The 55,269-nt window shown below is 56.0% G+C and carries 63 protein-coding genes, 1 tRNA gene and 1 pseudogene (1 of these 65 only partly in view); 40 read left to right on the top strand and 25 right to left on the bottom strand.

The genetic code is table 11. From position 1 onward, the window contains the following. From rplN to rpmD, 9 genes are all read left to right on the top strand, one after another. A protein-coding gene (gene rplN, locus AC2FID_RS21125) for a 50S ribosomal protein L14 (protein WP_008757934.1) crosses the window boundary here: on the top strand, positions 1-91 show its final stretch. Its footprint begins 278 nt before the window's first position; the window shows 91 of its 369 coding nt (coding positions 279-369); its start codon lies off the left edge, out of view; its stop codon occupies positions 89-91. Positions 92-93: 2 nt separating this feature from the next. Next, entirely contained in the window at positions 94-405 is a 312-nt protein-coding gene (gene rplX, locus AC2FID_RS21120; RefSeq protein ID WP_058272372.1) for a 50S ribosomal protein L24, read from the top strand. Beyond that, the gene (gene rplE / locus AC2FID_RS21115) at positions 398-958 is read left to right on the top strand and encodes a 50S ribosomal protein L5 (RefSeq protein ID WP_058272373.1); all 561 of its coding nucleotides are present in this window, start codon (positions 398-400) and stop codon (positions 956-958) included. The genes rplX and rplE overlap by 8 nt, the downstream gene beginning before the upstream one ends. Before the next feature lie 19 nt (positions 959-977). Continuing rightward, positions 978-1,283, top strand: a complete 306-nt coding sequence (gene rpsN, locus AC2FID_RS21110) for a 30S ribosomal protein S14 (RefSeq protein ID WP_010437098.1) — start codon at positions 978-980, stop codon at positions 1,281-1,283. Between the two features lie 13 nt (positions 1,284-1,296). Beyond that, positions 1,297-1,689, top strand: coding sequence for a 30S ribosomal protein S8 (rpsH, locus tag AC2FID_RS21105; protein ID WP_008757119.1), 393 nt, complete (start codon positions 1,297-1,299; stop codon positions 1,687-1,689). 12 nt (positions 1,690-1,701) lie between these two features. After that, positions 1,702-2,235, top strand: coding sequence for a 50S ribosomal protein L6 (gene rplF / locus AC2FID_RS21100; protein ID WP_058272374.1), 534 nt, complete (start codon positions 1,702-1,704; stop codon positions 2,233-2,235). Positions 2,236-2,246: 11 nt separating this feature from the next. Then, entirely contained in the window at positions 2,247-2,606 is a 360-nt protein-coding gene (gene rplR / locus AC2FID_RS21095; RefSeq protein ID WP_010437103.1) for a 50S ribosomal protein L18, read from the top strand. 115 nt (positions 2,607-2,721) lie between these two features. After that, positions 2,722-3,291 (top strand): 30S ribosomal protein S5, encoded by a 570-nt coding sequence (gene rpsE, locus AC2FID_RS21090; protein ID WP_058272455.1) that lies wholly within the window; start codon positions 2,722-2,724, stop codon positions 3,289-3,291. 12 nt (positions 3,292-3,303) lie between these two features. Next, entirely contained in the window at positions 3,304-3,492 is a 189-nt protein-coding gene (gene rpmD / locus AC2FID_RS21085) for a 50S ribosomal protein L30 (protein ID WP_008757946.1), read from the top strand. 98 nt (positions 3,493-3,590) lie between these two features. Here rpmD and AC2FID_RS21080 read toward each other — a convergent pair whose 3' ends face one another. Beyond that, positions 3,591-4,022 carry a MarR family winged helix-turn-helix transcriptional regulator gene (locus AC2FID_RS21080; RefSeq protein ID WP_496838569.1) on the bottom strand — a complete coding sequence of 144 codons (432 nt, stop codon included), beginning with the start codon at positions 4,020-4,022 and terminating at the stop codon, positions 3,591-3,593. A 77-nt stretch (positions 4,023-4,099) separates the two neighbouring features. On the opposite strand from AC2FID_RS21080, the gene AC2FID_RS21075 reads away from it, so the two are divergent. The 21 genes from AC2FID_RS21075 to AC2FID_RS20975 all read left to right on the top strand — a co-directional run bounded on the left by AC2FID_RS21075 (position 4,100) and on the right by AC2FID_RS20975 (position 23,153). Further along, positions 4,100-4,468 (top strand): antibiotic biosynthesis monooxygenase family protein, encoded by a 369-nt coding sequence (locus AC2FID_RS21075; protein WP_496838567.1) that lies wholly within the window; start codon positions 4,100-4,102, stop codon positions 4,466-4,468. 21 nt (positions 4,469-4,489) lie between these two features. After that, a complete protein-coding gene (locus AC2FID_RS21070) occupies positions 4,490-4,936 on the top strand; it encodes a hypothetical protein (protein WP_496838566.1) in 447 nt (148 codons plus the stop codon). A gap of 203 nt (positions 4,937-5,139) precedes the next feature. Further along, positions 5,140-5,355: a DUF1127 domain-containing protein gene (locus AC2FID_RS21065; protein WP_108861242.1), complete on the top strand. Its 216-nt coding sequence runs from the start codon at positions 5,140-5,142 to the stop codon at positions 5,353-5,355. Between the two features lie 178 nt (positions 5,356-5,533). Next, complete coding sequence (locus AC2FID_RS21060) at positions 5,534-6,394, top strand: hypothetical protein (protein WP_496838565.1); 861 nt, start codon at positions 5,534-5,536, stop codon at positions 6,392-6,394. 142 nt (positions 6,395-6,536) lie between these two features. Further along, complete coding sequence (gene rplO / locus AC2FID_RS21055; RefSeq protein ID WP_058272380.1) at positions 6,537-7,010, top strand: 50S ribosomal protein L15; 474 nt, start codon at positions 6,537-6,539, stop codon at positions 7,008-7,010. A gap of 109 nt (positions 7,011-7,119) precedes the next feature. After that, positions 7,120-8,484 carry a preprotein translocase subunit SecY gene (gene secY, locus AC2FID_RS21050; protein WP_058276180.1) on the top strand — a complete coding sequence of 455 codons (1,365 nt, stop codon included), beginning with the start codon at positions 7,120-7,122 and terminating at the stop codon, positions 8,482-8,484. Further along, entirely contained in the window at positions 8,481-9,149 is a 669-nt protein-coding gene (locus tag AC2FID_RS21045) for an adenylate kinase (RefSeq protein WP_496838563.1), read from the top strand. The genes secY and AC2FID_RS21045 overlap by 4 nt, the downstream gene beginning before the upstream one ends. A gap of 201 nt (positions 9,150-9,350) precedes the next feature. Beyond that, on the top strand, positions 9,351-9,719 hold the full coding sequence (rpsM, locus tag AC2FID_RS21040) for a 30S ribosomal protein S13 (protein WP_058272383.1): 369 nt from the start codon (positions 9,351-9,353) through the stop codon (positions 9,717-9,719). Positions 9,720-9,733: 14 nt separating this feature from the next. Beyond that, positions 9,734-10,123, top strand: a complete 390-nt coding sequence (gene rpsK / locus AC2FID_RS21035) for a 30S ribosomal protein S11 (RefSeq protein WP_037311698.1) — start codon at positions 9,734-9,736, stop codon at positions 10,121-10,123. A 114-nt stretch (positions 10,124-10,237) separates the two neighbouring features. Beyond that, positions 10,238-11,254: a DNA-directed RNA polymerase subunit alpha gene (locus AC2FID_RS21030; RefSeq protein ID WP_058272456.1), complete on the top strand. Its 1,017-nt coding sequence runs from the start codon at positions 10,238-10,240 to the stop codon at positions 11,252-11,254. 118 nt (positions 11,255-11,372) lie between these two features. Next, positions 11,373-11,795 (top strand): 50S ribosomal protein L17, encoded by a 423-nt coding sequence (gene rplQ / locus AC2FID_RS21025; RefSeq protein WP_120633899.1) that lies wholly within the window; start codon positions 11,373-11,375, stop codon positions 11,793-11,795. 159 nt (positions 11,796-11,954) lie between these two features. Further along, positions 11,955-13,010: a TauD/TfdA family dioxygenase gene (locus tag AC2FID_RS21020; protein ID WP_496838560.1), complete on the top strand. Its 1,056-nt coding sequence runs from the start codon at positions 11,955-11,957 to the stop codon at positions 13,008-13,010. Between the two features lie 79 nt (positions 13,011-13,089). Continuing rightward, positions 13,090-14,478, top strand: coding sequence for a trypsin-like peptidase domain-containing protein (locus tag AC2FID_RS21015; protein WP_496838584.1), 1,389 nt, complete (start codon positions 13,090-13,092; stop codon positions 14,476-14,478). A gap of 4 nt (positions 14,479-14,482) precedes the next feature. After that, a complete protein-coding gene (locus tag AC2FID_RS21010; protein ID WP_496838559.1) occupies positions 14,483-15,793 on the top strand; it encodes a replication-associated recombination protein A in 1,311 nt (436 codons plus the stop codon). Positions 15,794-15,999: 206 nt separating this feature from the next. After that, on the top strand, positions 16,000-17,043 hold the full coding sequence (locus AC2FID_RS21005) for an RluA family pseudouridine synthase (protein ID WP_496838557.1): 1,044 nt from the start codon (positions 16,000-16,002) through the stop codon (positions 17,041-17,043). Beyond that, complete coding sequence (locus AC2FID_RS21000) at positions 17,040-17,711, top strand: HAD-IA family hydrolase (protein ID WP_282120548.1); 672 nt, start codon at positions 17,040-17,042, stop codon at positions 17,709-17,711. The genes AC2FID_RS21005 and AC2FID_RS21000 overlap by 4 nt, the downstream gene beginning before the upstream one ends. Before the next feature lie 4 nt (positions 17,712-17,715). After that, positions 17,716-18,423 (top strand): ATP12 family chaperone protein, encoded by a 708-nt coding sequence (locus AC2FID_RS20995; RefSeq protein ID WP_496838555.1) that lies wholly within the window; start codon positions 17,716-17,718, stop codon positions 18,421-18,423. A gap of 208 nt (positions 18,424-18,631) precedes the next feature. Next, entirely contained in the window at positions 18,632-19,648 is a 1,017-nt protein-coding gene (locus tag AC2FID_RS20990) for an amino acid ABC transporter substrate-binding protein (protein ID WP_282120550.1), read from the top strand. Positions 19,649-19,774: 126 nt separating this feature from the next. Next, positions 19,775-21,043: an amino acid ABC transporter permease gene (locus AC2FID_RS20985; RefSeq protein WP_496707458.1), complete on the top strand. Its 1,269-nt coding sequence runs from the start codon at positions 19,775-19,777 to the stop codon at positions 21,041-21,043. A gap of 1 nt (position 21,044) precedes the next feature. Continuing rightward, positions 21,045-22,349 carry an amino acid ABC transporter permease gene (locus AC2FID_RS20980; protein WP_496838552.1) on the top strand — a complete coding sequence of 435 codons (1,305 nt, stop codon included), beginning with the start codon at positions 21,045-21,047 and terminating at the stop codon, positions 22,347-22,349. 12 nt (positions 22,350-22,361) lie between these two features. Next, the gene (locus AC2FID_RS20975; protein ID WP_496838551.1) at positions 22,362-23,153 is read left to right on the top strand and encodes an amino acid ABC transporter ATP-binding protein; all 792 of its coding nucleotides are present in this window, start codon (positions 22,362-22,364) and stop codon (positions 23,151-23,153) included. A gap of 48 nt (positions 23,154-23,201) precedes the next feature. Here the strand turns inward: AC2FID_RS20975 and AC2FID_RS20970 are convergent, their stop codons facing one another. The 14 genes and pseudogenes from AC2FID_RS20970 to rpmH all read right to left on the bottom strand — a co-directional run bounded on the left by AC2FID_RS20970 (position 23,202) and on the right by rpmH (position 35,600). After that, complete coding sequence (locus tag AC2FID_RS20970) at positions 23,202-23,699, bottom strand: SixA phosphatase family protein (RefSeq protein WP_496838549.1); 498 nt, start codon at positions 23,697-23,699, stop codon at positions 23,202-23,204. Then, the gene (locus AC2FID_RS20965; protein ID WP_496838547.1) at positions 23,696-24,382 is read right to left on the bottom strand and encodes a ferredoxin; all 687 of its coding nucleotides are present in this window, start codon (positions 24,380-24,382) and stop codon (positions 23,696-23,698) included. The genes AC2FID_RS20970 and AC2FID_RS20965 overlap by 4 nt, the downstream gene beginning before the upstream one ends. Before the next feature lie 18 nt (positions 24,383-24,400). Beyond that, positions 24,401-25,264, bottom strand: a complete 864-nt coding sequence (gene argB, locus AC2FID_RS20960) for an acetylglutamate kinase (protein WP_282120555.1) — start codon at positions 25,262-25,264, stop codon at positions 24,401-24,403. Between the two features lie 105 nt (positions 25,265-25,369). Further along, positions 25,370-26,773, bottom strand: coding sequence for a PepSY-associated TM helix domain-containing protein (locus AC2FID_RS20955; RefSeq protein ID WP_496838545.1), 1,404 nt, complete (start codon positions 26,771-26,773; stop codon positions 25,370-25,372). 67 nt (positions 26,774-26,840) lie between these two features. Next, the gene (locus AC2FID_RS20950) at positions 26,841-27,209 is read right to left on the bottom strand and encodes a DUF2946 family protein (RefSeq protein ID WP_496755684.1); all 369 of its coding nucleotides are present in this window, start codon (positions 27,207-27,209) and stop codon (positions 26,841-26,843) included. Beyond that, the gene (gene yihA, locus AC2FID_RS20945) at positions 27,206-27,859 is read right to left on the bottom strand and encodes a ribosome biogenesis GTP-binding protein YihA/YsxC (RefSeq protein WP_496838544.1); all 654 of its coding nucleotides are present in this window, start codon (positions 27,857-27,859) and stop codon (positions 27,206-27,208) included. The genes AC2FID_RS20950 and yihA overlap by 4 nt, the downstream gene beginning before the upstream one ends. Next, complete coding sequence (locus tag AC2FID_RS20940; protein ID WP_496838543.1) at positions 27,856-28,593, bottom strand: MOSC domain-containing protein; 738 nt, start codon at positions 28,591-28,593, stop codon at positions 27,856-27,858. Before AC2FID_RS20940 ends, yihA begins: the two co-directional genes overlap by 4 nt. Beyond that, positions 28,590-30,419 carry a membrane protein insertase YidC gene (yidC, locus tag AC2FID_RS20935; protein ID WP_058276195.1) on the bottom strand — a complete coding sequence of 610 codons (1,830 nt, stop codon included), beginning with the start codon at positions 30,417-30,419 and terminating at the stop codon, positions 28,590-28,592. The genes AC2FID_RS20940 and yidC overlap by 4 nt, the downstream gene beginning before the upstream one ends. Before the next feature lie 123 nt (positions 30,420-30,542). After that, positions 30,543-32,075 (bottom strand): EAL domain-containing protein, encoded by a 1,533-nt coding sequence (locus tag AC2FID_RS20930; protein WP_496838541.1) that lies wholly within the window; start codon positions 32,073-32,075, stop codon positions 30,543-30,545. Positions 32,076-32,146: 71 nt separating this feature from the next. Next, positions 32,147-33,040, bottom strand: a complete 894-nt coding sequence (gene ttcA / locus AC2FID_RS20925) for a tRNA 2-thiocytidine(32) synthetase TtcA (protein WP_496837240.1) — start codon at positions 33,038-33,040, stop codon at positions 32,147-32,149. Positions 33,041-33,084: 44 nt separating this feature from the next. Continuing rightward, complete coding sequence (locus AC2FID_RS20920; RefSeq protein WP_496838538.1) at positions 33,085-34,701, bottom strand: acyl-CoA dehydrogenase family protein; 1,617 nt, start codon at positions 34,699-34,701, stop codon at positions 33,085-33,087. Positions 34,702-34,777: 76 nt separating this feature from the next. Then, positions 34,778-35,017, bottom strand: a complete 240-nt coding sequence (gene yidD, locus AC2FID_RS20915) for a membrane protein insertion efficiency factor YidD (protein ID WP_496698172.1) — start codon at positions 35,015-35,017, stop codon at positions 34,778-34,780. Then, a pseudogene (gene rnpA, locus AC2FID_RS20910) lies at positions 35,014-35,440 on the bottom strand (ribonuclease P protein component). Before rnpA ends, yidD begins: the two are co-directional and overlap by 4 nt. A 25-nt stretch (positions 35,441-35,465) precedes the next feature. Next, complete coding sequence (rpmH, locus tag AC2FID_RS20905; RefSeq protein WP_005632162.1) at positions 35,466-35,600, bottom strand: 50S ribosomal protein L34; 135 nt, start codon at positions 35,598-35,600, stop codon at positions 35,466-35,468. A gap of 296 nt (positions 35,601-35,896) precedes the next feature. Here rpmH and AC2FID_RS20900 point away from each other — a divergent pair, with 296 nt between their 5' ends. The 5 genes from AC2FID_RS20900 (at position 35,897) to AC2FID_RS20880 (ending at position 40,149) form a co-directional block, all read left to right on the top strand. Next, positions 35,897-36,628, top strand: a complete 732-nt coding sequence (locus AC2FID_RS20900) for a TVP38/TMEM64 family protein (RefSeq protein ID WP_058276315.1) — start codon at positions 35,897-35,899, stop codon at positions 36,626-36,628. A gap of 4 nt (positions 36,629-36,632) precedes the next feature. Beyond that, a complete protein-coding gene (locus AC2FID_RS20895) occupies positions 36,633-38,051 on the top strand; it encodes a dihydrolipoyl dehydrogenase family protein (RefSeq protein WP_496838537.1) in 1,419 nt (472 codons plus the stop codon). An 18-nt stretch (positions 38,052-38,069) separates the two neighbouring features. Further along, positions 38,070-39,452 carry an ATP-binding protein gene (locus AC2FID_RS20890; protein ID WP_282120566.1) on the top strand — a complete coding sequence of 461 codons (1,383 nt, stop codon included), beginning with the start codon at positions 38,070-38,072 and terminating at the stop codon, positions 39,450-39,452. Between the two features lie 64 nt (positions 39,453-39,516). After that, positions 39,517-39,593: transfer RNA gene (locus AC2FID_RS20885), tRNA-Arg, on the top strand. Between the two features lie 280 nt (positions 39,594-39,873). Continuing rightward, on the top strand, positions 39,874-40,149 hold the full coding sequence (locus AC2FID_RS20880) for a hypothetical protein (protein ID WP_496838534.1): 276 nt from the start codon (positions 39,874-39,876) through the stop codon (positions 40,147-40,149). A 146-nt stretch (positions 40,150-40,295) separates the two neighbouring features. On the opposite strand, the gene AC2FID_RS20875 is transcribed toward AC2FID_RS20880, so the two are convergent. From AC2FID_RS20875 to AC2FID_RS20835, 9 genes are all read right to left on the bottom strand, one after another. Next, positions 40,296-41,282 carry a type II secretion system F family protein gene (locus AC2FID_RS20875; RefSeq protein WP_058278685.1) on the bottom strand — a complete coding sequence of 329 codons (987 nt, stop codon included), beginning with the start codon at positions 41,280-41,282 and terminating at the stop codon, positions 40,296-40,298. A 14-nt stretch (positions 41,283-41,296) separates the two neighbouring features. Continuing rightward, positions 41,297-42,265 (bottom strand): type II secretion system F family protein, encoded by a 969-nt coding sequence (locus AC2FID_RS20870; RefSeq protein ID WP_496838532.1) that lies wholly within the window; start codon positions 42,263-42,265, stop codon positions 41,297-41,299. Further along, on the bottom strand, positions 42,262-43,653 hold the full coding sequence (locus AC2FID_RS20865) for a TadA family conjugal transfer-associated ATPase (protein ID WP_058278683.1): 1,392 nt from the start codon (positions 43,651-43,653) through the stop codon (positions 42,262-42,264). The genes AC2FID_RS20870 and AC2FID_RS20865 overlap by 4 nt, the downstream gene beginning before the upstream one ends. Before the next feature lie 12 nt (positions 43,654-43,665). Beyond that, complete coding sequence (locus AC2FID_RS20860; RefSeq protein ID WP_496707436.1) at positions 43,666-44,895, bottom strand: CpaE/TadZ family protein; 1,230 nt, start codon at positions 44,893-44,895, stop codon at positions 43,666-43,668. Beyond that, positions 44,892-45,539, bottom strand: coding sequence for a TadE/TadG family type IV pilus assembly protein (locus tag AC2FID_RS20855; RefSeq protein ID WP_058278681.1), 648 nt, complete (start codon positions 45,537-45,539; stop codon positions 44,892-44,894). Before AC2FID_RS20855 ends, AC2FID_RS20860 begins: the two co-directional genes overlap by 4 nt. Continuing rightward, positions 45,536-46,033 carry a TadE/TadG family type IV pilus assembly protein gene (locus AC2FID_RS20850; protein WP_282171112.1) on the bottom strand — a complete coding sequence of 166 codons (498 nt, stop codon included), beginning with the start codon at positions 46,031-46,033 and terminating at the stop codon, positions 45,536-45,538. The genes AC2FID_RS20855 and AC2FID_RS20850 overlap by 4 nt, the downstream gene beginning before the upstream one ends. Before the next feature lie 14 nt (positions 46,034-46,047). Then, positions 46,048-47,583, bottom strand: a complete 1,536-nt coding sequence (locus tag AC2FID_RS20845; protein WP_496838530.1) for a pilus assembly protein TadG-related protein — start codon at positions 47,581-47,583, stop codon at positions 46,048-46,050. A gap of 9 nt (positions 47,584-47,592) precedes the next feature. After that, positions 47,593-48,552, bottom strand: a complete 960-nt coding sequence (cpaB, locus tag AC2FID_RS20840) for a Flp pilus assembly protein CpaB (protein WP_282171114.1) — start codon at positions 48,550-48,552, stop codon at positions 47,593-47,595. 144 nt (positions 48,553-48,696) lie between these two features. After that, positions 48,697-48,873, bottom strand: coding sequence for a Flp family type IVb pilin (locus AC2FID_RS20835; RefSeq protein WP_145975006.1), 177 nt, complete (start codon positions 48,871-48,873; stop codon positions 48,697-48,699). A gap of 505 nt (positions 48,874-49,378) precedes the next feature. On the opposite strand from AC2FID_RS20835, the gene AC2FID_RS20830 reads away from it, so the two are divergent. Both AC2FID_RS20830 and AC2FID_RS20825 read left to right on the top strand, forming a co-directional pair. Continuing rightward, entirely contained in the window at positions 49,379-50,221 is an 843-nt protein-coding gene (locus AC2FID_RS20830) for a helix-turn-helix transcriptional regulator (protein WP_496837249.1), read from the top strand. A gap of 316 nt (positions 50,222-50,537) precedes the next feature. After that, positions 50,538-50,726 (top strand): hypothetical protein, encoded by a 189-nt coding sequence (locus tag AC2FID_RS20825; protein WP_282120596.1) that lies wholly within the window; start codon positions 50,538-50,540, stop codon positions 50,724-50,726. A 201-nt stretch (positions 50,727-50,927) separates the two neighbouring features. On the opposite strand, the gene AC2FID_RS20820 is transcribed toward AC2FID_RS20825, so the two are convergent. Then, the gene (locus AC2FID_RS20820; RefSeq protein ID WP_496838528.1) at positions 50,928-52,127 is read right to left on the bottom strand and encodes a hypothetical protein; all 1,200 of its coding nucleotides are present in this window, start codon (positions 52,125-52,127) and stop codon (positions 50,928-50,930) included. A 305-nt stretch (positions 52,128-52,432) separates the two neighbouring features. Between AC2FID_RS20820 and AC2FID_RS20815 the strand changes: the two genes are divergently transcribed. From AC2FID_RS20815 to AC2FID_RS20805, 3 genes are read left to right on the top strand one after another with little or no spacing between them, the layout of a single operon-like run. Continuing rightward, entirely contained in the window at positions 52,433-52,939 is a 507-nt protein-coding gene (locus AC2FID_RS20815; protein WP_496838527.1) for a PepSY domain-containing protein, read from the top strand. A gap of 37 nt (positions 52,940-52,976) precedes the next feature. Continuing rightward, on the top strand, positions 52,977-53,636 hold the full coding sequence (locus tag AC2FID_RS20810; RefSeq protein ID WP_058278674.1) for a response regulator: 660 nt from the start codon (positions 52,977-52,979) through the stop codon (positions 53,634-53,636). Then, positions 53,636-54,970 carry a sensor histidine kinase gene (locus AC2FID_RS20805; protein ID WP_496838525.1) on the top strand — a complete coding sequence of 445 codons (1,335 nt, stop codon included), beginning with the start codon at positions 53,636-53,638 and terminating at the stop codon, positions 54,968-54,970. The genes AC2FID_RS20810 and AC2FID_RS20805 overlap by 1 nt, the downstream gene beginning before the upstream one ends. Positions 54,971-55,269: the final 299 nt, after the last annotated feature.

Raw genomic sequence — 55,269 nt, 5'->3', positions numbered from 1 at the left:
CGTAGGTACACGTATCTTTGGCCCGGTTGTTCGTGAACTGCGTGGCAAGAACTTCATGAAAATCATCTCGCTCGCTCCGGAGGTGCTGTAATCATGGCTGCTAAACTCCGCAAAGGCGACAAGGTCGTCGTGCTGGCCGGCAAGGACAAGGGCAAAGAGGGAACTATCACCTCGGTTAACCCATCTGCCGGAAAAGCTGTTGTTGACGGTATCAACATCGCCATCCGCGCCACTCGCCAGACTCAGAACTCTCAGGGTGGTCGTCTGCCTCAGGCAAACCCGATCGAGTTGTCGAATCTGGCTCTGCTGGACAAGAACGGCAAAGCAACTCGCGTTGGCTTCCGCATGGAAGGTGACAAGAAAGTGCGCTTCGCCAAGACCACGGGGGACGTGATCGATGCTTGATAACGCAACCTACACCCCGCGTCTGAAAGCTCAGTACGCTGAAACCATCCGTGCCGCTCTGAAAGAAGAGTTCGGCTACAAGAACGACATGCAGCTGCCCAAGCTGGACAAAATCGTTCTGAACATCGGTTGTGGTGCCGAAGCGGTTAAAGACTCGAAGAAAGCGAAAGCTGCTGTCGAGGATCTGACTGCGATTGCTGGTCAACAGGCTGTTTCCACCAAGGCGAAGAAGTCGATCGCTGGCTTCCGCGTCCGTGAAGACATGCCGCTGGGTGCGAAAGTGACCCTGCGCGGTGACCGGATGTATGAATTCCTCGATCGTCTGATCACCATCGCGATGCCACGTATTCGTGACTTCCGCGGCGTGAAGCCGTCTTTCGATGGTCAGGGCAATTTTGCCATGGGCATGAAAGAGCACATCGTGTTCCCGGAAATCGACTTCGACAAAGTTGACGAAGTCTGGGGCATGGACATCGTAATTGCCACCACAGCGAAAACCGACGCTGAAGCAAAGGCACTGTTGAAAGCTTTCAACATGCCGTTCAACGCGTAAGCGCCGGGAGGATTGAGACATGGCTAAAAAAGCAATGATCGAACGCGAGAAGAAGCGCGAACGCCTGGTGGCCAAATATGCCGCAAAGCGTGCCGAGCTTAAAGAAATCGCGAATGACGAGAGCAAGCCGATGGAAGAGCGCTTCAAAGCGCGTCTGAAACTGGCGAAACTGCCGCGCAACAGCTCGGCTACTCGTCTGCACAACCGCTGTCAGCTGACCGGTCGTCCCCACGCTTACTACCGTAAGCTGAAGGTCAGCCGTATCGCGCTGCGCGAGCTGGGTTCTGCTGGTCAGATCCCCGGCATGGTGAAATCGAGCTGGTAAGGGAGAGAATGATATGAACGATCCTATCGGCGATATGCTCACCCGTATCCGCAACGCGCAAATGCGTGGCAAGTCCACCGTTTCCACCCCGGCTTCCAAGCTGCGTGGTTGGGTTCTGGACGTGCTGGCGGACGAAGGTTACATCCGTGGCTACGAAGCGACGACCGGTGAAAACGGTCATCCGGCCATCGAAATCAGCCTGAAATACTACGAAGGCACCCCTGTCATTCGCGAACTGAAGCGGGTCTCTAAGCCCGGTCGTCGCGTATACATGGGCGTCAATGACATCCCGCAGGTCCGTCAGGGTCTGGGTGTGTCGATTGTCAGCACTCCGAAAGGTGTGATGTCGGACCAGAACGCACGCTCCAACAATGTTGGTGGCGAAGTGCTCTGCACCGTCTTCTAAGGAGGTCTGTCAATGTCTCGTATTGGTAAACGTCCGGTCGAATTGCCCAGCGGCGTAACTGCCTCGGTTTCCGGCCAGACCATCGAAGTCAAAGGCCCGAAAGGCGCCCGCAGCTTCACTGCGACTGACGACGTTACGCTGTCGGTCGAAGATAACGTGGTTCAGATCAACCCCCGCGGTATGTCCAAGCGCGCGCGCCAGCAGTGGGGCATGAGCCGCACAATGGTCGCAAACCTGGTGACCGGTGTGACCGAAGGCTTCAAGAAAGAGCTGGAGATCCAGGGTGTTGGTTACCGGGCTCAGATGCAGGGCAACACCCTGAAGCTGAACCTGGGCTACAGCCATGACGTTGATTTCGTCGCTCCGGAAGGTGTCACCATCACCGCGCCGAAGCAGACCGTGATCATTGTGGAAGGTAACGACCAGCAGCAGGTGGGCGAAGTCGCGGCGAAAATCCGTGAATGGCGCCGTCCCGAGCCCTATAAGGGCAAAGGCATCCGCTATAAGGGCGAGTTCATCTTCCGCAAAGAAGGCAAGAAGAAGTAAGGACGCAAACAATGGCAAACAGCAAAAGAACCCTGTTTCTGAAGCGCCGCCTGCGCGTTCGGAACAAACTTCGCAAGGTCAACGCGGGTCGTCCGCGTTTGTCCGTACACCGTTCGAACAAGAACATCTCTGTTCAGTTGATCGACGACGTACGTGGCGTGACCCTGGCCTCGGCCTCTACCCTGGAAAAAGATCTGGGTGTTGTTGGCAAGAACAACGTCGAAGCGGCCACCAAAGTGGGCGCGGCCATCGCCGAGCGTGCCAAAAAGGCGGGCGTCGAAGAGGCCTATTTCGATCGTGGCGGCTTCCTGTTCCACGGCAAAGTGAAGGCTGTCGCCGACGCTGCGCGTGAAGGTGGTCTGAAGATCTAAGACTTGCGGGCGGGTTTCGATCCTCCCCGATGATCCGGGGGCCTTGGCAATGCCGGGGCCCACTTGGATTGAACAAACGACGCCGCAAGCGTCACCAAAGAAAAGGGATGCCAAAATGGCAGAACGTGATAACCGCCGGGGCCGTGGACGTGACCGCGACGAAACTCCGGAATTCGCAGATCGTCTGGTTGCGATCAACCGCGTATCGAAAACCGTAAAAGGTGGTAAGCGCTTTGGCTTCGCCGCTCTGGTGGTCGTAGGCGATCAGAAAGGCCGCGTAGGCTTTGGCAAAGGTAAAGCGAAAGAAGTACCTGAAGCCATCCGCAAAGCGACTGAACAAGCCAAGCGTCAGATGATCCGCGTGCAACTGCGCGAAGGTCGTACCCTGCACCACGACATCGAAGGCCGTCATGGCGCCGGTAAAGTGGTTATGCGCAGCGCCCCTGAAGGTACCGGTATCATCGCCGGTGGTCCGATGCGTGCTGTGTTCGAAATGCTGGGCGTGAAGGACGTTGTGTCCAAGTCGCTGGGCTCGCAGAACCCGTACAACATGATCCGCGCCACCATCAACGGCCTGCAGAAAGAGCAGAGCCCGCGTTCGGTTGCCCAGCGTCGTGGCAAAAAGGTTGCTGACATCCTGCCCAAGCGGGACGAAGCACCAGCTGCTGCTGAAGCAGAAGCATAAGGAGAGCGACCCATGGCAAAAACCATCGTCGTCAAGCAAATCGGTTCCCCGATCCGTCGCCCCGCTGAACAGCGCGCAACTCTGATCGGCCTGGGCCTGAACAAGATGCACAAAACCCGCGAGCTTGAGGATACCCCCTCGGTCCGCGGCATGGTCAACAAGATCCCGCATCTGGTTGAGATCATCGAAGAGCGCGGCTAAGCGCCTTGCTTCTAAGAGCTAGAAACGCCTCCGATCAGTTCGGGGGCGTTTTTTTTAAGGGCAGTGTTGGCTGTGGCCTCGCCTGATGTGGTTTTAGTTCAACTTGAACGTATTCCGCTTATTACCCGCCGCATATAGTCCATGAACTGCGCCCGCTCAGGCTCAGTCAGAACTTGCAAGGCTTGGGAGTTCACGTCCTGGGCCGACTCATAGGCGCTGTTTCTAAGTGCGGCGGCCTTTTCGGTTAACCAGATCAACTGGGCCCTGGCGTCAGCGGGATTTTTCGTTCTTTTGATCAAGCCGTCGCGCTCCATACGGTTGAGCGTGTTGGCCAAAGTCGCTTGTTCGACGTCAATTCTGGCCAGCAGATCCTTTTGGGTGACTCCGTCTTTGAGCCAAAGCTCCAGCAAGACTGGGAACTGTCCAACAACGATGCCCAAAGGCGCAATGTGGTGCTGCAGCTCTTTCGCGAACAATCGCGCCATGTGATTGACCAGATATCCGGCCGAGTTCTCTTTTTCGAAATCCATGCTTGAGATTTACACTTGAATAGCATGCTATGCAATAATATATAGCAAGCTATATAAATGAATGAAAAGGAATCGAAATGGCTCATATCGAAGAGATGGATAAAGTCGTCACACTGGCTGATCAGATGCAGGCCGAGGAAGGCCCTGTGGTGCTGATTAACGTGTTTACGGTGGACGCGACAGACGAAGAGGCGCTGTTGAAGGCCTGGGCACATGATGCGGACTTCATGAAGTCCCAGTCGGGATATATCTCGACCCAGCTTCATCAAGGGATCGCTGGCAGTTCGACCTTCGTGAACTACGCGATCTGGCAGGACGTCAAAAGCTTTCGCGACGCCTTCACCCACCCAGAGTTCCAGCGTCGAATTGCAGACTATCCCGAAAGCGCCGTGGCGCGTCCACATCTTCTAAGAAAACTCACAGTCGAAAACCACTGCGTCGCCTGATGTCAAAAGCGGAGTAGGCACATGATAAAATCAATTCACCCCATCGCCGGTATAATAGGATTCCTGACAATATTCATGTTCTGGACATCCACTTTGTACAGCGAATTGTTTGCGACCCATGCGACTGTCGCGGCCGTAAAGTCCATGATCGTCAGCGGGCTGTTTATCCTTGTGCCCGCGATGGTGATCGTAGGTGCATCCGGCATGTCCCTTGGGCGTCGACGCAAGGACGCACCGGCGCTAGCCAAGAAGAAGCGAATGCCGATCATCGCGATGAACGGCCTGTTGATCCTTATTCCCGCTGCAATCTTCCTGAACGCAAAAGCGAGCGCTGGGTCCTTTGATATCAGTTTCTACGCTGTGCAGGTCGTTGAGTTGCTCGCTGGCGCCACTAACCTCACTTTGATGGGGTTGAGTATACGCGACGGCCGGGCGATTACTGCCCGCAAAAGACGCGCGGGAAGGTAGCTGCACCAGTAGCAGCCGCTTACTCCCATGCAATTGGTCTCACAGCTGCGCGACCTGCTGCTCAGCTATTCAACAGATGCATAACGGCTAGACCGAAACTTCGGTTGTTAGCGATATCGCGCGGGCCTATCTCAGCCCTGTCCAAACAAGGAACGCAAACAGTTTCCGGGGAATTCGCCCCGGGCAGAGAAAGGAAATACATCATGGCTCACACAGCTACATATTCCCGCGACGGCTTTGGCCTGAGCGCCCGCATCGCGAACTTTTTCGAGCGCGTCAAAGAGGCAAATGCACTGCGTGCTCAGTATGATCAGACTTATTCGGAATTGCAGAGTCTGACAGATCGTGAACTGGACGACATCGGTGTTCGCCGCTGCGATATAAAAGACATCGCTCGGGACCACGTTTATTGTTCGTGACCTTACCGACAACCTGACCAAGAGACGCCTGAGGGCGTCTCTTTTGATTCCGGGGTGCTCTTGGCACAGTCGACAGGAATTTCGCCCCAACCGTTGCGACCTAGCGGGAAATGGGCCAAATACGCGACAGGGCACCTGTCGGCGCCGTAACCAGGAACAACACGAAGGGCCGGAGCCGGTGAAAGAGTATCAGGTTGGCATGCTTTGGATTGAAGGCCCTCTTAGCTTTCTCGAGCAGTTGTGCATCAAATCCTTTCTGGATGTCGGCCAACATGTCCGCCTTTATACTTACGGACCGGTCACAAACATCCCTGAGGGTGTCGAAGTGCGTGACGCGCGGGAAGTACTGGCAGATGATGAGGTGATCCTACACAAGCGCACGGGCAGTCCCGCTCTGCATTCCGACAAGTTTCGCGTCCAGATGTTGGCGAAAGTGCCGGACATAATCTGGGCCGATACCGACGCATATTGTGTCAAACCCTTTACAACTGAAAACGGTCATTTGCATGGTTGGCTAGCCGCGCACGAAATCAACGGTGGGGTGTTGGCTTTGCCTGCGGACAGCGCAACGCTGTATGATTTGATCGACTACACCAATAATCCTTATCGCATTCCGCATTGGCTGTCGCCCAAGCAACGCCGACCGCTTATTGACATGGCTTTGGCTGGTGAAACGCCACACGCAAGCGATATGCCGTGGGGTATTTGGGGCCCACGCGCCCTGACCTGGCTTTTGAGGGACAATAACGAGGCTCGTTTTTCGCAGCCCCAAGACGTTTTGTACCCTGTAACCTACAGGGCTCGGCGGGCAATGGTACGATCCAACGGAAATGCCGAGCGGTTCCTTACCGAGAACACCATGTCGATCCATTTCTATGGCCGTCGCATGCGTTCGTTCATACTCAATCGGTTCAACGGAATCCCACATCCGGAAAGCATGGTTGGCCGGCTGGTCGAAAAGCATGGGATCGACCCGCACGCAGCACCCTTGCAGAAAAAAGCCGCAACGGAAGACCTTGCCGACGTGTCTGACAAATGACGTATAGGGGCTGCGGGCTTGCCAACTTGTCCCAACAGTCCTATACGCCTGCGGTGGCTTTGCGCCATACGAATCAAAACCAAGAAATGCCGTGTCTGACCCATCACGCTTCGCGGGTCATTTCCGGCTTAGGAGAAGCGAAATGAAACTGAACGAATTGCGCGACAATCCTGGCGCCACACCGAAACGCACCCGCGTTGGCCGTGGTCCGGGTTCCGGCAAAGGTAAAATGGGTGGCCGTGGTATCAAAGGCCAGAAATCCCGTTCGGGTGTGGCCATCAATGGCTATGAAGGCGGTCAGATGCCTTTGTACCAGCGTCTGCCCAAGCGTGGCTTCAACAAGCCGAACCGCAAGGCATTCGCCGTTATCAACCTGGGCCTGATCCAGAAATTCGTCGACGCCGGCAAACTGGACGCCAAAGCTGCGATCACCGAGGATGCACTGGTTGCCTCCGGTCTGGTTCGTCGCAAGCTGGACGGTATCCGCGTTCTGGCCAAAGGCGAAATCAGCGCCAAATTGAACCTGGAAGTCACCGGTGCTTCGAAGGCTGCTGTTGAAGCAGTTGAGAAAGCGGGCGGCTCACTTACGGTCACAAAAGCTGCTGCGGCAGAGTAAGCGCTTGTGAGCGGGCCAAGACCCGCTTACATAGACCTCAGAGTTTTCCAAGACGCCGCCCGAGCCGGAAAACGGTTCCGGGCGGTGTTTTCATAAGAGAGACCGATTTATGGTATCAGCAGCAGAACAAATGGCAGCCAACACAAGCTGGTCTGCCCTTGGTAAAGCCACCGATCTGCGCAACCGCATCCTGTTCACGCTTGCATTGCTGATCGTCTATCGTCTGGGCACCTTCATTCCGGTGCCGGGGATTGACGGACAAGCACTGCGCGAGTTCATGGAGCAAGCGGGGCAGGGCATCGGCGGCATGGTTTCGATGTTCACCGGCGGGGCGCTGGGGCGGATGGGTATCTTTGCCCTCGGCATCATGCCTTACATTTCAGCCTCGATCATCGTGCAACTGCTGACATCAATGGTTCCCGCGCTCGAACAGCTCAAAAAAGAGGGCGAGCAGGGGCGCAAGAAAATCAACCAGTACACCCGTTTTGGCACCGTGGCACTGGCCACTGTTCAGGCCTATGGTCTGGCGGTTTCGCTGGAATCGGGCGATCTGGCCACCGATCCTGGGCTTTTCTTCCGCATGTCGACCATGATCACTCTGGTTGGCGGTACGATGTTCCTGATGTGGCTGGGTGAACAGATCACCGCGCGCGGCATCGGCAACGGTATCTCTCTGATCATCTTCGTCGGCATCATTGCCGAGGTTCCGGCCGCTCTGGCGCAGTTCTTTGCGTCCGGTCGCTCTGGTGCAATCAGCCCCGCCGTGATTATCGGTGTGATCGTCATGGTTATCGTGGTCATCACCTTCGTGGTGTTCATGGAACGCGCGCTGCGTAAGATCCACATTCAATACCCGCGCCGTCAGGCCGGTATGAAGGTATACGAGGGCGGCTCCAGCCACCTGCCAGTCAAGGTGAACCCGGCGGGCGTTATCCCGGCGATTTTTGCCAGCTCTTTGCTGTTGCTGCCGGTAACGATCTCGACCTTCTCTTCGGGTGCCACAAACGGTCCGGTCATGTCGTGGCTGCTGGCCAATTTTGGCCCCGGCCAGCCGCTGTATCTGCTGTTCTTCGCGTCGATGATCGTGTTCTTCGCCTATTTCTACACCTTCAACGTCTCGTTCAAACCGGATGATGTTGCGGACAACCTGAAAAAGCAGAACGGTTTTGTGCCCGGCATTCGCCCCGGCAAGAAAACCGCCGAGTATCTGGAATACGTGGTCAACCGCGTGCTGGTTCTGGGTTCGGCCTATCTGGCGCTGGTATGTCTGCTGCCTGAAATTCTGCGGAACCAATTCGCTATCCCGTTCTACTTCGGCGGCACCTCGGTTCTGATTATCGTCTCTGTGACCATGGACACGATCCAGCAGGTGCAGAGCCATTTGCTGGCGCATCAATACGAAGGGCTTATCGAAAAGTCCCAGCTGCGCGGTAAAAGCAAGAAACGCGGCAGGAAGGGACCCGCTCGTCGATGAACATCATTTTGTTGGGCCCGCCGGGTGCGGGCAAAGGAACGCAAGCGCGTCATCTGGTTGAAACGCGTGGTATGGTGCAACTGAGCACCGGTGACATGCTACGAGAAGCCAAGGACAGCGGGACCGAAATGGGCAACCGCGTCGCCGAGGTGATGGCCAAAGGTGAACTGGTAACCGACGAGATCGTCATCGGCCTGATCCGTGAAAAACTGGAACAAGGTGCCAAGGGCGGTTTCATTTTCGACGGTTTTCCGCGCACGCTGGCACAGGCTGACGCGTTGGGAGATCTGCTGAAAAGCACCAGCGAAACGCTGGATGCGGTCATCGCGATGGAAGTCAACGATGACGCGCTGGTCGAACGGATCACCGCCCGCTCGACCTGTGGAGGCTGCGGCGAGGTCTACAATGACATCACCAAGCCGATCCCTGCCGATGGAAAATGCTCCAACTGTGGCAAGGAAAACGACTTTAAACGCCGCGCCGATGATAATGAGGAAAGCCTCAAGACCCGTCTGATGGAGTACTACAAAAAGACCTCGATGCTGATCGGCTATTACTATGCCAAGGGCAACCTGTCCTGGGTTGACGGCCTGGGTGAAATCGACGCCGTTCAAAACGAGATTTCGCAGGTTTTGGATGGTGGCGTCGACGTCGGAAACGGCTGATCCATTTCTGCCCTTGACCTGAGCGGGAAAAGCCCATATCGACCCCCATCCCTAACGGGAATCACGACCGCATGCGGGATTCGTTCCGGATGCCCCGACCACCTCGAATAATACTGGATCCTCTGGCGTCACTGCCAAGATCGAGTGTTGTGAAAAAAGGTTCCGGAGCTACGGAACCGCAACAAAAAAGGAAAGTGACACGTGGCACGTATTGCCGGCGTAAACATCCCGACTGCAAAGCGGGTACCTATCGCCCTCACATATATCACCGGTATCGGAAACACTTCGGCCAAAGCGATCTGCGAAGCCGTAGGCATCGACGCGACCCGTCGCGTCAATGAACTGTCCGACGCCGAAGTTCTGGCCATCCGCGAACATATCGACGCAAACTTCACCGTTGAAGGTGACCTGCGCCGCGAAGTTCAGATGAACGTCAAGCGCCTGATGGACCTGGGCTGCTACCGCGGTCTGCGTCACCGTCGTAACCTGCCCGTTCGCGGTCAGCGTACCCACACCAATGCTCGTACCCGCAAAGGCCCCGCAAAGGCCATTGCTGGTAAGAAGAAATAAGGAGGGTCTGACTGATGGCACGCGAAAAGACTCGTACCAAGAAAAAAGAGCGCAAGAATATCGCATCGGGCGTCGCCCACGTGAATTCGACCTTCAACAACACCAAGATCCTGATCTCGGACGTGCAAGGCAACGCTATTGCATGGTCTTCAGCAGGAACCATGGGTTTCAAAGGTTCGCGTAAATCGACACCTTACGCCGCTCAGATGGCTGCAGAAGATGCAGGCAAGAAGGCGCAGGATCACGGTGTCAAGACGCTGGAAGTCGAAGTTCAGGGCCCCGGCTCTGGTCGTGAATCGGCTCTGCGCGCGCTGGCTGCTGTGGGCTTCAACATCACGTCGATCCGTGACGTGACACCGATTGCTCACAACGGTTGCCGCCCGCCGAAGCGCCGCCGCGTCTAAGCGATTTTGAATTGAGCTGGGGCTGTGTTTTCGCACGGCCCCAGCACGTCATTTTGAACCTCGGGCGTCTGCACCTTGTTGGTCATGGGGCGCGGACAGGAATGGAGGGATTACATGATCCATAAGAATTGGGCTGAATTGATCAAGCCGACACAGCTGGATGGCAAGCCGGGCAATGACCCAGCGCGTCAGGCTACCTTGGTTGCTGAACCGCTGGAGCGTGGCTTTGGTCTGACCTTGGGCAACGCGCTGCGCCGCGTTCTGATGAGCTCGCTGCAAGGTGCGGCCATCACCAGCGTCCAGATCGACAACGTATTGCACGAGTTCTCGAGCGTCGCTGGCGTTCGCGAAGACGTCACTGACATCATCCTGAACCTCAAGCAGGTTGCCCTGCGTATGGAAGTCGAAGGCCCCAAGCGCCTGTCGATCAATGCCAAAGGCCCTGCAGTTGTTACCGCCGGTGACATCAGCGAAAGCGCTGGTATCGAGGTTCTGAACCGCGATCACGTCATCTGTCACCTGGACGATGGCGCCGACCTGTTCATGGAACTGACCGTCAACACCGGTAAGGGCTATGTTTCGGCTGAGAAGAACAAGCCGGAAGACGCGCCTATCGGTCTGATCCCGATCGACGCGATCTATTCGCCGGTCAAAAAGGTTGCCTACGACGTTCAGCCAACCCGCGAAGGTCAGGTACTGGACTATGACAAGCTGACCCTGAAGATCGAAACCGATGGTTCGATCACGCCGGAAGACGCGCTGGCTTTTGCCGCACGTATCCTGCAGGATCAGCTGTCAATCTTCGTCAACTTCGACGAGCCCGAAGCGGCTGGTCGCCAGGACGAAGACGATGGTCTGGAATTCAACCCGCTGCTGCTGAAAAAAGTAGACGAGCTGGAACTGTCGGTCCGTTCGGCAAACTGCCTGAAGAACGACAACATCGTTTACATCGGCGACCTGATCCAGAAAACCGAAGCCGAGATGCTGCGCACCCCGAACTTCGGCCGCAAGTCGCTGAACGAGATCAAGGAAGTGCTGTCCGGCATGGGTCTGCACCTCGGCATGGATGTCGAGGACTGGCCGCCTGACAACATCGAAGATCTGGCGAAGAAATTCGAAGACGCGTTTTAAGCGCGTCTTCCCCAATGCCCGGGCTGCCGGGGACAAAACGGGCACTTCCGCCCCAAGGAGAGCCGGTGACACGCATCGCCGGCCAGACAAAGCAAAACGCTGAAGAAGGAACTAGAAAATGCGTCACGCACGTGGTTACCGCCGCCTGAACCGTACTCATGAGCACCGTAAGGCTCTGTTTGCAAACATGGCTGGCTCGCTCATCGAACATGAGCAGATCAAAACAACTCTGCCCAAAGCAAAAGAACTGCGCCCGATCGTTGAAAAACTGATCACCCTGGGCAAGCGCGGCGATTTGCACGCCCGCCGTCAGGCCGCATCGCAGCTGAAAGAAGACCAATACGTCGCAAAGCTGTTCGAAATCCTGGGTCCCCGCTACGCCGAGCGTCAGGGCGGTTATGTCCGTATCCTGAAAGCTGGCTTCCGCTACGGCGACATGGCACCGATGGCGATCATCGAATTCGTTGATCGTGATCTGGACGCCAAAGGCGCGGCTGACAAAGCCCGCGTTGCCGCCGAAGAGGCCGCAGACGAAGAATAAGAAAGCCCGGCTTTCTGAATTCAAACCCCCGCGTTTCGGACGCGGGGGTTTTTTCTTTTTGGTCCCTTGGTGTCGCGGTTAGGGCATTTTCGGCGATATCCGTTGATGAATCCCCGAACCTCACGGATCATGCTGCAAGATGAGCGTGGAGGACGGATGATGGCAATCCCAACTAAATTACCGAACGAACTCACGGGTCCGTCTGTGTGGACCGGTCGGGACATGCGTGCGCGTCGGAGTGAATGGATCATTGATCTGACGGGGGACGACATCGAGGATCTTGAACAAGCTGCCCGTCACTACCTGAGCCTCGAAAGAGATATCGGTGAGATCACAAAGTCCGCTTTCCCCCTAAAGCGGTTTGACCGGCATCTGGCAAGCCTGCGAGAGAAGCTGATCAACGGGATCGGTTTCGAAGTGATCCGTGGCCTTCCGGTGCAGAATTATTCGCAACAGGTCGCGGCCACGATTTTCTGCGGCGTGGGTGCTCATCTTGGCTCGGCCCGGTCACAGAACGCGCAAGGACACATTCTGGGGCATGTTCGCGACATCGGTGCAGATGCGAACGATCCGAATACCCGGATCTATCAAACGCATGAGCGCCAGACATTTCACACCGACAGCGCCGATATCGTCGGCCTGCTGTGCCTGCGCGAGGCTAAGGAGGGCGGAGATTCGCTGCTGGTCAGTGCCGAGACGATCTTTAATAGGATGCGGTCAGAATGTCCGGAATTGCTGGAACGGTTGTTTGACCCAATAGCGACCGACCGACGAGGGGAAGTGCCGGACGGCATGGAACCTTTTATGTCGATCCCGCCGTTCTCCTGGCACGATGGTAAGCTGACGGTGTTCTACCAAAGGCAGTATATCGACAGTGCGCAACGATTTCCTGAAGCGATGCGGCTGACACCGGATCACATTGAGGCGCTGGACCGATTTGATGAGCTGGCGAATGATCCCGACCTCTGTCTTTCTATGCGGCTGCAACCGGGCGACATGCAGTTCGTGTACAACCATTCGCAACTGCACGACCGGACCGGGTTCGTGGACTGGCCTGACCCGGTAGAGCGCCGCCATTTGCTGAGGCTTTGGCTGTCGCCGGAAGGAGATCGCGAATTGCCCGAAGTTTTCAGGCAACGTTACGGCACCATCGAGGTGGGCAAGCGCGGCGGGATCATCACGGAAGGCACGCGGCTGCACGCTCCGTTGGATTGAGGCCTCCAACACGCAGAACGGATGCTTGCATTACGGCAGGTGTAGACGCATATCCGATAGGCGATTAACCGACGGATGGATCATGCGGAAAGTTCTCTGTGCTCTGATGCTGGCGACACTTGCAGTGTCAGCAAATGCTGAAACAAAGGTGCCAACATCGCAGGCCGAAATCAGCCTGGGTTTCGCCCCGGTGGTGAAGCAGGCCTCACCTGCAGTCGTCAATATCTATGCTAAGATCGTAAGACAGGGCGGGGCCAATCCGTTTTTCTCGGACCCGTTTTTTGAAGAGTTCTTTGGCAGGGGATTTGCCGAACCGCGCCCACGTGTACAGAATTCACTGGGATCTGGCGTCATTCTGTCAGAAGACGGTTATGTGGTGTCGAACTATCACGTTGTTGGCACGGCTACCGAAATCCGCGTGGTGACAACCGATCGACGCGAATTTTCAGCGCAAGTGGTGCTGGGCGACAAGGAAAGCGATATTGCCATCCTGCGGTTGGAAGACGCCAAGGACTTGCCGCATCTGAACTTCCGCGACTCCGACCAGATCGAGGTAGGGGAACTGGCGCTTGCGATCGGTAACCCGTTTGGCGTGGGCCAAACCGTGTCTTCCGGAATCATCTCCGGTTTGGCGCGGACCGGGACGGCCACCGGCAACGCGCGTGGGTACTTTATTCAAACCGATGCCGCTATCAATCCTGGCAACTCCGGCGGGGCGCTGATCGACGTGAATGGTGATCTGATCGGGATTAACACCTCAATCCTGACGCGATCAGGCGGCTCCAACGGCATCGGGTTTGCGATCCCGGCGAATCTGGTGGCCGAATTTCTACGCCAGGCCAAGGCCGGGAATGACAACTTTGTCAGCCCTTGGGCCGGGGTCGCTGGTCAGCACATGAGCGCAGATATCGCCGAATCTCTGGGGTTAGTATTCCCCATGGGTGTTGTGATCTCGGACTTGCACACCCTGAGTCCGCTGGGTGAGGCAGGGCTGCGCGTGGGAGATGTGGTGACCCATGTGGATGGCGATGAGGTGAATTCCCCAGCCGAAATGAAGTTCCGCATGTCCGTCGCCGGCGTTGGTGGCACTTCGGTCCTGACCCGGCTGCGGGGTCAGGACAGTGCGGATATCGAGGTTGCCTTGATCAAGGCCCCGGAAACTCCACCGGCTGATGAGATCGTTCTGAACGATGACACCGTGATGCCGGGCCTGAAGGTGTCGCGCATCAACCCGGCGATCATTACCCAAATGGGGCTTTTACTGTCGCAAACTGGCGTGGTGATTGTGGATGCAGGCCGGTACGGTGGACGATCCGGATTGCGCGCTGGTGACGTGGTCCTAAGCATCAACGGAACGGAAGTCCGGCATCCTGTGGACGTGGTGGATGCGATGACCGATCCGGGGCGAAGATTGAATTTGGATGTTCTGCGGGGCGGACGGGCCGTATCTCTGCGGTTCCGGCTGTAATCGCATGAGCGATCTGTTCGATACCGGGGCGAGCGAGCCTGCACCATCCCCGCACCGCCCGTTGGCGGACCGGCTGCGCCCGCAGTCGTTGGCCGAGGTCATCGGACAGCAGCAGGTACTGGGCCCGGATGCTCCGCTGGGGGTCATGCTGGCCTCGGGCAGTCTGTCCAGTTTGGTTTTTTGGGGCCCGCCGGGCGTTGGGAAAACCACCATTGCACGCTTGCTGGCGCAGGAAACCGATCTGCATTTCGTTCAGATCAGTGCGATTTTTACTGGCGTGCCGGACCTGAAGAAAGTGTTTGAGACGGCCAAGATCCGTCGGCAGAACGGGCAGGGCACGTTGCTGTTTGTCGATGAGATTCACCGCTTCAACAAAGCGCAGCAGGACGGGTTCCTGCCGCACATGGAGGATGGGACGATCCTGCTGGTCGGGGCCACGACCGAGAACCCGTCCTTTGAACTGAACGCCGCTGTGCTTAGCCGAGCACAGGTTCTGGTCCTTGAACGGCTCAGCCTCGCCGACCTTGAACGCCTGACACAGCGCGCAGAGAAAGAGCTGGACCGCGCCCTGCCGCTGACGGGCAATGCCCGCGAAGCTCTCCAAGAGATGGCGGATGGCGACGGGCGCGCTCTGTTGAATCTGATCGAACAGGTTGCGGCTTGGAAGGTGGTTGCACCGCTGGACCCTGATGCGTTGTCGACAAGATTGATGCGCCGCGCGGCCAAATACGACAAATCCGGGGACGAGCATTATAATCTGATCTCGGCACTTCATAAATCCGTACGCGGATCTGACCCGGATGCGGCGCTTTACTGGTTTGCGCGGATGCTGACGGGTGGGGAGGATCCGCGCTATCTGGCGCGGCGGATCACACGGATGGCGGTCGAAGACATTGGTCTCGCCGATCCGCAGGCGCAGTCGATTTGCCTGCACGCGTGGGAAACCTATGAACGATTGGGTAGCCCCGAAGGTGAATTGGCCATAGCGCAGGCGCTGGTTTATCTGGCGTTGGCCCCGAAATCGAACGGTGCCTATGTCGGGTACAAGGCGGCGATGCGATTGGCCAAGCAGTCAGGCAGCGAACCCCCGCCAAAACACATCCTGAACGCGCCGACATCGTTGATGAAAGATCAGGGCTATGGCACGGGCTATGCCTATGACCATGACGCCGAAGATGGCTTCTCCGGACAAAACTATTTCCCTGACGGCATGAAGCGACCGGAATTGTATAAGCCCGTGGAGCGTGGGTTCGAGCGTGAGTTGAAGAAGCGTCTGGATTACTTTGCCAAGCTGCGGGCACAGAGGAACGAGTAGAACACCGCTGCTTGATGCGTTGAAGAACGAATGCGCAAAAGAGCAAGAGGTGATCCGACGCCAAGACAACGTAGGCGCCTGGGTTTCCCGGGCATTTGACCGGCTTGACTCTTGGCCTTTTGCACGGCACAGACGCGCATGTTTTCTAGGGCACTTAAACACTTGTTTGGCGGGCGGATAATCCGCGCGACGCAGAGGATATCGGCATGAGCGGCGTACAGATGATCACCGTGGCAGAGGGTGACGGCGACCAGCGGCTGGATCGGTGGCTGCGCCGCCTGTTCCCGCATGTCAGCCAGGGCCGCATCGAAAAGATGTGCCGTAAGGGTGAGGTGCGCGTGGAAGGCGGGCGGGTCAAAGCCTCGACCCGGCTTGAGGTCGGGCAGGTCGTGCGCGTGCCACCCTTGCCGGATGCTGATCACAAGCCGGTTGCAGTCAAACGAGGCATCTCGGATGCCGACGCCAAGATGATCCAGTCTTGCGTGATCTATCGCGACGATCATGTTTTGGCCCTGAACAAGCCACAAGGTCTTCCAGTGCAGGGCGGCAGCGGTCAGACCCGCCACGTGGACGGTCTGTCCGAGGCTCTGCGCTTTGACTATGACGAAAATCCGCGCCTCGTGCACCGCTTGGACAAGGACACATCGGGTGTATTGCTGATGGCCCGCACCCGCGAGGCCGCCAAGGGGCTGACAGCTGCCTTCCGACATCGCGATACACGCAAGATCTATTGGGCGCTGGTTGCTGGCGTGCCGACCCCGTATCTGGGCGAGATCAAGACTGGTTTGGTCAAGGCATCCGGTCACGGCAAACAGGGTGAGGGCGAAAAGATGATCGCCGTGCATCTGAACGAAATCAACGAGACGCCGGGCGCGAAACGGGCGCATACGCTGTATGCAACGCTGTATCGCGTGGCCGGGCGCGCCTCGTGGGTGGCGATAGAGCCGATCACTGGACGCACGCACCAGCTGAGAGTGCACATGGCGGCGATCGGCCACCCAATCGTTGGCGATGGCAAATACGGTGGCTCGGGGCAGGAAAATCTGGGCGACGGTTGGGGCGCGCAACTGGGCGGGGTCATCAGCAAGAAGCTGCACCTACACGCGCGGCAGGCCTCATTCCAGCATCCGGTCACGCGCAAGACTATAACCGTCAAAGCTCCGCTGCCTGAGCATATGAAACACAGCTGGGACACGTTCGGCTGGACCGAAGATCTGGCCGCGGAAGACCCGTTCGAGGAACTGCAATGAGCGCACCCTTGCGTTTGGTGCTTTTTGATGTGGACGGAACCCTTGTCGACAGCCAAGGCAGCATTGTCGCGGCGATGACCGCCAGTTTTGGGGCCTTGTCCCTGACGGTCCCTGACCGCGAGGCGATTTTGTCCATCGTCGGTCTGTCCTTGCCCAATGCCATGGCTCGGCTTGCGCCCGAGCAGAGCGAAACGGTTCAACACAACCTTGTTGAGGGCTACAAACAGGCCTATCACGCAAATCGTTTGGAGCAGGGGGCCGCAAGCTCACCGCTCTATCCCGGTGCGCGGGACGCAATCGAAACCCTGCATGACATCCCCGAGGTGCTGCTAGGTGTGGCCACCGGAAAATCCCAACGCGGTCTGGATGCCTTGATCGAAGCACATGACCTGGAGCGCTATTTCGTGACCCGGCAGGTTGCGGACCATCACCCCTCGAAACCGCATCCGTCGATGATCGACACGGCCCGTTCTGAAACCGGCGTTGATGCGGCAGATACGGTGATGATTGGCGATACCCGGTTCGACATGGATATGGCGCGGGCTGCCGGAGTAACAGGCATCGGCGTATCCTGGGGATATCATGACCGATCAGCCCTGAACGGCGCGGCCTGTATAATTGAAAATTTTGACCAGTTGCCCCGTGCGCTGGATAATATCTGGACCTGAAGACATGAGTGACTGGAAGCCCAAGCGATTTTGGACCGCAAGCACGGTTGTCCAAGCGGAAGACGGATACACCGTCGAATTGGACGGTCGCAGGGTCAAGACCCCGGCCAAGGCCGCATTGATCCTGCCGACGCAGGCAATGGCCGACGCGGTTGCTGCAGAATGGGATGCGCAGGAAAAAGAGGTCGATCCGACCCTGATGCCGTTTACCCGGTCTGCAAATGCGGCCATCGACAAAGTGCGTCATCAGCACGCCGAGGTTGCGGACATGCTGGCCGATTACGGCGATTCGGATTTGTTGTGTTACAGGGCGACATACCCGCAAACGTTGCAGCAGCGACAGGCAGATCAGTGGGACCCGGCCCTGGATTGGGCAGCTGAAACCCTAGCCGCGCGATTGGTTCCTGTGGTTGGTGTGCTGCATCAGCCACAGTCTGCAGAAGCGCTCAGCACACTTCGAGGCCGCGTGCACAAATTCAACGACTTCCAGCTCGTCGCCTTTCACGATCTGGTCAGCCTGTCCGGCTCACTGGTACTGGGATTTGCCGCCGCCATGGACTGGCGCGCAGCGGATGAAATCTGGGACATCTCAAGGCTCGACGAGGCCTGGCAAATCGAACAATGGGGCCACGATGACGAGGCGTACGCGGTTGCCGAGATCAAAAAATCTGCGTTTCTACACGCTAAACGGTTTATTGAAATCTCTATCTGAGCCTATTGGGCATTAATTTTTGACACAGATCCGGTCATCGCTGAATTGACTCATCGTTTTCCCTGATCCGACCCTTGACGTTTGTTTATGAATGCGAGCAAACTCATGCCCACTAAAGGGGAGACACCTTTGGAGTAACCTTTCTGGTGCCAGAGGTGCCGGACAGAGCCGTCCCGGAATAGGGGCGGGTAAACAGGAAGAGGTAAAAATGAAAAAATCCGTAATTTTGGGCGTGGCCACAGTTGCCGGTCTGGCTGCTGCGGCAGCGACAGCGGGCACCGTTGACGACGTCAAAGCGCGCGGCAAGCTGAACTGTGGCGTGTCCTCCGGACTGGCCGGCTTTTCGCTGCCTGACGCGAATGGCGAATGGCAAGGTTTTGACGTTGCTGTCTGCCGTGCCGTTGCCGCAGCCGTTCTGGGCGATTCCAGCGCTGTCGAGTTTGTGCCGACCACCGGTAAGACGCGCTTTACTGCGCTGGCTTCGGGTGAGATCGACATGCTGGCACGTAACACCACATGGACCTTCAGCCGCGATGTCGACCTCAAGTTCGAATTTGCTGGCGTCAACTACTATGACGGTCAGGGTTTCATGGTTCCGAAAGCACTGGGCGTAAGCTCGGCCAAGGAACTGGACGGCGCGACCGTCTGCATCCAGACCGGCACCACGACCGAGCTGAACCTGGCCGATTTCTTCCGTGCCAACAACATCAGCTATGAGCCGGTTCCGATCGAAACCAACGCCGAAGCGCAGCAGCAGTATCTGGCTGGCGCATGTGACGTTTACACCACCGACGCATCGGGCCTGGCTGCAACCCGCGCCACGTTCGAAAACCCCGGTGATCACGTTCTGCTGCCCGAAATCATCTCGAAAGAGCCGCTGGGCCCGCTGGTCCGTCATGGCGATCACGAGTGGGGCGACATTGTCCGCTGGACTCTGAACGCACTGGTTTCGGCTGAAGAGCTGGGCGTGACTTCGGCGAACATTGATGAGCTGAGCGCTGGCACCGACAACCCGGAAGTGAACCGTCTGCTGGGTACCGAAGGTACTCTGGGCGAGATGCTGGGTCTAAACGCAGATTGGGCAGCAAGCGCGATCAAGGCGGGTGGCAACTATGGTGAAGTATTTGCCAAGAACATCGGTGAGGAAACTCCGATTGGTCTTGCACGCGGCCTGAATGCCCAGTGGACCGATGGTGGTCTGCTGTACTCGCCGCCGTTCCGCTAAAATCCACGGGAAAGGGCGCGGGGCAACCTGCGCCCTTTTTCCATAAATAAGAAACACTCCCGGATGGATTGAGCGAAGATCAACTTCGCCGGCAAAAAACGGGATGCACGGGGAAATACATAGGTCATGACGACTCTCACTGACCCGCCGAAGGAGCAGTTCCGGCTGTCCATGCTCCTTTACGATACGCGGTACCGATCAGCGACCATTCAGGTCATTGCATTGATTGGTTTCATGCTTCTGGCAGCCTGGATCATCTCAAATACCATTCAAAACCTTGAAGGGTTGGGAAAACCGGTCGAATTCGGTTTTTTTGCAGAATCCGCAAGTTATGACATTAACCAGCGATTGCTGGAATACACCTCACAGGACAGCCATCTTCGCGCCGCCTTCATCGGTTTGCTGAACACGCTGGTTGTTGCGGTTCTCGGGTGTATCACGGCGACGATAGTCGGCGTTTTTGTCGGCGTGCTGCGTCTGTCGAACAACTGGTTGGTCGCGCGTATCATGACCTTCTATGTCGAGATTTTCCGTAACGTGCCTGTCCTACTGTGGATCGTTCTGGCCATGGCCATTTTGATCGAAGGCTTGCCCGCACCTAATGCGTTCCGAGGTGATAACCCCACGGCAACGATGGATCTGTTCAACACCGTCGCCGTTACCAATCGGGGTGTGTATATCCCTGAGTTCCTGTTCTCGCGTAGTTTGGGCGACATCCACTTGTTTGGAACATCAAGCCTTCGGTTTGATATTTCGCTGGATCTGGTCGCGTTTCTGATCGTTCTGGGTGGCAGCATCTTTACCATGCGCAAAGTGTCCGCCTGGGCCGCCGCCAAACAGGAATCAACAGGCGACCGTCCTAAGATCTGGCATATCCAGCTGGGCATTCTGTTCGTCCCGATGATCATCCTGATGACTGCACTGGGCTTACACCTTGGATACCCGGAATTGAAAGGATTCAATTTCAGAGGCGGCACGCATATGCGCAACTCTCTGATCGCGCTATGGCTGGCTTTGTCGCTGTACACGGCGGCCTTCATCGCCGAGATCGTACGCGCCGGCATTCTGGCTATATCCAAGGGTCAGACCGAAGCCGCGTCTGCGCTGGGCTTGCGCCCGGGTCGCACCATGCGGCTGGTTATCCTACCTCAGGCGCTGCGGGTGATCATCCCGCCGATGATCTCGAACTATCTAAACCTGACCAAGAACTCGTCTTTGGCGATTGCGGTCGGATATATGGACATCACGGGGACCCTGGGTGGCATCACCATGAACCAGACCGGCCGCGAGCTGGAATGCGTTCTGCTGCTGATGCTGGTCTATCTGGCCATCTCGCTGAGCATTTCGGCGGTGATGAACTGGTACAACAACCGTGTCAAACTGGTGGAGCGGTAATATGAGTGATGTTTCATTTGTCCGCACGGAAATGTTGCCGGAACAAGCCCCGCCAGCGTCCGAAGTTGGAGCAATCGGGTGGATCAGGCACAACCTGTTCTCCAGTTGGTTCAACGCGATCCTGACGTTGGTTTCGCTTTACGTGATCTGGTACGTGTTGTCGGGCGTTCTGCCATGGATCTTTCAGTCCGTCTGGAACGCCAACTCGCTGAACGAATGTCGCGAGATTATGATTGACACCTGGGGTTCAACCCATGGCCATGCTTGCTGGGCGGTGATCAATGACCGTTGGCTGCAGTTGCTGTTCGGGTTCTACCCGAGCCACCTGTACTGGCGTCCGATTGTATCGCTGATCCTGCTGTTGGTCGCATTGGCCCCGGTTCTGTACTCGGATCGTGTGCCGTCCAAGATGCTGATCGTCACTGCGATTTATCCGTTCCTGATGCCGTTCCTGATGTGGGGCGGCACCATTTGGGGACCGATCGCGGCAGCGTTGGGGTTTGTTGTCGGTTGGGGTGTCTACACCCTTGTCAGCAAACAACTGAGCGGTCTGTTTGGCTTGATTGCGGGCGTCGCAGCGTCGGTTATCTGGTGGCTGGTTTTGTCCAGCTATTTCGTCGGTGCGCTGGACTCGATCCTGCCAATCGGTATCGAAGCCGTACAAAGCCGTCAGTTCGGTGGCTTCATGCTGGCGATCTTGCTGGGTGTCGTGGCCATTGGTGTCTCGTTGCCGATCGGAATTGTACTGGCGCTGGGCCGTCAGTCCGACCTGATGATCGTCAAGTACCTGTGCGTGGGCTTTATCGAGTTCATCCGCGGTGTGCCGCTGATCACGCTGCTGTTCGTGGCCTCGTTGCTGCTGAACCTGTTCCTGCCGCCGGGCACCAACTTTGACATCATCCTGCGGGTGATGATCATGATGACCCTGTTCTCGGCTGCCTATATGGCCGAGGTGATCCGGGGTGGTCTGGCTGCCCTGCCACGGGGCCAATATGAAGGTGCCGACAGTCTCGGCCTGAACTACTGGCAAGCACAGCGACTGATCATCATGCCGCAAGCCTTGAAAATCTCAATTCCGGGCATCGTGAGCACATTCATCGGGATCTTCAAGGATACGACACTGGTGTCGATCATCGGATTGTTCGACGTGATCGGACTGGCATCTGCCATCCGCGCCGACACCGCCTGGAACGGCATCTACTGGGAACTGTTCGCGTTCATCGCGGCGCTGTTCTTCGTCGTCTGCTTCTCTATGTCCCGTTACTCCATGTATCTGGAGCGCAAGCTTCAGACTGGCCACCATTAAGGAGTTCAACATATGTCTGAACTTGCAATTGATCGTCAAATCGATCGCTCGAAGATGCAGGTGAGCGACGAGGTCGCCATCGAAATCAACAACATGAACAAGTGGTACGGATCTTTCCACGTGCTGCGCGACATCAATCTGACCGTCAATCAGGGCGAGCGGATTGTTATTGCGGGTCCTTCCGGATCCGGAAAATCTACATTGATCCGTTGCCTGAACGCGCTGGAGGAACACCAGCAGGGCACGATCATGGTGGATGGGACCGAGCTGTCGAATGACCTCAAGAACATCGACAAGATCCGGTCCGAGGTTGGCATGGTGTTCCAGCACTTCAACCTGTTCCCGCATTTGACCATTCTGGAGAACTGCACGCTGGCCCCGATCTGGGTGCGCAGGACGCCCAAGAAAGAGGCCGAAGAGCGCGCGATGCACTTCCTGGAAAAGGTGAAAATCCCCGAGCAGGCGGACAAGTATCCCGGTCAGCTTTCGGGTGGTCAACAGCAGCGTGTTGCGATTGCCCGCTCGCTCTGCATGATGCCGCGGATCATGTTGTTTGATGAACCGACATCGGCGCTGGACCCTGAGATGATCAAAGAGGTGCTCGACACCATGATCGAGCTGGCTGAGGAAGGCATGACCATGCTGTGCGTCACGCACGAGATGGGCTTTGCTCGTCAGGTCGCCAACCGCGTGATCTTTATGGATGCTGGACAGATCGTGGAACAGAACGAACCGGAAGAGTTCTTCAACAACCCGCAGAGCGAGCGGACCAAGCTGTTCCTGAGCCAGATTTTGGGGCACTGACCCCACATACGAGTTCAGAAAAAGGCGGGGCTTTGGCCTCGCCTTTTTCTATTCCAGCAACTCGCGTGGAGTAACAAACCCCTGCACATCGCCGCTGTGCCACCGGACGCCGGACCAATCCGCAATGTCAAAGCGGATCACAGCTGTTGCACAGGTTGGGTAGTCGTAGAACCGGGCGTGATCCGGCGGGTGCTTAACGATTTGGTTCGCAAAAGCGGCAATGCCGGGATTGTGGCCCAGCATCAAAACGGTTTGTTTCGTCGCGCCCGATAATTCAAGCAGCATATCTGCAGGGTCCGCATGATAAAGCGTTCGCTGAAAGCAAACGCTATCTGCCTGCAGGCCCATCCTCTCCCACGTCTCGCGGGTTCTGACCGAACTTGAGCTGAGAACTTCATCCGGCAGCCAGTCGTTTTCACGCAGCCACGTCGCAATCGCCGGGGCCGACTTGCGCCCGCGCTTGTTCAGCGGGCGATCATGATCGGCAAGGGCCGGACTGTCCCAACTGGATTTCGCATGGCGTGTCAGGATCAGAGTGCAGGTCATGACGGGTGAAACGCTCTCATGTGATGCGCGGATTGTTCGGGATCACGCGCGGCACCCGAGCTGAGAGGACAGGACAGCCGCACAAGACAACCGCCGGTCATGCAGGTTTGCCCTTCAGGAGTGGACAGGTGGCCATGGCAGGTCGACACATCATAAAAGTCCCGACTGTTCAAAGCGCCCACCGGGCATGTCTGGGTGCAGGGGGCGGCGCAGGTGGTGCAGGGGGACGCGTCAGGTGGTTCGGGTATGGGAAATTCGTTGGTGAAATGCAGCGCACCCCGGAATGAGATCATCATGCCGACCTCATCGTGCACCAAAGCGCCAACCGGGCTGCTGAACGTGCGTCCCGATTTCAATGCCCAGTCGATAAAGGGCGTATAGGGCGGGCCGCCAAACGGAAAATAGGCTGTTGCGGATAAGTCCTGTGCCATCTGCCCCACCACACGCGACGACCAGCGGTCGACCGGGTCCTTGCCATGCCATTCATGCGAGGATTTCAGGGCAGGCCAGAAAGCCCCCCCTGCACCCAGCAGGATCAGCGTGCCGCCTTCCAACTGCTTTGCGTCTTTAACGCGAGGGTACAGCGCGCCCATGATGATCAGGCCAACGTCCTGTGCAGCCTTTTCGATATCAGCATAGCTAAGCGCTGCCGGGTCAGAGGAGGGGGGATGGCGTTTGGTCATGTCTCCTCCGCCAAAGGCTCAGTCCGGCCGGATCAGCGACCCGGCGCCGTGTTCCGTATAAAGTTCAAGCAAGACGGCATTGGGCGCGCGTCCGTCAAGGATAACCACGGCACGGACCCCGCTGTGCAGCGCGTCCAGAGCCGTTTCGGTCTTGGGTATCATGCCGCCCGCAATGGTGCCGTCCAGTGTCATCTCGCGGATCTGACCCGCCTTTAGTTCGGTCACGACGTCCCCGGCTGCGTTTTTGACGCCCGAGACATCGGTTAACAGCAGCAGTCGATCGGCCCTTAGCGCGGATGCAATAGCACCAGCGGCCGTATCCCCATTGACGTTGAAGGTTTCCCCGTTCCGGCCCGCACCCAGCGGGGCGATGACAGGAATTACATCATGCGCAAACAGGTCATGCAGGATTTTCGGGTTCATCTCTGCCGGACTTCCGACAAAACCCAGGGATTCATCGGTCTGATCACAAGTCATCAACTGCGCATCCTTGCCCGACAAGCCCACGGCCGACCCGCCCTGGCCATTGATCGCCTGTACGATGCGCTTGTTCACGAGGCCGGACAACACCATCTCAACTACTTCAACGGTTGCTTTGTCGGTGACACGCTTGCCGTTCACGAATTCGGACTGGATATCCAGCTTATCCAGCATCGCGTTGATCATTGGACCGCCGCCGTGCACGACAACCGGGTTCACCCCGACCTGACGCATCAGGACGACATCGCGGGCGAAGCTTTCCATGGCTTCGTCACTGCCCATGGCGTGGCCGCCAAGTTTAATGACGACAATCGCGCCGTCATAGCGTTGCAGGTATGGCAGTGCGCTGTTCAGCGTTGCGGCGGTGGCGATCCAGTCCCGGTTCATGTCTCTTGTCTTCATGGCTGCAGTCCCTCTGGGAACCCGTGTTAGGGCCTTTGTACAGCTCTGCCAAGACCGGATCGCGCATAGGGCCGCACCGGTTGCCCGGATGCGGCTGTCTGTGTGTCAGCTTATCGCGCGTTTCATCGCCGGGATGTTGCTGATCAGCAGCAAATCGACGGCCAGTACGGTCAGCAAGGTGAGGCCCACCAGCGGGAACGCCATCGCGGTGAACAAGCCGATCAGGACGGCCCCTTTCCACAATGGCAGTTCCGCTGGCATCGGCGGCGCGGCCAGACGTCCGGCCCGTTGGGGACGACGTTTTACCCACAACACAACGCCCGAGACGCAGACGAAGATGACAGACAGGCAGAACACCAGGTTCAGGACAAAGTTCCACATGCCCAGCAGACCCATGTGAAACGGGATCCCAATGGCCATGGATTTTCCCATCAGCGAGTAATCCTCATACCGGACATCCGCCAGAATCTTGCCGGTAAATTGGTCCACGTGGACAGTGCGGTCGTTCACCGGATCGGTCGAGTCGCTGCTCATGCTGTCGCGGTTCAGGGTCCAGACACCGTCCTCGCCGTTGGGATAGGCCACACGGAACCGGCCTGTCATATCCAAAGCGGTGCCAAGGGCCACAAGCGCGTCGATATCGACCGGCGTGCCTTGTGGGACGCCGTCGATCCCGGCCTCGGACCCAGAAGCGGGCATGGGCGTTTGTTCCAACGCCCATGGGACATCGTTCTGGTGGCCGTGGTTCATGCTGGCGTGGATGTCATCGGACAGGGGGACATTGTCCCATTTTTCGGCCGGAAAGCTGCTCCATGGCTGAACGATCATACCGCCCCAGACGCCCGCCCAGGAGAGGCCCGAGATCAGGAAGACCACCAACAGCCCGGACATCCAGAACCCAATCACAGCGTGCAGCGACCGCCACAATGCGCGGCCGCGTGCGCGCAGATTGGGCACAAAAGCGGCCAAGGTGTTTCCACGCGGCCACCACATGTAAAGACCGGTAAAGACCAAAAGCAGGCTCAGCCCCGCTGCGATTTCAATAATGCGGTCTCCGGTCGTGCCAATCAGAAGGGTCGAGTGAATGTTGTCGGCCAGATCATACCATCCGGCGCGACGATCCCAGACCTGCAGAACCTCACCGGCATAAGGATCGACGGCGACAAGACGCTGACCTTCTTCGGCTTTGATGCGAAACACAGTGGCCAGATTATCAACCTTCGGACCAATCCACTCGGCAACCGTGCCGGGCACCTCGTCAAGGGCGATAAGGGCCTGTTGTGAGGCCGGTAACGCTTGCCCGTGGACATCCACGGCGATTTTTTCGCCGTCGCGACCGTCGAACTGCGTGATGAACATCATCATTAGTCCGGTTATTGCCAGAATGATCAGGAACGGGATGACGAAGATCCCTGCATAAAAGTGCCACCGCCAGGCGGCGAAATAGAATTTTTGCGCAGCAGTGTTCTGCGCCGGGGTATCCCCCAGGTTTTGGCTATCCAGTGCCATTTTTGTTCTCCGGATTCGATTACTGCCCCGCGCAGCGCGTGCACGGGTACAAAAGTGTTGAGGTGAATCAGGAGAAGATGGGTGGCCCCCGCGCATCATAGCGGGCGTAGAACCCGGCACTGCGATGGGTGAAATCACGATGGATCCAGCGTGGCTGGATTTTCGCCGCAAAAGGGACAATCTCACCGACTGACGGCAGGTGTGTATCCGCCGTTAGGCCCGCGAATGGGCACATTGCGCGCGAATCCGTGTCGTCGTGCACAGGATCACCGGGGTTCAGGTCAACCCATTGTTCGACTGTTCCATCGCCAGTACAGATCACCAGCAGCACTTTCCCATCACTGCCCATCGCGGGCATCCAGCCTTGCGGGATCGCGCCGGTCAGCACAACTGCCAGCAATGTAAGGATTGGGAAAATGCGGCCGATCCGGATCATTCCAGATGTGCGATGATCGAACGAAGGGTCGGAATACCGTCACCCTTTTCAGACGACGTCAGCACAATCTCCGGATATGCTGCCGGGTGCTTGGACAACGCGCCGCGAACCTGATCCAACACCTTCTGCCGCTCATTGGCCTTGACCTTGTCCGCCTTGGTCATCACGCATTGAAAGGTAACAGCGCTGGAATCCAGCAGCTTCATGATCTCGGCATCGACCGGCTTCACCCCATGGCGCGAGTCAATCAGGACAAACGCCCGTCGCAGGGTCTGGCGGCCGCTTAGATACTGTTTCAGCAGCCGCTGCCATTTTTCAACGACCTTCACCGGGGCGTTGGCGTAGCCGTACCCGGGCAGGTCAACCAGATAAAGTTCGGGGCCTTGTGTGAAAAAGTTGATCTCTTGCGTGCGGCCCGGAGTGTTGGACGCGCGTGCCAGACCTTTGGTGCCGGTCAGCGCATTGATCAGGCTGGACTTGCCCACATTTGAACGCCCGGCAAAGCAGACCTCAAGCCGGTCCGGTGCAGGCAGGCCATTCATGGCGACCACGCCTTTGACAAACTCGGATTGTCCCGCAAACAATTTGCGGCCGCGTTCCAGCGCGAACTTGTCCGGGTCTTCGACCAGTGGGAAGGGAAGGGTGCTCATAACGGATGAACCTTATCGCCGACTGAGATTGCGCCGCCCCGGACAACCTCGGCATAAACGCCGAAATCCTGATGGCCCCAGCTGTTCAATGTGCCCAGCGTATCCGCATCGCGCACGCCGGTTTTCGGATTTGCCGTTGTCGCCAAACAGCGTCGGATGCGTTCTTTGACATGAAACACGGCCTCACCGATCTGTACTTCGCGATCCAGCCAGTCAAATTCTTCCCACAGGGGCAGGCCATCGAACCAGATGTTGCCACGCCAGCGCTGGATCGACAGATTGCTGCCAAGCTTTTGCTCGACCGCGCGGTGCGATGCCATGTTGCACAGGCTGATCGAGGGGTAGTCACTGTCAGTCATGCCGCGACCCGGCACTCGGATAATCCGGGCTGACGCCGCCCGATCCGTAGGCATCAACGGCTGGACCCAGTCCAAAAAGACCTGCTGTTCGCCATCCGGATTAAAAGTCAGATCCGGACGATCTGGATGTGTCAGAGTTATCGTGTCGCCGTTCAGCCGGGCCGAGATAGCCATCAGTTGCGGTGCTTTCGCCCCGCGACTGAAATTGGCGCAAGGCACCCATTGAGAGCCATCCGCCTTCGACGCCTCGTGCGCGACTGCCCAAACGCGATCCCCGGGCATGGTCTGCCCGGGGGTCACTGATAGGGTCTGGAGGGCCTCGCGACCATGACTTTTGATCGGATGCCGCCAGATATGGGTTACCTCAGCATTCATTTGTCGTCCGTTTTGGGCGTCCGCTTGAAGCCGGATTTGATGTTGCCGAACACGTCAGGCTTATAGCCCTGACTACGCATGATCAGGTATTGCTGCGTGAACGTGATCGTGTTGTTTGCGATCCAGTAAACGACCAGTCCGCTGGCAAAGCTGCCCAACATGAACATGAACACCCAAGGCATCCAGGCAAAGATCATCGCCTGAGTCGGGTCAGTTGGTGCCGGGTTCAGCTTTTGCTGCAACCACATCGAGATCCCCAGCAGCAAAGGCAGGATACCGATGAAGATCAGTGCCATGAAGGTATCTGGCTGCGGACCGGCAAAGGGCAGCAAACCAAACAGGTTCATGATCGAAGTCGGATCAGGTGCGCTGAGGTCCTGGAACGGGCCAAACCAGGGGGCCTGACGCAGTTCGATGGTGACGAAGATCACCTTATACAGCGAGAAGAAGATCGGGATCTGCATCAGGATCGGCAAACAGCCCGCGGCGGGGTTTACCTTTTCCTTCTTGTATAGCTCCATCATGCCTTGCTGCATCTTTTGGCGATCGTCGCCTGCGGCTTCTTTCATGGCCTCCATCTGCGGCTGAAGCTCTTTCATCTTCGCCATTGAGACGTAGGATTTGTACGCCAGCGGGAACAGAATCGCCTTGATGATCAGCGTCAGGCCAATGATCGACCAACCCATGTTTCCAATCAGGGCGTTGATGTTATGCAGCAGCCAGAAGATCGGTTTTGTCAGGAAATAGAACCAACCCCAGTCGATGCTGTCGACGAACTTCTGTACACCGTCAGCCTGATACTCGCGGATGGTTTCCCATTCTTTGGCACCTGCGAACAGTTGGGTGGTGACTTCTTCAGTTGCCCCGGGCGCGACAGTCAGCGTCGGCAGAACCGTTTCGGTCTGATAAATCTTGCGGCGGGCGTCATATTTAGCCGCAGCCTTGAATGCCGATCCCTCTGCAGGGATCAGAGTGGTCATCCAGTAGTGATCGGTAAAACCGACCCAGCCACCTTCCTTGACCTGAAAGACTTCGGCTTGCGCACGCTCATTCGGGTCAATGTCAAAGTCGCGCACATCGCCATAGTCGATCTCGTCCAGAACGCCGTCAGCCATGACCATAACGCCTTCATGTAGGATGAAGAAGTTTTTCAGATCGGGCAGGTCGCCGTCTTCGCCAATGCCGTGACGGGCCAGTATGCCATATGGGGCCATGCCGACCTCGGCCTGGGTATTGTTCTCAACCGACTGGGTGACGGTGAACATGTAGTCCTGGTCAACCTCAATAGTGCGGCGGAAGGTCAGGCCCTTGCTGTTGTCCCATTTCAGAGTGACCGGGGTATCGACCCCCAGGGTTTCGCCGTCTTCGACGGTCCACAGCGTATTAGGGCCGGGGACGTCAGCGCCGGCGACGCCTGCGCCCGGTGCCCAACCGTACAAGGCATAGTAAGCCGATTCCGAACCAACGGGCGACAGCAGCTCGACAATGGGCGCGCCTTCTTCGATCGAAACTTTGTAATCTTTCAGGAACAGCTCATCGATACGACCGCCGGACAGGGACAGGCTGCCTTTCAGGCGCGGTGTTTCAATCTCGACCCGAGGTGCTTGGGCGTCGGGCTCGATCTCGGTGGCGTCTGCGGTTGCTTCACCAACTGTATTGGTGCCAGCAGCGCTTGGGGTCTGAACCTCTGTTCCATCAGTCGCGCTGATCTCGGCAGATTCCGGTGCGGTCGTCGGCTCGGGCGGTGGAAACAGCACGAACCAAACCAGGATCACGAGAAAGCTGAGCGCGGTTGCGAGGATGAGGTTCTTGTTCTGATCGTCCATCGGGGACAGCCACCTTAAGCAGTGAAAGACACCCGCTGGGTTCAACAGAGTGCGGGCCCAAAGGTCAAGCGGAATCGCCCTGTAATTCATCACCGATTGGGGTTCTGTGGCGTTAATTCGCGCCTAAGGACGTGCCTGACGCCCGATTTTTGGCATTCCGTTGAGTTTGTTTTGATGTGCGGCCATCCAGTCCAACGTCTTTTCAAAGGGCATGGGCTTGCCAATTTCAAACCCCTGCACGTGGTCGCAGCCCAGTTGCGCCATCAGGGCATGCTCGCCTTGTGTCTCGACCCCCTCGGCCAGAGTTTCGACATTCAGCCGTTCCGCCATGGTCAAAATCGCGCTGACCAACTGTTGCTGGTTTGCGTCCCGATCCGCCTTTGCCACGAAGGACCGATCGATTTTAATGCGTGAAACGTCAAAGCGCTTGATCGACGCAATGGAGGCGTGGCCAGTGCCGAAATCATCGAGGTCAATGCAGCAGCCGAGCTTGGACATGCTTATCACGTTGCGGGTGATTACGTCATCGGGCCGCCTGGAAAACACTGTTTCAAGAATCTCGACGGTCAATCTGTCGGGCGTCAGGTCATTTTGATCCAGCTCCCATTTCAGACGGTCGATCAACGCCGGGTCGCGCAGCTCTTCTGACGAGAAATTCATGCCAATCCGGGGCACAACGACACCGGCAAGGTTCCACTGGCGCATGGCGGCGAAAGCGTGATGGCGCATCACCTGACCCAAGCGTTCCATCAGATCGGCTTGTTCTGCAAAAGGCAGGAAAACCGGCGGTCCCAGCACGCCTTTCTGTGGGTGTTCCCAACGGGCAAGCGCCTCGAACCCGGTAACGTGGCCGGTGTCGGTGGAAATCTGTGGCTGAAACCATGGGCGGATTTCACCACTATCCAAGGCCGCAATAAACTCATTGCGCAGGTTGGCACGCACGCGTGCCCGCCGCTGCGTTTCAGATGAAAAGGCGCGGATGGTTGCAGGACCGTTCCTTTGTGCTTCGGCCAAGGCCGCGTTGGCGGCATCGATCCACTCGGCAAAGGGGATGTCGGGCAAAGTGGATTGCAGACAAAACCCGATTGAACATGACATGTAAACGCTGGTGCCATTTAGCATGATTGGCTCATCGACGGCAGCCTGAATGCGCCCTGACATCTGTATGCAAGCCTCCAGATCCAGATTCTGTGCGGCGTGCAGGCCGATTGCGATCTTGCCCTGGTCCAGCCCAGTGGCAATGTCATGTGAGCGTATGACCGAAAGTACCCGGCTGCGGAATTGGTCAGCCATTACGTTCCCGGCCGCATTTCCGTGCAGATCAAGGCATTCAGAAAACCCGTCCAATTCAACAATCATACAGGAGGCTTCGTGGCCAGCGAGCTGATTTTCCGCAAACAGCGTTTCCATCTGGGCCGCAAACCTGTCGAGAGGAAGGAGGCCGTTACCGTCTTTTTCCCGATTGCTGGCCTTGTGCGCGGTCGATACCGCGGCGAACACAAGCGGCAGGGTAAGTGCCACGACAACCAATGCCCGCTCACCACCAATCCAATACGCGGCCAGACTGATCGCAGGCGCGAAGGCCAAGGCGGGCGGGCCGCTTAGTACCATGGCAAGAGAGTCAAAAATTCTGCTGACTGAGATATGTTTCCACATCGGATCTTCGGGCCTCTACCTTGCGTTTGAAACGCTCAGGTCGACCCTAGGAAACCAATCTGAGTCACTCGTTAACGGAGCTGCGGAATTTCGCCCGAATTTTCGTCATTTTCATTCGGTTTGAGTGCAAGGTTTTGAAAATCAAACAATTTTGGGTCCAAAAGATGCGACGGACGCGCATTTGTCAGGGCCCGGAACATCACTTGACGGCGTCCGGGGCTGTTCTTTTCCCACTGATCCAAAATCTGTTTGACCTGCTGACGTTGCAACCCATCCTGACTGCCGCAGAGGTCGCAGGGGATAATCGGATAGTTCATCGAGGTCGCGAATTTCTCGCAATCGGCCTCAGCCACATGGGCGAGGGGGCGGAAGACGAACAAATCGCCTTCTTCGTTCACCAGCTTGGGCGGCATGGTGGCCAGTCGCCCGCCGTGAAACAGGTTCATGAAGAACGTCTCGAGGATATCGTCGCGGTGATGGCCCAGTACGACGGCCGAGCATCCCTCTTCCCGGGCAATGCGGTACAGGTTGCCTCGGCGCAGGCGCGAACACAGGGCGCAAAAGGTGCGGCCCTGTGGAACTTTGTCCATCACGATGGAATAGGTGTCCTGATATTCAATCCGATGCGGAACGCCCATTCGTTCCAGGAACTCGGGCAGGACAGTGGCCGGAAATCCGGGCTGGCCCTGGTCGAGGTTGCAGGCCAGTAAATCAATGGGCAGCAGGCCACGCCATTTAAGTTCGTACAGAACGGCCAACAGGGTATAACTGTCCTTACCGCCGGACAGGCAAACCAGCCAGCGGGGCGGTTTCCCGTCCTTGTCATGCGCGGACGGGTCCACCATCCCATAGTGCTCGATGGCTTCACGGGTCTGCCGCACAATGCGTTTGCGCAGTTTTTTGAACTCGGTGGTCGAGGGCGCGCCTGCAAAGAGCGGGTGGATATCGTCAGCTTCGTCAAACATGCGCTGCCCCTACAGCAGTTAAGCCAACCGGGCAAGTGGCCGGGTCAGCCCAGTCGGGCAAGCAGGGCGTCCGTGTCCAGCCCGGACACGGATCCGGAGATGCGGCCGCTGTTGCCCAAAAGCCTTGTGGCGATGAATCCATCTGCAACGGCCGCGGGTGCGCGACGCAATAGCTGAGCGGCTGTCAGCAGCAATGCAGTACGTTCGGCAAACCAACGGGCTTCACTCTCAGGCGGCAGCCCGGGCCACCGATCACGATGCGCCTTGAGCGCGGCGTCAAAGCCGTGGTCGACACCCGTTGCTATATCCAGTTCGGCCTGCAGGACCTCAGCGGCCAGCGGGTCGCGAGACAGGCTGCGCAGAATGTCGAGACAGATCACATTGCCCGACCCCTCCCAAATACCGTTCAGCGGGGCTTCGCGATACAGTAGGGGCAGGGGCGTGTCTTCGACATAGCCCATGCCACCCAGCACCTCCATTGCCTCAACGACTACGGCCGGGCACCGCTTGTTACTCAGGAACTTGGCCAGGGCGACACCGATACGGGCAAAGGCCTTGTCTTCGGGTGACTGGCCGTCGAAGGCCTGCGCGACGCGCATCCCCAGCGTCAACGCGCCCTCCCAGTCCAACACGAGATCCGCCAGGACAGCGCGCATCAGAGGTTGGTCGATCAACCGGCGCTGAAAAGCGCTGCGGTGGGTGACCCAATGATGCGCCTCGGTGAGCGCTGCGCGCATCAGGCCTGCCGGAGCTATGGCCGTGTCCAGCCGGGTGTGATGGACCATCTCGATAATTGTTCGCACGCCCGCGCCCTCTTCCCCCAGTTGGTAAGCCAGTGCATCGTGATATTCGATCTCGGACGAGGCGTTGGATCTGTTGCCCAGCTTGTCCTTGAGCCGCATCAGGTGAATGGCGTTGCGGTCACCGTCCAGCCAGCGGGGGACGAGGAAACAGGTCAGCCCACCGGGCGCTTGTGCCAGCGTCAGAAAACCGTCCGACATGGGGGCCGAGCAGAACCACTTGTGCCCGCGCAGACGCCAGTGCTCGCCGTCTCGAGTAGCGATGGTGGTATTGGCGCGCACGTCCGATCCGCCCTGCTTTTCGGTCATTGCCATGCCCAATGTGGCGCTGGCCTTTTGTTCGATCGGTTTAGTCTTCGGATCATAGCTGCGCGCCATGAGCTTAGGCCGCCACTCGGAGGCGATCTGTTCATTTGCAGCAAGAGCCGGGATTGCCGCGTAGGTCATGGTCAATGGGCAGCAATGGCCCGGCTCAACCTGGCTGGCCAGATACATCATCGCGGCGTGGGTCGTGTGGCCGCCGGACTGACCGTCCCAGGCCAAGGCCGCATAGCCGGCAGATTGGCTGATCTGCATCATCTCATGATAGGCGGGGTGAAACCGTACCTCGTCCAGGCGCCTACCGCCCTGATCGAACAATCGAAGTTCGGGGAGGTGCCGATTGGCCTCGCGCCCCAGCTCGCGGGTTTCCACCCGTCCCAACGTTTCCCCGTAAGCCGCCAAAGGCGCTTCGCGACCGCCCGTGAAATGCACGGCGTTTCGCAGAACGGGATCTGAAGACCAGAGATTAGAATCCGCGCGCACAGGCGGCTGATTCAATACGTCATGTGTCGGCAGGGAATGGCGGGCGTCGGATGTCATCTGAACCTCGGGCAGTACGGGTTCAACTGTTCAGCGCATGTCCGAATGGGTCAAGGCTGACGGAGGGTCATAAAGATCAGCTGTCGTCTTCCTTGCGGTTGGGTACGGGGTCGTACCCATCGCCGCCCCAGGGATGGCAGCGGCTAATCCGCCGTGCCGCCAGCCAGCTTCCCTTGATGGCCCCATGCTTTTCCAGTGCTTCCAGCGCATAGGCCGAGCAGGTGGGCTGGTATCGGCAATTGAAGCCAACCCAGGGACTGAAGACCAGCCGATAGGCCCTTACAGGTAGAGCCACGATATGAGAGAAGAGGGTCATTTCCGCCCGCTGTGCACTTTGCGAAGCGCATAACGCAGATCGTCCAGAAGCGCCTCATATGGTCGTGCTGCCGTCGTTTCAGCCCGGCCGATCAGGACGTAATCCCACCCGTCATGGCCATTGACGGGCAGAACAGCCCGAGCGGCCTCGCGCAACCTGCGTTTGGCGCGGTTGCGTGCTACGGCATTGCCAACCTTTTTGGAACAGGTAAAGCCTACCCGAATTCCGGTCGCCTCGACCGGGGTACGTTTGCGAGCCTGCACCATCATCGAGGATGTGCCCTGCCTGCGGGCACGCGCAGCCTTAAGGAAATCAGATCGTTTCCTGAGAACGGTCAAAATTTCAGGCGCGCAAACGGACGCCGCCGGGGGCGTTTCCCCGGGCTGGTTCTTACCATCCACGAGGGGCCTCCGGCGGCGTCATGTTCATAACCTGATCGGTGAGCGGTTTACGCGCTCAGCGACTTGCGACCGCGTGCGCGGCGCGAATTCAGGATTTTGCGGCCGGCTTTAGTGGCCATGCGCGCGCGGAAACCGTGGCGGCGTTTGCGAACCAGGTTCGAAGGCTGATAGGTGCGTTTCATCGCTCCGTCTCCAATCTATGCGGTCGGGTGCGGCGCGGATTCGCCTGCCCGTGGTGTTCGAAGCCCGTCCTCTACTGGGTAGTGGGGGGTAAGTCAAACCCCTAGGTGGGGGTTTTCGCGGCTTTTGCAACAATTCTGTAATCGGGTCGGGCAAAAGGTTTCAAAACAGCGGGATTATCGCCCCAAACCCTCACATTCCCTACCAAAAACATCAAGGCAGCGTGAGCCCCCTGTTGCGAGGGCCGCAAGCAGCGCATGTTGGGGTCAGAATGAAACGTAACAAACCGGACAGCCTTATGAGCGAAACGACTCAGGCACCGCGCAATGGGTTGGCGCGGCATATTCCATTGCTGGTGATTCTCGCCGTCGCTGCGGTGGGGTTCTTCACACTGGGCGACTACCTGACTTTTGAGACGCTGCGCGACAATCGTGAGGCGCTATTGACCTGGCGCGACGCCAACTATTGGGCAATGGCTGCAGCTTTCGTTGGCATTTACATTGTCATCGTCGCGTTTTCGCTGCCGGGTGCCGCAGTGGCGTCAATGACCGGCGGGTTTCTTTTCGGCCTGTTCGCCGGAACCGTGTTCAACGTGTTTGCGGCAACCATCGGAGCCTCTGCAATCTTTCTGGCGGCGCGCTGGGGGTTGGGCGAATCCCTGACCAAACGGCTTGAGTCCTCGGAAGGGACGATCAGGAAACTGAAAGACGGGCTACGCGAGAATGAGATCTCGGTGCTGTTTCTATTGCGTCTTGTTCCCGTTGTGCCGTTTTTTGTGGCCAACTTGGTGCCTGCGCTGGTTGGCGTGAGGTTCCGCAACTTCCTGATCACCACTGCGCTGGGCATTATCCCGGGCGGAATCGTCTACACATGGATTGGCGTCGGGCTGGGTGGTGTGTTCGATCGGGGCGAAACACCTGATGTATCGCTGTTATGGGAACCATTTGTGATTGGCCCGATCATCGGCTTGTGTGTGCTGGCCACGCTGCCAATTGTCATCAAATCCCTGCGTGGCCGAAAGGACCGCTGAAATCATGCAAGAATTGAAAACCGACATCCTGGTGATTGGCGCCGGGTCCGGGGGGCTGTCAGTCGCTGCTGGCGCCAGCCAGATGGGGGCAGATGTGATTCTGCTGGAAGGTCACAAGATGGGTGGCGATTGCCTCAACTTCGGCTGCGTCCCTTCCAAGGCTCTGATTGCCAGCGGCAAGGCAGCTTACGGTCAGGCACATTCTGTTGCGCTGGGCGTGGCTGACGTTGTACCGCAGGTCGACTACGCCGCCGCCAAAGACCACGTTCACGATGTTATCGCTCAGATCGAGCCGATGGACAGTCAGGAACGGTTTGAAGGTTTCGGCGTAAATGTGATCCGGGAATTCGGCAGCTTTGTCTCTTCGACAAAGGTGCAGGCGGGCGACAACATGATCACCGCACGGCGCATAGTGATCGCGACGGGCTCTTCGCCGTTGGTGCCTCCGATTCCGGGATTGGATCAGGTGCCATTCTATACCAACGAGACGATCTTTGACCTGCGCGACAAGCCTGAACATCTTTTGATTATTGGTGGCGGACCGATCGGGATGGAGATGGCGCAAGCGCATGTCCGACTGGGCTGTAAGGTCACGGTTGTCGAAGGCCTGAAGGCGCTGGGCAAGGATGACCCCGAGGCCGCCGCGGTCGTTCTGGACAGCTTGCGCGCCGAAGGTGTGGTTATTCATGAACAGGCTATGGTCGCCCAGATTCGCGACAACAAAGGGGCCATAGAAATTGTGACCGAGGCGGGTGAGATCTATTCGGGGTCTCATTTATTGTTGGCCGCCGGGCGTAAGGCCAACACAGACCGTTTGAACTTAAAGGCTGCCGGGATTGAACCAACCCGCAACGGGATCAAGGTCGATGACGCGCTGCGCACGACGAATCGCAGAGTTTACGCCATTGGCGACGTCGCTGGTGGTCTGCAATTCACTCATGTCGCTGGATATCACGCAGGGATCATCATCCGTTCTGCGTTGTTTGGCCTGCCCTCGAAGGCAAAAGCCGCACATATCCCTTGGGCGACCTACACCGACCCGGAATTGGCGCAGGTGGGCCTGAGCGAGGCTCAGGCCCGTGAACAACATGGTGACAAGGTCGAAATCGCGCGCTTTGACTATCATCATAACGACCGGGCAATCTCTGAGCGGAAAACCAAAGGGTTCATTAAGGTCATGGTCGTAAAGGGTCGGCCTGTGGGGGCCACAATCGTAGGGCATCAGGCCGGAGAGCTGATCAACTTGTGGTCGCTTGCGTTGGCCAATAACCTGAAGATGGGTCAGATCGCTGCGATGGTTTCGCCCTATCCGACGATCGGAGAGCTTAACAAACGGGTGGCGGGTGCCTATTTCTCGCCAAGGCTGTTTGAGAATCAGATGGTTAAACAAGTGGTCAGGTTCGTCCAACGCTGGATGCCCTAGCCAAGAAGGGAGAGCAGATTGAATTCGCTGTCGGGCCGATTTCTGATCCTGACGACGGTCTTCGTGATGTTGGCCGAGATTTTGATCTTTGTTCCTTCAATCGCGCGCTTTCGCGAAGACTTCCTGCTGAACCGGCTTGAGCGCGCACAGATCGCATCCTTGGCGCTGCTGGCTGACGATATGCTGGCCGAAGACCTTGAGGCCGAATTGCTGGCCAACGCGGGTGTCTATAACGTCGTGCTGCGTCGCGATGAGGTGCGCCAGCTTATGCTGTCATCGCCCATCCCGGAACAGATCACCAAGACCTACGATCTGCGCGACGCAGGGCCCTGGGTGTTGATCCGCGACGCGCTGGCGCGATTGTTCACTACTGAGAACGAAGTCATCCGCGTTATTGGCGAACCCGTTAAAGGGGCAGGTCTGCTGATTGAAGTCACCATAGAAAGCATGCCGCTGCGAATGGCGATGACAGATTATGGCCTGCGCATTCTGGGGCTGTCTTTTGTCATCTCCATTATCACCGCGTTCTTTTTGTTTTTGGCTGTGCGCGTCGTTTTGGTGAAACCGATCAAAAGTGTTGTTGGTTATATGCAGCGCTATGCAGGGGCACCCGAAGACGCGCGAGGAATCATCTCGCCCAATTCCAAAGTGACCGAACTTCGTGAGGCCGAGGAAGCATTGCAGCAATTGCAGACCGAGCTGACGCAGGCCTTGAAGCAACGAGAACGGCTGGCGCAGCTGGGCGGCGCGGTGGCCAAGGTCAGCCACGATTTGCGGAACATACTGACTTCGGCACAGTTGTTCACCGACCGGATTGAGACCAGCGATGATCCCTTGGTGCGGCGTATGGCGCCCAAGCTGGTGAACTCGATCACACGTGCGGTGTCGTTATGCGAAAGCACGCTGGCCTTCGGACGCGCAGAAGAACCTGCGCCGACACTGACCATGGTGCGCATGCACGATGTCGCCGCAGATGTCGTCGCCAGCGAACAGCTGGCTGTTGCAGATGCCTGCGTCGAGATCGTGAACGACGTACCCAAAGACCTTGTGGCCCGGGCAGACCCAGAGCAGATATTCCGTGTCATGATGAACCTTGTGCGCAATGCGCGTCAGGCCTTAGTGGCATCCGGGAAGCCGGGAAGCATCACGATCGCCGGCTGCGAGTATAAAGACGACTGGTGCGTCGAGATCAGGGATGACGGCCCCGGATTACCGCCCAAAGCACGTGAGAACCTGTTCACTCCATTTCAGGGTGGGGTGCGTAAGGGAGGCTCTGGGCTGGGGCTTGCCATCTCGCAGGAGTTGGTGCGTGGGCATGGCGGAGACCTGATACTGGCGCATACCGGGCCCGAGGGGACAACCTTTGAAATCAGGCTTCCGCGGGGCGATGGGACTTTTTGAAAACTTTTTGAAGAATCGACTTGCGTGTCCCGAACACCGGGTCTAAATACCGCCTCACCAACGCGGACCGATAGCTCAGCTGGATAGAGTACTTGACTACGAATCAAGGGGTCGGGGGTTCGAATCCTCCTCGGTCCGCCACTGGTTTCCTGTTGAACGTCACACGAACCTGACCCAACCGTCAAAGTTGGACCAGAAACTAGGTGAACGTTCGACATCAGAAGGCCCCCCAACGTTGGACATCAGTTGAATTTGACCTTTGCGTCATCAACTAACACACCGCCCCCATTTTTTGCTCCCGCATGCAGTTTGATTTGTTCTGACTTCCCTTTCGGAAAATCAGAGCTGATTTGTAGGTCAGACAGCGAAACTAATACGGGAGGCCGTTGGCAAGCTGGGCGAGAGTTATCCCGAGTTCAATTTGAAGTCCTATCTAGATGTGATGGGGAGCGAAGAAGACGAAACACATACCGCTTCTTTGGGGGCTGGCAAGAGTCCGGCGCAGAGTGACGAGAAAGTTGCGGAAAATCCTGAGGTTCAGTTCAAGATGATTGCCGTCGCTTATGCCACAGGAGAAATGGATGAAATCGACCAGGTAATTAACTACCTAGCGTTTATACGCCGTATGAAGAAGCAGGGTATTTATGATCTGGAACACTCGAGTGATGAAGATTTAGGAGGTGAGAATACAACTTAAAGGCGATTTACATAACACCCGTTCAACGACGTTCGCGGTTTGTTGCCGAGGCGTCGAATATCCATGGGCTGCAGAATTCCGGGCTCTGTGACGGACCGGCAGCGCCCGGATTGACGTCAAACTTCTAACTGTTGTCTTCCTCGCTTTCACCCAAACATGTTGATCCATCGGATCACCATCGGTGAAAGGCAGATCAGCAGAAGAACGGGCATCATACACATGGCCATAACAGCTGACATCTGCACTGGCAGTTTGTTGGCCTTTTCCTGTGCCCGAAGTTCGCGATCCACACGCATGTCGGTGGCAAACCTCCGTAGAGAAGCAGAAATGCTGGTACCGTATTGGTTGGATTGCAGGAAGGCGTTCGCGAAGGAGTTTACCTCATCAATGCCGACGCGTTCCGCCATGTCCATAAAGGCGGCTTGGCGCTCTTTGCCAGCTTGCAGTTCCAGTTGGAGTATCGTGAATTCTTGCGAAATTTCCGGTGCTGCGTGCGCCATTTCATGCGACACACGCACCATCGCGGCGTCAAATCCTAATCCTGCCTCTATCGCTACTTGCAACAGGTCCAGCGCATTTGGAAGACTGTGTTCAATGGCCTGACGGCGCTTTCTAATACGGTACCGCAGCCACAGAGCAGGGCCGTAGAATCCGACTACCATCAGCGCGGTGACAATCTGCAATGCATTTACCCAGGAGATGCTCTGCAAAAGACTAGCAATACCAAGCTGAACCTGAATTTCTAACGGCAATGCCAACGCCGTAACGAAAGCGGCCGGTAGCACGAACCCCATAACCACACGAAACAAATAGAAAGTGCGGATGGCGTGTTTGCGCTGAATACCAGCCTGCTTAAGCATTCTGCCAATTCTGGAACGCTCACGTTTCGACGAGGGCACAAAAGCCTTTAGAAGACCATGCGGGTCGCTGTTATCCCCCTGGATGAGGTCGAAATCTGCGCCATGCCCCCGAGAAATTGATCCGACCCGCATCCGGCGTGCAGCCGTGTCATCAGTTGCGGTCATGCCGGAAATCCCGAGGATTACAAAGAATACGCTTACGGCGATCCCGCCCAGCACGAGATACTGAAGGGGCAGATCTTGGCTGTTCAGAAAACCTTGAATAAATTCCATTTTTCCGCTCCCTCTCAGAATTTGAACTTTACGAGCCGTTTCAGAATAAGCCCTTGAGCAATTGTCAGGCCGATGATCGCACACGCGAAATAGGGAAATAGCGGATCGTTTCGCACATCGCCGTAGAACGTAGGTGTGGACATCTCGATTGAGAAGTAGATGAACACCGGCAAGACCGTAAGAATAAGGCTGCTAAGACGGCCCTCGGCAGAGATTGCCTTGATCTTTTTTTGCATGGTTTGCCGGTCGCGGATGACTTGGGACAAAATGCTTAGGACACGTGCAAGGTTGCCGCCGGTTCCGTGCTGAATACCGATGCTGACCGCAAGATAGTTTGCGTCCTCTGTTCCGACACGTTTCGAGAAATCCTGAAACGCCGTTGCGACGTCGTCGCCGTAGTTAATTTGGTCTTGAATAATGCCAAACTCGGAACCTATCGGATCCGGAAGATCTGATGCCACATTCCCGACCGTTACAGCCACCGGGTGTCCGACCTTCAGGCCACGGGCCATAAGGTCCAATGCATCCGGCAACTGTTTTGTCAGTTTCCTGGATCGGGCATCCTTCATGGCGATCAGTACCAGCACCGGGAGAATAACGGCCAGAAAGCCGCTAAGAACTGCGGCAATTTCCGGGGCTAGGAGCCGGGATATTGCAACGAAGGCCGCTAGGGCTACACAAGTGGCTGCAAGGACCATCCAGATCGGATTGATCGTCAGCCCGGCTTGGACAAGCAGACGGCGAAAGCGCGCGATCAAACTGGGTTTTTCGCCAGGAGCCATCATTGCAGGGTCGCGTAACAATTGCAGAACCTGATCGGTCGAGGCGCCCCCCTGGATCAGCTTCATGCGCCGGTTTCTGGCCTCGCTGAGGGATTCCTTGCGCAGGAAAAGCTGCTGTAATCCTTCGTATGCAAGAAGAATTCCAAGGAAAATCGAAATGTAGAACAGAATGTTCAGGGTGTTCGGTTGCAGGTCAATCATAACGACATAGCCCCACGAATAAACATGTTGGTATCTACGTTGACCCCTGCGGCAACCAACTGATCGAAGCATTTTGGCCGAATACCCGTAGGCAGGAATTCCCCAAGAATCTGCCCGTCCTCCGACTTGCCGCGACGTTTGAAAACAAAAATGTCCTGCATGGTGATTGTGTCATCTTCCATGCCGGTAATTTCCGAAATGCTGACGACTCTGCGGGAGCCGTCACTAAGGCGGCTGAGCTGGAGTACAATCTGTATCGCCGAAGCAATCTGTGATCGGATGGTTTTCATCGGCAAGTCAGTGCCAAGCATTGTTACCATCTGCTCAACCCGGCTTAGTGAATCACGCGCCGAGTTTGCGTGAACGGTAGTCATAGACCCGTCATGGCCCGTATTCATGGCTTGAAGCATGTCAAAACACTCTGACCCACGAACTTCTCCTACGATGATGCGGTCAGGCCGCATCCTCAGGGCATTGCGAACTAGGTCACGTTGGGTGATTACACCTTGCCCTTCAGCATTCGGAGGGCGGGTTTCAAGACGAACAACGTGGCTTTGCTGAAGTTGAAGTTCGGCAGCGTCTTCGATAGTAACAATACGCTGATTGCCATCGATAAACGACGATACAGCGTTCAGCATGGTTGTTTTACCCGTGCCAGTGCCGCCTGAAATGAGAATATTCAACCTTGCTTCGACAAGGGCCGCAAGGAGTTTGGCTGCCTGATCATTCATGCTGTTCTGATCAACAAGCTTTTTTATTGTTAAAGGGTTGCGGGAGAATTTGCGAATTGACAAAGCTGGTCCATCGACGGAACACGGCCGAATAATTGCGTTAACGCGGCTGCCGTCTTCCAAGCGCGCATCAACCCAGGGCTGAGACTCATCGATACGCCGACCAACTTTGCTGACGATCTTGTCGATAATCCGCAGCAAGTGACGTTCATCGCGGAAGCGAACAGTAGAAAGCTCCAGAAGACCAAAGCGTTCGACGTAAACCTGATCAAAAGAGTTTACGAGAATATCGTTGATAGTCGGGTCTTCCAGCAACGGCTCCAATGGCCCCAGACCCATAACTTCGTGAATAAGCTCATCAACCAGCGCAGTGAAAGCCTCAGAGCGCATGTGCAGGTTTTCAGCCTCAATCAGACCGGTTACCAAAGATGCGATCTGGCGCTTCAATTCCGATCGTTCAACCTTATCGATAACTGAAAGATTGAGCCGGTCCAGAAGCTCACCATGCAAGCGGCTTTTGAGTTCCAGATGCGCCTGCAGATCGACATCTACTGGATCAGGAGTCGCCTTGGATTTGGTGGGCATGTCAATGGGTCGATCCAGTGTCAGCACATTCGACTTGGAAGCAACCTTGCGTGATCTAAATTCGTTGAACACGTTGATCTCCTTTTACGCTTTCTTCGTTGCCACGGGCTGAGTTTCAGCCGAGACCGCAGCGGCCAGTTTTGCCAAGGCTTTTCCAAGATCCGTTTGCCGCTTCAAGTCCACAATCGGCCGTCCAAGATCTACGGAGTTTCTGGCAACTTTCGAATTCTCGGGCAGCCAGTGTTTCAGGCTTGTCTTCAATACCTTCTCGGCCTCGCGGACATGCGAAGGCTTGATCAATGTGTTCCGCTCTCTGTTGACCACGAACTCCACCGGAAGGCCGACGTTTGCCTCGCGGTAGAAATCAATCAACCGCCGCGCCTGGCGCACGCAGGGGACAGTAGTATCGGTAACCAAAGCCAATTTGGTGGCCCGTTTGAAAATAGGTTCAACCCATTCAACGACGGCGCAGGGAAGGTCGATGATAATATAATCATAGCGATGTTGCAGAAGGTCCAGCATCCCTTCGATCAGATCAGGCCGCATCGATTGTAGGGGCACCATCGGGGTAGGCGCGCACAGAACGTCGACGCCAAGCCCATGCTCTTGCAGGATCGAAGACAGAAAATGATCGTCAGGAATCTTAGAGTTTTCGATAAGTTGAAGGAACCCGCCGTTGTCCTCGAGATCTAGAAAAACATTTGAGTTTCCGAACTGAAGGTCAAAATCCAAAAGGGCTACTCGGTTTTTTGCGGACTTCCTGAAGAAAGATCCCCGCCCGCCGACAAGCGAGCAAGCGAGGTTGACAGCAACTGTTGTAGCTCCGATTCCACCGCGCGCCTTTGCGACTGGTATCACCTTGCCCAACGCCGAAGAACCGTCTGAAATAGTGGTTCGCGAAACCGCGCGCGCATTTAGTTTCTCACTGACTGCGGCTTTCAAACCTTCGCCATCAATCGACAGCGGCAAAACCTCATCAATACCGATCTTGTACAATTCACGCGCCTTGGTGATCGACAGATCATTCTGAGTGAGTGCAACAAACAAGGTGTTATCGTCGCGGTGCGTCAGGACAGCCTCGATAGCGCGGAGCTCCCCTGTGTCATCAGGGTCGATTTCAAAGATCACCAGATCGTGCTTGAATGCAAGATCGAGGGCAGTTCCATTCAACATCTGAAACGATGCCCCGTTCCTGGTGACTTTATTTTCCTCATTTACGGGAAAGACATCCGCAACCAGCTGCGCGATCTCTTCGTTTTCCGAAACAAGCATAATTGCCTGCGATTTCGGTGTAAAAACATTCTGATCTCTCATCCTGACTCTCCTAATGCAAGGTCTTCAGCAGGCAGCGAGACGCTGAAGTTTGAGTAACCGACTGTCGAAGATATTGTGCTGTTAGTTGCGCCCGCGGCATTTGCCAGCGCGGCCAACGGTGAAACGAATTGAAAATCGTTAAGGTTCAATTCGACTGAGACCATGGGAGTATACGGGCCACCCAAGAAACCCAGATTGGGGTTGAAGTCATAATGAAACTGTAAGTTGTCTATTGTGGCATCCGGAGGCAAAAGCGGGCTAATCCGCGCCCAGACTTCCGAGGCCGTAGCATTGATTGCGACACCCGAACACGAAGGGGTTTGAGGATCCGCACAAACCCCGGCCGAGGCACTGCAGGACGTGCCAAACCGTGGTGACGAAGTAGAGGTGCCCCGCTGATGCGTCGTGGGTACTCCGGGGCACGCAGGCGGTCGAACGATTGCAATGCGCGCTGCCAGTTGCGAGGCTTTCTGAGCATTTGCAATGCTATAGGACATGCGACCGAAATCCAGTAGCGCCATGAAGAGGAACAGAAACAGGGAAACGACAATGGCGAACTCGACAAGAACGCCGCCGCTTTGATCCCAAAGAACTTTCTGCCCTCTGCGAAGCATGTGCGTGTGGATATGAAGCAGACCTTTCATTGCCCAAAAATCCTTGAAGTGTCCGAAACGTCAGTCGTCACCGAAGACAGCCCGTTGCCAAAGAGAGACAGGATTCCGCCCAAAGGAAATTGAATAGTAATGTTCGCGCTGACCGTACCGACAGGCGCCGGGTTGACCCGATAGGTTCCTGATACACAGGACAGACTGGGTGTCACCGAATTGACCGTTATGCTGGGCGGGAACAGGCTGTTGGCATTTTTGTCGTCCTCGACGATGCCCTTCAAAGTAGTAGTAAGTCCCGCAACATTGCCTCCAGAGGTGCAGATATCTGCGGGTGTCACTCTGGACAGATAGCGACTGGCGTCGCGAACGCCTGCTATGACCGATTGGTAGGACCACATCATGCGTGCGGATTCCAGCGTGACGGCCAGTAGCAGCAGCATGATTGGCATGACGAGGCCAAATTCCACGAGGATCGCGCCATCATCCTTTTTTGCAAAGCGTTTCAGGGGGTCTGTGAGGCGGGTTTTCATGATCCTGCGTCCCATCACCGATACAGTTGCACGAGGTCGCGAAAGATACCGCCGAACCCATTGCCGCCGCTGCCAACACCTGAAACGTCAGGGAAGCCGACAACTTCGCCATGGATGTCAAAGCTGGGTGGCGAGCCGCCATCATCCCCAACTGGTTCAGTCAGGAAGACAGCGACAAACTTTGTAACCGGAACGCCCGTGGTCGAGCCGGAAACCGGATTTTGGGTACAATCGATGCCTGCCGCTGTTACGACACGACGGGCCGGGTCAGTCGACATTTGGTTCGAGCACATCGGACGGCCGGTTTCCGCAAGCGAAGGGTCCAGGATCGAATTTGCGTTCGGCGGTGCATGTGGGTTGCTATTGCCGTGCGCGATTTCCCGCAGATACATTCCGTATCTTGTGCCAGCAAACACGCTATCCGTTACGCTAAGAGCCGGAAGGTGAGCATCGCCGCCAATTCCGTCTGCGATACCGTCTGCAAGGTCATGGTTCCGGTTAAGATACCCTGCGCGATTCCAGACGCCGTCTCCGAACCGGTTGTTGCCACCGCATGTGCCTGCCGCCATGCAAGTGTCTCGACCAAGAGCGACCGTGTCAGGCGTAACCTCTTCGTTACCCTGAATGCAGGAACCACCCCCCTTTTTCTGTATCCCTTTGATGACGTTCGGAGCCGGTGCAAAGTCCGGGTTGTTTTTCTCACCATTAAGCACGGAGCGGAAAATATCAAAGCGGACATTGAACGCCGCATTGGTGATTCCGACCTTCTGACCCGGTTCGGTATCCAGACCATTAGTCAACACGCATTGCGTAATCTGGCTTTGCGCTGCGATGAGGCAGGCAAGTTTGTTCCCGCCTTCGTCCGCACATACGCCAGAGGCATCTTCAAATGTCGCCAGGTCGATAAACCCAAAGTTACCCGGTCCCCAGGCGGTTCCGTTGCCACCGCTGCGCAGCAAGATTTGATCGCCGACGGTCAGGGTATTTTCCCAATCCGGCGGCAGGCAGAACATCAAAGGTGAGATATCGCAGGCCGCTTTGGAGTAACCGGCGACGGCCTCGGCCGAAACGCTGGCCGATATGCCGCTTCCACCAAGCATTCTGTCCAAAGCCGAAGCAAGGTTCATGCTAAGGGATTTGGGTGTTAACACGACCTGCGCAAATTTGGCTTCTCGTGGGTTGGTGGTGACATCTGCGCCCAACGGCGTGAGGTCCGAAACCGGCAGCGCGGAGTGAAACAAAAGCGTATAATCCGACGAGCCCGAAAGCGTGGAAGGACCGTTGGCAAATGTCTGGCTGTCACTGATCAAGTTGGCCGCTGCATTGGTTGCGCGGGTGATAGCGTCGGGTTGTCCGTCCAACTCACCAGCGGCTGCCAAGGCTACGTGGTCCGCGAAGGACTGAAACTCTGCGTGGGTCGAGTTCAATCGGCCAACATCCAGCGTGATCGCAAAGAAACCGAGAAATGCAACAAATGCTGTGCCCCAAAGGATCGCGACCGTGCCGCGTTCGTCCCTTACAAAGAATGATATGTTGGCTTTAAAATGCATGACGCAGACTTACTGTGCAGAGTTCTGGCTGACTTCGATCGAGCGGGCTTTTGGCTTGATCTCTGGGCTGACAGTTAATGGGGTGGACGAAGCATCCGTCTGATTGCTGGATTGCGTCTGGGGGGTCGTCGCCGCCTCTGTCGCTTCTTCGGCTCCGCGGGAGTTCCTCTGGATGATGACAACTTCGGATTCCGTGCCGCGATTCAACCTAACCGTCGGTTGAGTTTCGACTTTTTCAGCTGGACCTTCTTCTTGCAAAAGATCGCGCAGGCGAACCATTTCCATTGGCTCATCCTCGACACCGTCCAGCGTTCTTAGAGTGAGGCTCAGGGTCCCGGCTTTTTGAGCCAAAGCCAGGCGCTGTCCTTGCTGAGGTGTCACTTCCACCGTAATCGTGCGCGCGACCCCGGGTTGATCACTCAGTTCTTCGGACTGTTGATCCACACCGATCACCCGGATCTTCTGCAAAATGGTTACAGCGCTCAGTTCGGAGCTCGCACCCTGAGTTAGAACGATGTCGACCCAGTCACCGGGCGTGACAAATCCGCCAACCGCAGTGACCGCGTCGACCTTGATTGCCATTGCGCGCGTGTTCTCGCCAAGCTTCTGAACCAAGGTGACCTTTTCACCATAGTTCGAAACCTTGGACTGAAGCATGACCTCGCCGGGATAGAACCGCCCCTTAGCGCGGCGTAGTTGTCGGTGATTATCCGGAACAAGTACTCCAAGCTCGGTAAATACACCGGCGGGCAGCGCCTCGCGGGGCCAAAGGTGAGTGGTGACGTGATGATTTTCTATGGTTTGACCAAATGCAATTTCAGAACGCGCGACGTAGATCTCAACAAGATCGGTGTTCGTCGTAGCACTGGGTTCAGTCGTTTTAAATTGAATGTGATCTTTCGCCAGGAACACAGAGCCCGAAGCAATTGCGATTCCGAATAATGTGGTAATAACTGGTCTGATACGCATCTCTGTCTCCAAAAGTTACGCTCAAAAATCTCGAAACTTCTACAAATGTGATTTCGAAAATCCCGGCGGTGTATTCTGCGCCGCTATACGGATGGGACGGCGCAGAATGTTGTTGTGGTTTGTAAATCGCAAGGAACCAATGGCTCAGCAGGTTGCGCTACCCAGAGCTGCGCAAGCACCCGTCACGTTCGTGTTTGTAGTGGTGCCAAGATAAGAGAACGCACCAACCGCAATTGACGCGACAACCAAAAGGGCAAGGCCATATTCAACAATTGCCGCGCCGCTTTCTTCTTTGACAAACTTCTTCATAAATTTGGTCATGTTTCCCCCGAAAGGTTAAATTGAAATCCACGTTGCGTTTGTCGCAACGCAAGCCAGACATTTTGCATTGGCTCTGAAATAACGGTAGCCGTGATAAAAATTCCCGCCTTCCGCGAAAAATAGGAAAAATACACCTTAAAAGTGTGTTTTTAATTTCATTAGTTACCTGAAGATGACAAAAATAAACCTTGCATTAACAAGGCCTTAACATTCATTCGAATCAGTATGTTTGGAAACAATTTAGTGATTCGAGGGGTAACTGTAGTCTAAAATCTCGTTCTTTGGATCGATCGGATGTCGACGTTTAATTTTCACAAAATTGAATTTTTAGTAATAAATTCAGATAATTAGCAACTAGTTCGGCGCCAAGCTTTATTGTACATCTTCATTTGAAGCTTCAAAAACCAGTTGCTGAGCTGATGAGACCTAAACAAGTTTGTAACTGCGGCGGGGGCTGCGAAAGAAATTTTGACCAGCAAAGTTTGCTGATTTGGTTGGTAGAGTAATGAGTGTCAGTTTTCCCAGAAGCGCCCAGGCGCAAAACAGCTTCAGATTCGTTATGGAATGGACACACGCTTTAGCGGGTAATAATTCCATTCCACAAGCTTTAAGAAAATTAATAGAGTTGGTTAATGCAGACGCTGCATTAATTGCACGAACATTTAAGCTGGACCGAAAAGTAAAATACGTTGCTCGGTGTTGCAGAGAAGAAGGTAAAGTCTGGCCCTCTCAATCTCAAACTCAGGCAGAGCTGGTTTTGGGTGACAATTTTGCGACGGCAAAGGCTGGTTCAATTTGGACATTGTCAGATGCATTGATTGCAGACAACGCAGCAATACCACGACATCTTGAGGGCGATTTAAAGGATTTGGGTGAGGTGATCATCGTTCCGCTTGATACGAGTGGCGGGCATGTGGATCACATCGAGCTGCATTTCCGGCATAAGCCTGCCCAATTTGATTTGGACTTACTGGCCATAATGGCGTCGACACTAGCGTCCGGTTGGAGCAATCGAACGCCTGGTTCAGCTTCCGCGATTTTTGAGAAGGGCCGAAATCACCATCTTAAGGAGGTTTCGGGAAACAAACGTGTTCCGATACTGGGTCCTCAAAACCCAGCAGGCCTGAGCCGGTGTGAATTTCGGGTTTGTGCCATGTTGAAGGAAGGATTTACGGTCAAAAAGGTTTCCGAAGCCCTGACTGTCTGCCCAACGACTGTTCGGTCGCATCTGAGTTCAGTTTTTTCAAAGACGGGCGCTTCTAATCAAGTTGAACTGCTGCATTTGTTAAATCGAAGAAATGATGCAGACCGCGGCTCCAACAATGCTGAAACAGCACGTATCGGCTGACGGCTAGTGAATGCGATAGCTGTAAAGCACCAAGTTAGCCGCACAGGTTGGCAAAACGTTCCTTTGTCTGTTCAACTACACAGCGATGGTGCAAGGCCAAATACGACAATTGCTGCTCATCTACTATCAAGGGTTACTTAAACCATCAGTGGGGATTTGAGCAGCGAAGAGCAACTTAGACTATTGTTGACGTATCGGCTACAACTTTAACCAAAGATGAACAATGTGTTCTCGCAGTGTTCAACAAACATCGCGCATACTCATTCTACCGAGCCGAGACGGTTAAGGGCGCTTGGCTCTCTGGAAGGGGAACAGCATGATTAAGTCTGCCACTGAAAAAGCTTTGGATCCGATTCCTGTACGAATGAAACCATCACGTTCCACCGCGCACAAATGCGTGTCGAACACCACGAAATCCGGCAGCGGGCGTTTCTCGCCTGTCGAGATTGCTCTGACGGCTATCGTAAATAGCGAACAGTTTGAAAGAGCAAAAAAGGACGTCTGACCCTACATAAAGACGTCTGCAGTTTTCCAGGGACACGTCCCACCCGGGAAAACACCAATGCAAAAGCCCGCTCTAATCAGAGCGGGCTTTTTTTACAGTGAGAGGCAGGGTAAAGAATCCAAATGGTTATTGGGGAATGATGCGAACCCGTGCGATATTGGCGCGGACCAGGTCTTTACCAACACCCTTCTGACCTAGCACTTAGCCATTACTAACAAGTTCTTCCTCTTCCTCTCCATCAGGCGTCTGATCTTCTTCGGCCGGATCGATACTGACTTCTTCGTCATCGTACTTGTCTTCGTCATACGAATTGCCAAGAGCGGTTTTGACGGCTTCCTCGTCAGGATTAGAGGCTCGTACAGCGTCGAGAACACTGTCTTGCTGCTGCGCTGCGATGGCGTCATCTTCTGAAAACCCGCCCTTGTGGTGATCCAAAAGGTTGTCTTCTGCCTGATGCACGGCTTCTGCGGACGCCAACTGATCTTCCGTAGGTCGATCAATCGGATTACCATCTTCATCCGTGGTTAAGTCGTGCGCATCTTTAACGGCTTGCGCGTCTTCCAAATCTTCAGGATCAGTTGTCCCAGGGTTGGCTTCCTCATTGGCAAGGATATCCTCGGCTTCTTCCAGGGACAGGGGGGCTTCGTCCAAGTAGTCCAGCGCTGCGTTGATTTCTTTCACGTCTTTGGGACTCAACGTGTTGTTTTCACCCATGATGTGATTGAATTTGGTGTCCGCAACGGCAAGGCCTGCTGCAAGGCTGACCGGCCCCGTACCTTTCATATACTGACCGTTGGCAATATGCGCGAGCTTTGCCTTGGGGCTGGAGTTAGTGGCGCCGTTCAACTTGCCGAGGTTGCGCGGTTCAAGCGCAAGCGTACTATCTTCTAGAATCGTTGCTTTCCTGCTTGGCGGGCGCAAAGACTGCTTAACTGAAGTAGTTTTTGTTCGTTTTGCAGTCGTGACTGGCTTGCTACCTTTGAACAGGCCGGCAATTCCCTTCCTTTGTGTCTTCTTGGCAGTTTGTTTTTTATTGCCGCCAAACAATCCATTCAGAGAGAATTGACCCTTCTTGGAAGATTTCGAGGAGCTCCGTTCAGAGCCTTTTGACTTGTGACCAGATTTCCCGGCAGCTTTGCTTGCGCCGTTTGTTGATGCGGTTGATCCTTTACCTTTATCTTTTCCGCTACTCGCGCTGCTGCCGTGGCCTTTGCCACCGCTGTTGCCTTTGTCGCCCCCGTTACCATTGCCACCGCCGTTACCATTGCCACCGCCGTTACCATTGCCTTGCTTGGCATAGGCGGTATCGGGGAATGTGAACGCCCCAATAATTGCAGTAGATCCCAGCAAAGCGATTGCTATTGCAGAGGCTTTCATTAGGCCGGTCGTTTTGATCTTCATGACGGTCCTCGTTTATTAAATGCGAATTTCCACACACGATGAAATGCGTAGAAAAATGACAGCACGAGTGTGCGTGCCGGAATCAGGAACTAACTGACAGATTTAAGCCCATTATCGTTGAACCTGCGACGAACCGGCCGTTCATCGCCAGTTCATCTTAAAATCTGTAGAATTGAGGCGCAGTTACGCGATATTGAGTACTGAGGATGAGAAAATTTTTTATCATCGCTTGTCTGTTCGCCTTTCTCCAAGTCGGGGACGGGCATGCTGCTGTGCGCGAACTAAAGCAGTCCGAATTGCGCAAAGTGACAACGTCGGGCAGCACCATCAGGTTGAAGAGGGTTCTTAAAGGCGTTGAAAGAGTCTTTGGCGGAACGCCGGTTGATGCGCGTGCGTTCCAGACTGACAAGGTCTACTATCGGATCCTTGTAAAGAAACCCAACGGCAAGATCATCAGTGTTATCGTGAATGCTCAAACCGGTGTGGTTGTGCCCAATCGTTCAAATATCGGACGCCAGATTTCCAATGCAGCCAAGTCCACACCCGGCAATTCTGCCAAATCCAACTCGCAAGGACAGGCCAGCAGTAAGGGCAATCAGAGCAACAATAGCGGCGGCAATGGTAACGGCAACTCCGGCGGCAACGGCAACGGTAACTCTGGCGGCAACGGTAACGGCAACGGCAATGGTAACTCTGGCGGCAACGGCAACTCAGGTGGCAACGGCAACGGCAACTCTGGCGGCAACGGCAACAGCGGTGGCAACGGTAACGGCAACTCCGGCGGCAACGGTAATGGTGGTGGCAAAAAATAGTGGTTAAAATTTCGGTCGCAGGCCTATAGAAAAAAGTATGAGAGTATTACTCGCTGAAGATGAACCGCACCTTTGTGAGCAGATCAAAAAGCTGCTGAACGCTGAAGGCCGAGTGGTCGATATCGTCCACAATGGCATTGACGCCCAGCATCTGGGAACTACAGAACCATATGATATGATCATCCTCGATCTCGGGCTTCCGGAACGCGATGGCATCTCTGTTTTGCGCGACTGGCGCAGCGCAGGCGTAAAAACTCCGGTATTGATCCTGACGGCACGTGATGGGTGGAGCGAACGGGTCGACGGGTTGGATGCTGGTGCGGATGATTACATGACCAAACCATTCCATTTGCCCGAGCTGGCCGCGCGTGTCCGCGCCATCTTGCGCCGTCAGAGTGGGCAGCTTAACCCCATTATCGAGATGGGCAACGTCATTCTTGATACACGTAATGGACGGGTGACTGTTGAAGGTGTTCCGATCGATTTAACCGCCCAGGAGATTGCTGTTCTGACTTACCTGGCCCATAACGCCGGTCGCCTGATTCCAAGATCCGAGCTTTCGGAGCATATCTACGAATACAATGGTGACCGGGACTCGAATACCATCGCGGTTTTCATAAACCGACTGCGTAACAAGTTGGGACCTGACCTGATCACGACGGTTCGGGGTCGCGGATACATGATCGATTCACTCTGATGTTGTCATTGCGTCAACGGGCATTGCTTGGGGGGATTGCGTCCGGGGCCTTGTCGGTTGGCGTGGGCACACTCGCGGTGTTTTCATTCATCGATTCCCGAGTTTCAAACAGGTTCGACGCCACGCTTCTAGATCGCCACACCCAGCTTGTTGTCGGGCTGAGCGTCACGACCCAAGACCCGGATGCCCTGCGTGATCTCATGTTTGATCCGGCATACAGTGCGCCATATTCCGGCAGATACTGGCAGGTCACCAGCGGCGACGGAGAGGTTTTCACGTCGGCGTCTCTGTTTGATGAAACAATCGCCGAGCCACCCAACGCCTCAGAAAACGCAACCCTTTGGAACACTTCGGGCCCCGAGGGCGAAGCGCTGCGCAGCGCGTACCAACAGATTACCTTCGAAGATGACACTGTCTGGGGCATAAGTGTTGCTGAAAGCCAGGCGCAATTGGTCAACGAAAGACAGGCGGCACAGCGCAGTCTTCTGCCAGTGTTTGGGTTGGTTGGCCTGATCGGCGTTGCGAGCTCATTGATGCTGATGTCTGTCATCCTGGGGCCTCTTCGTAAATTGCGCAGGGATGTGGCTTATCGTTGGGACGCTGATGACGACCTGAAACCAAAGGATTATCCGGAGGAAGTGGCCCCTTTGGTTAATGACTTGAATCAGCTTTTGCGTCGCAATAGGGACATTGTGTCCGGATCACGCAGGCAAGCCGCTGATCTGGCACATGCTTTGAAAACACCTGCCACTATTCTGAGAAATGAATTGCAGGCTATGTCCCAGTCCGGCGTCGATACAAATATCGCTGACGAAGCTCTTGATCGAATCGACGCTCAACTCGGTCGGTCACTCGCGCGCATCCGAGCTCTAAACACAGCTGAGTTGACGCATTCGCGCTCGGATATTTCACACTCAGTCGAACGTCTCGCACGGCTGTTTTCAACGATTGCCGAAAGAGAAGGCAAAAAGCTGGACGTCAAAAGCGACCCCGAACTCTGGGTGCGCATGGATACGCAAGATATCGAAGAGGTTCTTGGAAACTTGTTGGATAACGCAGTCAAATGGTGTCGCGGCCAAGTAAGACTGATTGCGAAACGTCGGGAATACTGCGTCGAGATCTGTATCGAAGATGACGGGCCGGGTATTCCAGAGGACGCAATACGCGAAGCATTGCGCTCTGGTGGGCGGCTTGACACTTCGGTGAGAGGCAGCGGGCTGGGGCTGGCAATAGCGGTTGATCTTCTCAATGCATATGGTGCGCACTTTGACTTGGGAAAATCTGTCTCGCTTGGAGGTTTAAGCGGTCGGGTGGTGATTCCAACCAAGTCATAAGCGGCGACGGCTCAGAGAATGAGTGGCTCAATGTGTGGATTTCTGAGCAGCCTCATCTGACTGGTCCAGTTTGATTGTTAGTGCATTGTTGGCCTCTGATCCATTGGGATTATAGTTTCCGGGGCTGGTGGGCGATAGCCCAGTGCGCTGTGGAGTCTCTTGATGTTGTTGTGTTTTCCTTGAGATATTGGCTGCAGCGTCGATGAATGGCCGCCATTCAATTTGGGTCAGAAATGCTTGACGTTTGGGTCAGAATTGAATGACGCGATTCACTGATTTATTGAGGTTTTGACAGTCGA

This window comes from Ruegeria sp. CDSC068 (genome assembly GCF_059610545.1).
This window is presented reverse-complemented; position numbering and strand designations above follow the sequence as displayed.

Bases quoted from the DNA above. Each gene is read 5' to 3' on its own strand.
- secY (WP_058276180.1), top strand. From the start codon at position 7,120: ATGGTATCAGCAGCAGAACAAATGGCAGCCAACACAAGCTGGTCTGCC.
- AC2FID_RS20980 (WP_496838552.1), top strand. From the start codon at position 21,045: ATGAGTGATGTTTCATTTGTCCGCACGGAAATGTTGCCGGAACAAGCC.
- AC2FID_RS20810 (WP_058278674.1), top strand. From the start codon at position 52,977: ATGAGAGTATTACTCGCTGAAGATGAACCGCACCTTTGTGAGCAGATC.
- AC2FID_RS20830 (WP_496837249.1), top strand. From the start codon at position 49,379: ATGAGTGTCAGTTTTCCCAGAAGCGCCCAGGCGCAAAACAGCTTCAGA.
- AC2FID_RS21010 (WP_496838559.1), top strand. From the start codon at position 14,483: ATGAGCGATCTGTTCGATACCGGGGCGAGCGAGCCTGCACCATCCCCG.
- rplE (WP_058272373.1), top strand. From the start codon at position 398: ATGCTTGATAACGCAACCTACACCCCGCGTCTGAAAGCTCAGTACGCT.
- AC2FID_RS20985 (WP_496707458.1), top strand. From the start codon at position 19,775: ATGACGACTCTCACTGACCCGCCGAAGGAGCAGTTCCGGCTGTCCATG.
- AC2FID_RS21075 (WP_496838567.1), top strand. From the start codon at position 4,100: ATGGCTCATATCGAAGAGATGGATAAAGTCGTCACACTGGCTGATCAG.
- AC2FID_RS20900 (WP_058276315.1), top strand. From the start codon at position 35,897: ATGAGCGAAACGACTCAGGCACCGCGCAATGGGTTGGCGCGGCATATT.
- AC2FID_RS20850 (WP_282171112.1), bottom strand. From the start codon at position 46,033: ATGAAAACCCGCCTCACAGACCCCCTGAAACGCTTTGCAAAAAAGGAT.
- AC2FID_RS20940 (WP_496838543.1), bottom strand. From the start codon at position 28,593: ATGAATGCTGAGGTAACCCATATCTGGCGGCATCCGATCAAAAGTCAT.
- AC2FID_RS20995 (WP_496838555.1), top strand. From the start codon at position 17,716: ATGAGTGACTGGAAGCCCAAGCGATTTTGGACCGCAAGCACGGTTGTC.
- AC2FID_RS20920 (WP_496838538.1), bottom strand. From the start codon at position 34,701: ATGACATCCGACGCCCGCCATTCCCTGCCGACACATGACGTATTGAAT.
- rpsH (WP_008757119.1), top strand. From the start codon at position 1,297: ATGAACGATCCTATCGGCGATATGCTCACCCGTATCCGCAACGCGCAA.
- AC2FID_RS21030 (WP_058272456.1), top strand. From the start codon at position 10,238: ATGATCCATAAGAATTGGGCTGAATTGATCAAGCCGACACAGCTGGAT.
- rpmD (WP_008757946.1), top strand. From the start codon at position 3,304: ATGGCAAAAACCATCGTCGTCAAGCAAATCGGTTCCCCGATCCGTCGC.
- AC2FID_RS21080 (WP_496838569.1), bottom strand. From the start codon at position 4,022: ATGGATTTCGAAAAAGAGAACTCGGCCGGATATCTGGTCAATCACATG.
- AC2FID_RS20820 (WP_496838528.1), bottom strand. From the start codon at position 52,127: ATGAAGATCAAAACGACCGGCCTAATGAAAGCCTCTGCAATAGCAATC.
- AC2FID_RS20855 (WP_058278681.1), bottom strand. From the start codon at position 45,539: ATGAAAGGTCTGCTTCATATCCACACGCACATGCTTCGCAGAGGGCAG.
- rplQ (WP_120633899.1), top strand. From the start codon at position 11,373: ATGCGTCACGCACGTGGTTACCGCCGCCTGAACCGTACTCATGAGCAC.
- argB (WP_282120555.1), bottom strand. From the start codon at position 25,264: ATGAAGACAAGAGACATGAACCGGGACTGGATCGCCACCGCCGCAACG.
- AC2FID_RS20845 (WP_496838530.1), bottom strand. From the start codon at position 47,583: ATGCATTTTAAAGCCAACATATCATTCTTTGTAAGGGACGAACGCGGC.
- AC2FID_RS20870 (WP_496838532.1), bottom strand. From the start codon at position 42,265: ATGATTGACCTGCAACCGAACACCCTGAACATTCTGTTCTACATTTCG.
- rplR (WP_010437103.1), top strand. From the start codon at position 2,247: ATGGCAAACAGCAAAAGAACCCTGTTTCTGAAGCGCCGCCTGCGCGTT.
- AC2FID_RS21070 (WP_496838566.1), top strand. From the start codon at position 4,490: ATGATAAAATCAATTCACCCCATCGCCGGTATAATAGGATTCCTGACA.
- AC2FID_RS20950 (WP_496755684.1), bottom strand. From the start codon at position 27,209: ATGATCCGGATCGGCCGCATTTTCCCAATCCTTACATTGCTGGCAGTT.
- rpmH (WP_005632162.1), bottom strand. From the start codon at position 35,600: ATGAAACGCACCTATCAGCCTTCGAACCTGGTTCGCAAACGCCGCCAC.
- AC2FID_RS21045 (WP_496838563.1), top strand. From the start codon at position 8,481: ATGAACATCATTTTGTTGGGCCCGCCGGGTGCGGGCAAAGGAACGCAA.
- rpsK (WP_037311698.1), top strand. From the start codon at position 9,734: ATGGCACGCGAAAAGACTCGTACCAAGAAAAAAGAGCGCAAGAATATC.
- yihA (WP_496838544.1), bottom strand. From the start codon at position 27,859: ATGAGCACCCTTCCCTTCCCACTGGTCGAAGACCCGGACAAGTTCGCG.
- AC2FID_RS21005 (WP_496838557.1), top strand. From the start codon at position 16,000: ATGAGCGGCGTACAGATGATCACCGTGGCAGAGGGTGACGGCGACCAG.
- AC2FID_RS20895 (WP_496838537.1), top strand. From the start codon at position 36,633: ATGCAAGAATTGAAAACCGACATCCTGGTGATTGGCGCCGGGTCCGGG.
- AC2FID_RS20805 (WP_496838525.1), top strand. From the start codon at position 53,636: ATGTTGTCATTGCGTCAACGGGCATTGCTTGGGGGGATTGCGTCCGGG.
- rplO (WP_058272380.1), top strand. From the start codon at position 6,537: ATGAAACTGAACGAATTGCGCGACAATCCTGGCGCCACACCGAAACGC.
- AC2FID_RS21065 (WP_108861242.1), top strand. From the start codon at position 5,140: ATGGCTCACACAGCTACATATTCCCGCGACGGCTTTGGCCTGAGCGCC.
- AC2FID_RS20955 (WP_496838545.1), bottom strand. From the start codon at position 26,773: ATGGCACTGGATAGCCAAAACCTGGGGGATACCCCGGCGCAGAACACT.
- rpsE (WP_058272455.1), top strand. From the start codon at position 2,722: ATGGCAGAACGTGATAACCGCCGGGGCCGTGGACGTGACCGCGACGAA.
- AC2FID_RS21020 (WP_496838560.1), top strand. From the start codon at position 11,955: ATGGCAATCCCAACTAAATTACCGAACGAACTCACGGGTCCGTCTGTG.
- AC2FID_RS21000 (WP_282120548.1), top strand. From the start codon at position 17,040: ATGAGCGCACCCTTGCGTTTGGTGCTTTTTGATGTGGACGGAACCCTT.
- AC2FID_RS20975 (WP_496838551.1), top strand. From the start codon at position 22,362: ATGTCTGAACTTGCAATTGATCGTCAAATCGATCGCTCGAAGATGCAG.
- rpsN (WP_010437098.1), top strand. From the start codon at position 978: ATGGCTAAAAAAGCAATGATCGAACGCGAGAAGAAGCGCGAACGCCTG.
- rplF (WP_058272374.1), top strand. From the start codon at position 1,702: ATGTCTCGTATTGGTAAACGTCCGGTCGAATTGCCCAGCGGCGTAACT.
- yidC (WP_058276195.1), bottom strand. From the start codon at position 30,419: ATGGACGATCAGAACAAGAACCTCATCCTCGCAACCGCGCTCAGCTTT.
- rplX (WP_058272372.1), top strand. From the start codon at position 94: ATGGCTGCTAAACTCCGCAAAGGCGACAAGGTCGTCGTGCTGGCCGGC.
- AC2FID_RS20970 (WP_496838549.1), bottom strand. From the start codon at position 23,699: ATGACCTGCACTCTGATCCTGACACGCCATGCGAAATCCAGTTGGGAC.
- ttcA (WP_496837240.1), bottom strand. From the start codon at position 33,040: ATGTTTGACGAAGCTGACGATATCCACCCGCTCTTTGCAGGCGCGCCC.
- yidD (WP_496698172.1), bottom strand. From the start codon at position 35,017: ATGACCCTCTTCTCTCATATCGTGGCTCTACCTGTAAGGGCCTATCGG.
- AC2FID_RS20825 (WP_282120596.1), top strand. From the start codon at position 50,538: ATGATTAAGTCTGCCACTGAAAAAGCTTTGGATCCGATTCCTGTACGA.
- AC2FID_RS20875 (WP_058278685.1), bottom strand. From the start codon at position 41,282: ATGGAATTTATTCAAGGTTTTCTGAACAGCCAAGATCTGCCCCTTCAG.
- AC2FID_RS20930 (WP_496838541.1), bottom strand. From the start codon at position 32,075: ATGTGGAAACATATCTCAGTCAGCAGAATTTTTGACTCTCTTGCCATG.
- cpaB (WP_282171114.1), bottom strand. From the start codon at position 48,552: ATGCGTATCAGACCAGTTATTACCACATTATTCGGAATCGCAATTGCT.
- AC2FID_RS20860 (WP_496707436.1), bottom strand. From the start codon at position 44,895: ATGAGAGATCAGAATGTTTTTACACCGAAATCGCAGGCAATTATGCTT.
- AC2FID_RS20965 (WP_496838547.1), bottom strand. From the start codon at position 24,382: ATGACCAAACGCCATCCCCCCTCCTCTGACCCGGCAGCGCTTAGCTAT.
- AC2FID_RS20990 (WP_282120550.1), top strand. From the start codon at position 18,632: ATGAAAAAATCCGTAATTTTGGGCGTGGCCACAGTTGCCGGTCTGGCT.
- AC2FID_RS20835 (WP_145975006.1), bottom strand. From the start codon at position 48,873: ATGACCAAATTTATGAAGAAGTTTGTCAAAGAAGAAAGCGGCGCGGCA.